General features: G+C 55.0%; 58 protein-coding genes (1 of these 58 running past the window's edge). 15 read left to right on the forward strand and 43 right to left on the reverse strand.

Going from position 1 to position 56,696, the window contains the following annotated elements; genetic code table 11:
* The 3 genes in view from lolE to lolC are tightly spaced (each overlapping or abutting the next) and all read right to left on the reverse strand, a layout consistent with a single transcriptional unit that may run on beyond the window.
* On the reverse strand, positions 1–553 hold the 5' end (the start) of the coding sequence (lolE, locus tag NXS97_RS05080; RefSeq protein WP_014593444.1) for a lipoprotein-releasing ABC transporter permease subunit LolE. The gene continues 692 nt to the left of window position 1, outside the view; the window shows 553 of its 1,245 coding nt (coding positions 1–553); its start codon is at positions 551–553; its stop codon lies off the left edge, out of view.
* Positions 553–1,257, reverse strand: coding sequence for a lipoprotein-releasing ABC transporter ATP-binding protein LolD (gene lolD, locus NXS97_RS05085; protein ID WP_014606120.1), 705 nt, complete (start codon positions 1,255–1,257; stop codon positions 553–555). The genes lolE and lolD overlap by 1 nt, the downstream gene beginning before the upstream one ends.
* A complete protein-coding gene (gene lolC, locus NXS97_RS05090; RefSeq protein WP_014593442.1) occupies positions 1,250–2,449 on the reverse strand; it encodes a lipoprotein-releasing ABC transporter permease subunit LolC in 1,200 nt (399 codons plus the stop codon). The genes lolD and lolC overlap by 8 nt, the downstream gene beginning before the upstream one ends.
* Positions 2,450–2,666: 217 nt before the next feature.
* Here lolC and NXS97_RS05095 point away from each other — a divergent pair, with 217 nt between their 5' ends.
* Entirely contained in the window at positions 2,667–2,834 is a 168-nt protein-coding gene (locus NXS97_RS05095; RefSeq protein ID WP_162471031.1) for a hypothetical protein, read from the forward strand.
* A 23-nt stretch (positions 2,835–2,857) separates the two neighbouring features.
* The gene (mfd, locus tag NXS97_RS05100) at positions 2,858–6,307 is read left to right on the forward strand and encodes a transcription-repair coupling factor (protein ID WP_116219646.1); all 3,450 of its coding nucleotides are present in this window, start codon (positions 2,858–2,860) and stop codon (positions 6,305–6,307) included.
* 114 nt (positions 6,308–6,421) lie between these two features.
* Here mfd and NXS97_RS05105 read toward each other — a convergent pair whose 3' ends face one another.
* Positions 6,422–6,889 carry a carboxymuconolactone decarboxylase family protein gene (locus tag NXS97_RS05105; protein WP_041457567.1) on the reverse strand — a complete coding sequence of 156 codons (468 nt, stop codon included), beginning with the start codon at positions 6,887–6,889 and terminating at the stop codon, positions 6,422–6,424.
* Positions 6,890–6,997: 108 nt separating this feature from the next.
* On the opposite strand from NXS97_RS05105, the gene NXS97_RS05110 reads away from it, so the two are divergent.
* Positions 6,998–7,429: a MarR family winged helix-turn-helix transcriptional regulator gene (locus tag NXS97_RS05110; RefSeq protein WP_227008725.1), complete on the forward strand. Its 432-nt coding sequence runs from the start codon at positions 6,998–7,000 to the stop codon at positions 7,427–7,429.
* A gap of 203 nt (positions 7,430–7,632) precedes the next feature.
* Here NXS97_RS05110 and NXS97_RS05115 read toward each other — a convergent pair whose 3' ends face one another.
* The 8 genes from NXS97_RS05115 to hinT form a co-directional block, all read right to left on the reverse strand.
* Positions 7,633–8,175, reverse strand: a complete 543-nt coding sequence (locus tag NXS97_RS05115) for a glycine zipper 2TM domain-containing protein (RefSeq protein WP_013025383.1) — start codon at positions 8,173–8,175, stop codon at positions 7,633–7,635.
* A gap of 288 nt (positions 8,176–8,463) precedes the next feature.
* Entirely contained in the window at positions 8,464–9,768 is a 1,305-nt protein-coding gene (locus NXS97_RS05120) for an NAD(P)/FAD-dependent oxidoreductase (protein WP_085980258.1), read from the reverse strand.
* A gap of 212 nt (positions 9,769–9,980) precedes the next feature.
* Positions 9,981–10,523: an alpha/beta hydrolase YcfP gene (gene ycfP, locus NXS97_RS05125; protein ID WP_014606124.1), complete on the reverse strand. Its 543-nt coding sequence runs from the start codon at positions 10,521–10,523 to the stop codon at positions 9,981–9,983.
* Positions 10,524–10,561: 38 nt separating this feature from the next.
* Complete coding sequence (gene nagZ / locus NXS97_RS05130; protein ID WP_014593437.1) at positions 10,562–11,602, reverse strand: beta-N-acetylhexosaminidase; 1,041 nt, start codon at positions 11,600–11,602, stop codon at positions 10,562–10,564.
* A 31-nt stretch (positions 11,603–11,633) separates the two neighbouring features.
* Entirely contained in the window at positions 11,634–12,470 is an 837-nt protein-coding gene (thiK, locus tag NXS97_RS05135; protein WP_028715012.1) for a thiamine kinase, read from the reverse strand.
* Positions 12,430–13,026, reverse strand: a complete 597-nt coding sequence (gene lpoB / locus NXS97_RS05140) for a penicillin-binding protein activator LpoB (protein ID WP_013025378.1) — start codon at positions 13,024–13,026, stop codon at positions 12,430–12,432. Before lpoB ends, thiK begins: the two co-directional genes overlap by 41 nt.
* Before the next feature lie 10 nt (positions 13,027–13,036).
* Positions 13,037–13,408 carry a YcfL family protein gene (locus tag NXS97_RS05145; RefSeq protein ID WP_013025377.1) on the reverse strand — a complete coding sequence of 124 codons (372 nt, stop codon included), beginning with the start codon at positions 13,406–13,408 and terminating at the stop codon, positions 13,037–13,039.
* Between the two features lie 20 nt (positions 13,409–13,428).
* A complete protein-coding gene (hinT, locus tag NXS97_RS05150; RefSeq protein ID WP_013025376.1) occupies positions 13,429–13,779 on the reverse strand; it encodes a purine nucleoside phosphoramidase in 351 nt (116 codons plus the stop codon).
* 410 nt (positions 13,780–14,189) lie between these two features.
* On the opposite strand from hinT, the gene NXS97_RS05155 reads away from it, so the two are divergent.
* The gene (locus NXS97_RS05155; RefSeq protein ID WP_181901413.1) at positions 14,190–15,764 is read left to right on the forward strand and encodes a methyl-accepting chemotaxis protein; all 1,575 of its coding nucleotides are present in this window, start codon (positions 14,190–14,192) and stop codon (positions 15,762–15,764) included.
* Between the two features lie 103 nt (positions 15,765–15,867).
* On the opposite strand, the gene ptsG is transcribed toward NXS97_RS05155, so the two are convergent.
* From ptsG to yceD, 14 genes are all read right to left on the reverse strand, one after another.
* On the reverse strand, positions 15,868–17,307 hold the full coding sequence (gene ptsG / locus NXS97_RS05160) for a PTS glucose transporter subunit IIBC (protein ID WP_013025374.1): 1,440 nt from the start codon (positions 17,305–17,307) through the stop codon (positions 15,868–15,870).
* A 289-nt stretch (positions 17,308–17,596) separates the two neighbouring features.
* Complete coding sequence (locus NXS97_RS05165) at positions 17,597–18,388, reverse strand: metal-dependent hydrolase (RefSeq protein WP_026020996.1); 792 nt, start codon at positions 18,386–18,388, stop codon at positions 17,597–17,599.
* A gap of 15 nt (positions 18,389–18,403) precedes the next feature.
* Positions 18,404–19,393 carry a DNA polymerase III subunit delta' gene (gene holB / locus NXS97_RS05170; RefSeq protein WP_013025372.1) on the reverse strand — a complete coding sequence of 330 codons (990 nt, stop codon included), beginning with the start codon at positions 19,391–19,393 and terminating at the stop codon, positions 18,404–18,406.
* Positions 19,390–20,025: a dTMP kinase gene (gene tmk / locus NXS97_RS05175; protein WP_014593431.1), complete on the reverse strand. Its 636-nt coding sequence runs from the start codon at positions 20,023–20,025 to the stop codon at positions 19,390–19,392. The genes holB and tmk overlap by 4 nt, the downstream gene beginning before the upstream one ends.
* Positions 20,015–21,034: a cell division protein YceG gene (gene yceG / locus NXS97_RS05180; RefSeq protein WP_116219644.1), complete on the reverse strand. Its 1,020-nt coding sequence runs from the start codon at positions 21,032–21,034 to the stop codon at positions 20,015–20,017. The genes tmk and yceG overlap by 11 nt, the downstream gene beginning before the upstream one ends.
* Positions 21,031–21,846 carry an aminodeoxychorismate lyase gene (gene pabC / locus NXS97_RS05185; RefSeq protein WP_181134526.1) on the reverse strand — a complete coding sequence of 272 codons (816 nt, stop codon included), beginning with the start codon at positions 21,844–21,846 and terminating at the stop codon, positions 21,031–21,033. The genes yceG and pabC overlap by 4 nt, the downstream gene beginning before the upstream one ends.
* A 122-nt stretch (positions 21,847–21,968) precedes the next feature.
* Entirely contained in the window at positions 21,969–23,210 is a 1,242-nt protein-coding gene (gene fabF, locus NXS97_RS05190; RefSeq protein WP_013025368.1) for a beta-ketoacyl-ACP synthase II, read from the reverse strand.
* An 85-nt stretch (positions 23,211–23,295) separates the two neighbouring features.
* The gene (gene acpP, locus NXS97_RS05195; RefSeq protein WP_003849865.1) at positions 23,296–23,532 is read right to left on the reverse strand and encodes an acyl carrier protein; all 237 of its coding nucleotides are present in this window, start codon (positions 23,530–23,532) and stop codon (positions 23,296–23,298) included.
* Between the two features lie 153 nt (positions 23,533–23,685).
* On the reverse strand, positions 23,686–24,420 hold the full coding sequence (gene fabG, locus NXS97_RS05200) for a 3-oxoacyl-ACP reductase FabG (RefSeq protein ID WP_014593428.1): 735 nt from the start codon (positions 24,418–24,420) through the stop codon (positions 23,686–23,688).
* 10 nt (positions 24,421–24,430) lie between these two features.
* Positions 24,431–25,363, reverse strand: coding sequence for an ACP S-malonyltransferase (fabD, locus tag NXS97_RS05205; RefSeq protein WP_029568636.1), 933 nt, complete (start codon positions 25,361–25,363; stop codon positions 24,431–24,433).
* 16 nt (positions 25,364–25,379) lie between these two features.
* Positions 25,380–26,333, reverse strand: coding sequence for a beta-ketoacyl-ACP synthase III (locus tag NXS97_RS05210; RefSeq protein WP_013025364.1), 954 nt, complete (start codon positions 26,331–26,333; stop codon positions 25,380–25,382).
* Positions 26,334–27,374 (reverse strand): phosphate acyltransferase PlsX, encoded by a 1,041-nt coding sequence (gene plsX, locus NXS97_RS05215; RefSeq protein WP_013025363.1) that lies wholly within the window; start codon positions 27,372–27,374, stop codon positions 26,334–26,336. It abuts the gene before it with no gap.
* 25 nt (positions 27,375–27,399) lie between these two features.
* Positions 27,400–27,570, reverse strand: a complete 171-nt coding sequence (gene rpmF, locus NXS97_RS05220; protein WP_013025362.1) for a 50S ribosomal protein L32 — start codon at positions 27,568–27,570, stop codon at positions 27,400–27,402.
* A gap of 14 nt (positions 27,571–27,584) precedes the next feature.
* Positions 27,585–28,106, reverse strand: a complete 522-nt coding sequence (yceD, locus tag NXS97_RS05225; protein WP_014593425.1) for a 23S rRNA accumulation protein YceD — start codon at positions 28,104–28,106, stop codon at positions 27,585–27,587.
* Between the two features lie 140 nt (positions 28,107–28,246).
* Here yceD and NXS97_RS05230 point away from each other — a divergent pair, with 140 nt between their 5' ends.
* Positions 28,247–28,834, forward strand: coding sequence for a nucleoside triphosphate pyrophosphatase (locus NXS97_RS05230; protein WP_013025360.1), 588 nt, complete (start codon positions 28,247–28,249; stop codon positions 28,832–28,834).
* A gap of 11 nt (positions 28,835–28,845) precedes the next feature.
* Here the strand turns inward: NXS97_RS05230 and rluC are convergent, their stop codons facing one another.
* Positions 28,846–29,802 (reverse strand): 23S rRNA pseudouridine(955/2504/2580) synthase RluC, encoded by a 957-nt coding sequence (gene rluC, locus NXS97_RS05235; RefSeq protein WP_019105708.1) that lies wholly within the window; start codon positions 29,800–29,802, stop codon positions 28,846–28,848.
* 571 nt (positions 29,803–30,373) lie between these two features.
* Here rluC and rne point away from each other — a divergent pair.
* Positions 30,374–33,676 (forward strand): ribonuclease E, encoded by a 3,303-nt coding sequence (gene rne / locus NXS97_RS05240; RefSeq protein ID WP_259231764.1) that lies wholly within the window; start codon positions 30,374–30,376, stop codon positions 33,674–33,676.
* Between the two features lie 282 nt (positions 33,677–33,958).
* On the opposite strand, the gene flgL is transcribed toward rne, so the two are convergent.
* The 11 genes from flgL to flgB form a co-directional block, all read right to left on the reverse strand.
* Entirely contained in the window at positions 33,959–34,921 is a 963-nt protein-coding gene (gene flgL / locus NXS97_RS05245; protein WP_013025357.1) for a flagellar hook-associated protein FlgL, read from the reverse strand.
* A 14-nt stretch (positions 34,922–34,935) separates the two neighbouring features.
* Positions 34,936–36,576 carry a flagellar hook-associated protein FlgK gene (gene flgK, locus NXS97_RS05250; protein ID WP_014593422.1) on the reverse strand — a complete coding sequence of 547 codons (1,641 nt, stop codon included), beginning with the start codon at positions 36,574–36,576 and terminating at the stop codon, positions 34,936–34,938.
* A gap of 124 nt (positions 36,577–36,700) precedes the next feature.
* On the reverse strand, positions 36,701–37,645 hold the full coding sequence (gene flgJ, locus NXS97_RS05255) for a flagellar assembly peptidoglycan hydrolase FlgJ (RefSeq protein ID WP_013025355.1): 945 nt from the start codon (positions 37,643–37,645) through the stop codon (positions 36,701–36,703).
* Positions 37,645–38,754 (reverse strand): flagellar basal body P-ring protein FlgI, encoded by a 1,110-nt coding sequence (locus NXS97_RS05260; RefSeq protein ID WP_014593421.1) that lies wholly within the window; start codon positions 38,752–38,754, stop codon positions 37,645–37,647. Before NXS97_RS05260 ends, flgJ begins: the two co-directional genes overlap by 1 nt.
* 9 nt (positions 38,755–38,763) lie before the next feature.
* Positions 38,764–39,468, reverse strand: coding sequence for a flagellar basal body L-ring protein FlgH (locus NXS97_RS05265; protein WP_014593420.1), 705 nt, complete (start codon positions 39,466–39,468; stop codon positions 38,764–38,766).
* 65 nt (positions 39,469–39,533) lie between these two features.
* On the reverse strand, positions 39,534–40,316 hold the full coding sequence (gene flgG / locus NXS97_RS05270; RefSeq protein ID WP_013025352.1) for a flagellar basal-body rod protein FlgG: 783 nt from the start codon (positions 40,314–40,316) through the stop codon (positions 39,534–39,536).
* 17 nt (positions 40,317–40,333) lie between these two features.
* Positions 40,334–41,092: a flagellar basal body rod protein FlgF gene (locus tag NXS97_RS05275; protein ID WP_013025351.1), complete on the reverse strand. Its 759-nt coding sequence runs from the start codon at positions 41,090–41,092 to the stop codon at positions 40,334–40,336.
* Between the two features lie 20 nt (positions 41,093–41,112).
* Positions 41,113–42,360 carry a flagellar hook protein FlgE gene (gene flgE, locus NXS97_RS05280; RefSeq protein WP_013025350.1) on the reverse strand — a complete coding sequence of 416 codons (1,248 nt, stop codon included), beginning with the start codon at positions 42,358–42,360 and terminating at the stop codon, positions 41,113–41,115.
* A gap of 26 nt (positions 42,361–42,386) precedes the next feature.
* Complete coding sequence (gene flgD, locus NXS97_RS05285) at positions 42,387–43,058, reverse strand: flagellar hook assembly protein FlgD (protein ID WP_013025349.1); 672 nt, start codon at positions 43,056–43,058, stop codon at positions 42,387–42,389.
* Positions 43,059–43,070: 12 nt separating this feature from the next.
* Positions 43,071–43,475 (reverse strand): flagellar basal body rod protein FlgC, encoded by a 405-nt coding sequence (gene flgC / locus NXS97_RS05290; RefSeq protein ID WP_013025348.1) that lies wholly within the window; start codon positions 43,473–43,475, stop codon positions 43,071–43,073.
* 2 nt (positions 43,476–43,477) lie between these two features.
* On the reverse strand, positions 43,478–43,891 hold the full coding sequence (gene flgB, locus NXS97_RS05295; RefSeq protein ID WP_015700561.1) for a flagellar basal body rod protein FlgB: 414 nt from the start codon (positions 43,889–43,891) through the stop codon (positions 43,478–43,480).
* A 153-nt stretch (positions 43,892–44,044) separates the two neighbouring features.
* Here flgB and flgA point away from each other — a divergent pair, with 153 nt between their 5' ends.
* The 3 genes from flgA to NXS97_RS05310 all read left to right on the forward strand — a co-directional run bounded on the left by flgA (position 44,045) and on the right by NXS97_RS05310 (position 45,547).
* Positions 44,045–44,704: a flagellar basal body P-ring formation chaperone FlgA gene (gene flgA / locus NXS97_RS05300; protein WP_013025346.1), complete on the forward strand. Its 660-nt coding sequence runs from the start codon at positions 44,045–44,047 to the stop codon at positions 44,702–44,704.
* 103 nt (positions 44,705–44,807) lie between these two features.
* Complete coding sequence (gene flgM / locus NXS97_RS05305) at positions 44,808–45,110, forward strand: flagellar biosynthesis anti-sigma factor FlgM (protein WP_013025345.1); 303 nt, start codon at positions 44,808–44,810, stop codon at positions 45,108–45,110.
* A gap of 5 nt (positions 45,111–45,115) precedes the next feature.
* Positions 45,116–45,547, forward strand: a complete 432-nt coding sequence (locus NXS97_RS05310) for a flagella synthesis protein FlgN (RefSeq protein WP_013025344.1) — start codon at positions 45,116–45,118, stop codon at positions 45,545–45,547.
* A 371-nt stretch (positions 45,548–45,918) separates the two neighbouring features.
* Here NXS97_RS05310 and NXS97_RS05315 read toward each other — a convergent pair whose 3' ends face one another.
* From NXS97_RS05315 to rimJ, 5 genes are all read right to left on the reverse strand, one after another.
* Positions 45,919–47,610 (reverse strand): methyl-accepting chemotaxis protein, encoded by a 1,692-nt coding sequence (locus NXS97_RS05315; RefSeq protein WP_181901412.1) that lies wholly within the window; start codon positions 47,608–47,610, stop codon positions 45,919–45,921.
* Between the two features lie 356 nt (positions 47,611–47,966).
* Positions 47,967–49,505, reverse strand: a complete 1,539-nt coding sequence (gene murJ, locus NXS97_RS05320; protein ID WP_014593415.1) for a murein biosynthesis integral membrane protein MurJ — start codon at positions 49,503–49,505, stop codon at positions 47,967–47,969.
* Positions 49,506–49,626: 121 nt separating this feature from the next.
* Entirely contained in the window at positions 49,627–50,547 is a 921-nt protein-coding gene (locus tag NXS97_RS05325) for a Gfo/Idh/MocA family protein (protein WP_259231767.1), read from the reverse strand.
* Complete coding sequence (locus NXS97_RS05330; RefSeq protein ID WP_014593412.1) at positions 50,548–51,189, reverse strand: DUF480 domain-containing protein; 642 nt, start codon at positions 51,187–51,189, stop codon at positions 50,548–50,550.
* A 15-nt stretch (positions 51,190–51,204) separates the two neighbouring features.
* Entirely contained in the window at positions 51,205–51,795 is a 591-nt protein-coding gene (gene rimJ, locus NXS97_RS05335; RefSeq protein WP_014606141.1) for a ribosomal protein S5-alanine N-acetyltransferase, read from the reverse strand.
* 433 nt (positions 51,796–52,228) lie between these two features.
* Between rimJ and NXS97_RS05340 the strand changes: the two genes are divergently transcribed.
* The 6 genes from NXS97_RS05340 (at position 52,229) to solA (ending at position 56,432) form a co-directional block, all read left to right on the forward strand.
* Positions 52,229–52,792, forward strand: a complete 564-nt coding sequence (locus NXS97_RS05340; RefSeq protein WP_116219640.1) for a lipoprotein — start codon at positions 52,229–52,231, stop codon at positions 52,790–52,792.
* A gap of 156 nt (positions 52,793–52,948) precedes the next feature.
* Entirely contained in the window at positions 52,949–53,992 is a 1,044-nt protein-coding gene (gene pyrC, locus NXS97_RS05345) for a dihydroorotase (RefSeq protein WP_013025337.1), read from the forward strand.
* A gap of 62 nt (positions 53,993–54,054) precedes the next feature.
* Positions 54,055–54,300: a DNA damage-inducible protein I gene (dinI, locus tag NXS97_RS05350; RefSeq protein ID WP_013025336.1), complete on the forward strand. Its 246-nt coding sequence runs from the start codon at positions 54,055–54,057 to the stop codon at positions 54,298–54,300.
* 145 nt (positions 54,301–54,445) lie between these two features.
* A complete protein-coding gene (locus tag NXS97_RS05355) occupies positions 54,446–54,718 on the forward strand; it encodes a hypothetical protein (RefSeq protein WP_014606143.1) in 273 nt (90 codons plus the stop codon).
* Positions 54,719–54,965: 247 nt separating this feature from the next.
* On the forward strand, positions 54,966–55,220 hold the full coding sequence (gene bssS / locus NXS97_RS05360) for a biofilm formation regulator BssS (RefSeq protein ID WP_013025334.1): 255 nt from the start codon (positions 54,966–54,968) through the stop codon (positions 55,218–55,220).
* 96 nt (positions 55,221–55,316) lie between these two features.
* Positions 55,317–56,432, forward strand: coding sequence for an N-methyl-L-tryptophan oxidase (gene solA / locus NXS97_RS05365; protein WP_013025333.1), 1,116 nt, complete (start codon positions 55,317–55,319; stop codon positions 56,430–56,432).
* Positions 56,433–56,696: the final 264 nt, after the last annotated feature.

The raw sequence follows: 56,696 nt of genomic DNA on the forward strand, positions 1-56,696 counted from the left end.
TGCGTTTAGGTTGCAGTAGCTTATTTTCGCCATCATTGTTAGGGATCATGATGGTGATCCAGTCGCCCTGCTTCACGTTCAGCGCCTGAGCAATGCCGCCGCCGAGGATGATCTGACTTTTACCCGGCGCAAAGCTTGCCCAGGCATTGTTTGTGACAAACTGCGGCAGCGCGCTTAGACGCGGTTCCTGCGCCGGATCCACGCCTTTAACCTGCAGCGCTTCCATCTTTGTGCCGCTTTCAATCAGTCCGGTAAAATTGATATAGGGAGCCGCAGCGGCGATACCCGGTACCTGCTCAATCGGTGCAATCATGGACTGCCAGTGCTGAAACGGCGGATTAACCGCTTCAATCTCCCCGTGCGGCACCACGGCAAGAATGCGCTTGTTCAGCTCACGTTCAAATCCGTTCATTGCGCTGAGGCCAATGATTAATACCGCCACGCCCAGGGCGATACCGATCGTGGAAATAACGGAGATCAGCGAAACCATTCCCCCCCGACGGCGACCGCGGCTAAAACGCAGCCCCAACAGCAGCGATAACGACGATCCCATCAGACCGCTCCCGCAAGAACGATGCGATCGCTTAACTGGCCGTCACGCATCTCCATCTGCCGCGACATGCGCTTCGCCAGATGCAGGTCGTGTGTCACCACCAGAAACGCGGTGCCCTGACGCACATTCAGTTCACCCAACAGTTCGAAAATCGCGTCGGCGTTGCGCGCATCCAGGTTACCCGTTGGCTCATCGGCCATGACCAAGCGCGGGCGGTTAACCAGCGCACGGGCGATAGCCACACGTTGACGTTCACCGCCAGAGAGTTCCGAGGGACGATGCGCCGCACGGTGTTCCAGCCCGACCGCCGCCAGCATTTCGCGCGCGCGGGTCTGCGCTTCGCCTTTAGCCACTTTGCCGATCAGTAACGGCATGGCGACATTTTCCAGCGCGGTGAAATCAGGCAGCAGATGGTGAAACTGGTAGATAAAGCCGAGCTCACGATTACGTAACTCCGCTTTAGCAGAGGATGACATCCCGTTTAGCGAACGTCCGTCAAACACCACTTCTCCCGAGGTGGGCGCATCCAGCCCGCCCAGCAGGTGCAACAGGGTACTTTTACCTGAACCCGAACTGCCAACAATCGCCATCAGTTCACCAGGTTGCACATCAAAGGTCACATTGCGCAGTACGTCGGTCTGGACGCTGCCTTCCTGATAGCGTTTGCACAGGTCACGGCACTGCAACAAAGGAGAGTTACTCATAGCGTAAAGCCTCAGCGGGTTGTACGGCGGCAGCGCGCCATGAAGGGTAAAGCGTGGAAAGCAGAGCAATAATCATTGCGCTGAAGGCGATAGTCACCACCTGCCACATATTAATATCGACGGGCAGCGCCGCGCCATCCAGGAACAGGCCGATAACCGGCATCAGGTTGTTAAGCTGGCTGGCTAACAGCACGCCCAGCAGTGCACCGAGCAGCGTGCCGATGATGCCGGCACTGGCGCCCTGTACCATAAAGACGGCGACAATCTGACGGCGGGTTAATCCCTGGGTTTGCAGAATAGCCACTTCGCCCTGCTTCTCCATGATCAACAGGCCCAGCGAGGTGATGATATTAAAGGCAGCGACGGCAATAATCAGGCTCAGCAGCAGCCCCATCATGTTCTTCTCCATGCGCACGGCCTGGAACAGGTCCCCTTTACGCTCGCGCCAGTCCTTCCATACCATCCCCGCCGGTAAGCGTTGCTGAGTGACGGTATCTACCTGCAGCGGTTTATCCAGCCACAGACGCCAGCCGGTGATATTCCCTGCCGGATAGCGCATTATCCGTGAGGCATCCTGTTGATTGACGAGGATCTGGTAGCCGTCCACCTCGCTGTTAGCCGCATAGGTTCCGGCGACGGTAAATAAGCGCTGGCTCGGTACGCGGCCCATCGGGGTGAACTGGCTCACCGACGGCACCATTAATCGCAGCGTATCTCCGCGTTTGACGCCGAGTTGCGAGGCCAGTTGTTCACCCAGGATAACGTTGTACTGTCCCGGCTGCAGCACAGTCTGCTGGGTGTTAACGAGGTAGGGCGTAAGCGGGTCTTTTTCATCCGGCTGAATGCCTAACATCACCCCAACCGAAACGCTGTGTGGGCTTTGCAGCACGACGTTCGCGGTGGTTAACGGCGCAATGCGGTTAACGCCGTTCAGCTTAAGAGCGGATGCCGGGAATTGTTGAGGATTGATGCTGCCTTTGTCGCTGGTGACCAGCGCCTGCGGCATCAGGCCCAGGATGTTGCCCTCAAGCTCTCGCTCGAAACCATTCATCACAGACAGCACAGTAATCATTGCCAGCACGCCAAGCGTGATACCAATGGTGGAGAGCCAGGAGACAAAGCGACCGAAACGGTCTGCGGCTCTTCCGCGCATGTAGCGCAGACCGATAAATAGCGCGACAGGTTGATACATGGAATCCAATGTGCAGTTGCTGGAAAATAAGTAGAGAGGATGATAAAGGAGCGGCCCACTTTATGAAACCACTAACCCTCTGAGTCTGCTGCAAAGTTGTATCAGAATAGGTTAGGAAAGTGTTCGATGCACAGGATTAGGCTACAAAGAGGGGGTTAATCGTACGATTATTCAGCGCGGAAGCCGATATACTCCGTATCCTAAAGTGATGACGGCAATGAACGTCGCGCTGATGTACCCGTTTGACTTTCCTGCGGACCTTGTTCGCAAAAAAGATTTACACACAGCAACCCTTCAGTCACGCCTGCCCAAAGGCGAAGCGGTAGAAAAATTTACCGCAGAGGTGATCCCCATGGCGTATTATGGAATGATTACGCCCTGGTAAAAATGGAGCAACCTCGAGATCACATGTCCGAACCGACTCGCTATACCCTGCCCGTGAAATCTGGCGATCAACGCCAGCTCGGCCAGCTGACTGGCGCTGCGCACGCGGTTGAGTGTGCCAGCATTACCGAGCGTCATGCTGGTCCGGTGTTAATGATTACACCCGATACGCAAACCGCCCTGCGACTGCTGGACGAGATTCGTCAGTTTACCGATTTGCCTGTCACGCATCTCGCAGACTGGGAGACGCTGCCTTATGACAGTTTCTCACCGCATCAGGACATTATTTCGGCCCGTCTTTCCACCCTGTATCAACTGCCTACCTTGCAGCGCGGCATGCTGATTATGCCGGTCAACACGCTGATGCAGCGCGTTTGCCCGCACAGCTTCCTGCACGGCCATGCGCTGGTGATGCAGCAGGGTCAGAAACTGTCACGCGATCGCCTGCGCGATCAGCTTGAACAGGCGGGCTACCGCCATGTGGACCAGGTGATGGAGCACGGGGAATACGCGACCCGCGGCGCTCTGCTCGACCTGTTCCCGATGGGCAGCGAGCAACCTTACCGTATTGATTTTTTTGATGACGAGATCGACAGCCTGCGCCTGTTTGACGTCGACAGCCAGCGCACGCTGGAAGCCGTTCCCGCCATCAATCTGCTGCCGGCCCACGAGTTTCCCAGCGATAAAGCCGCTATAGAGCTCTTCCGCAGCCGCTGGCGTGAAATTTTTGATGTTCGCCGTGAAGCCGAGCATGTTTATCAGCAGGTGAGCAAAGGCACCCTGCCCGCCGGTATTGAATACTGGCAACCCTTGTTCTTTGAACAGCCGTTACCCTCGCTGTTCAGCTATTTGCCTGATAATACGCTGATTGTTAACTGCGGCGATCTGGAAGGCGGCGCAGACCGATTCTGGAATGATGCCAACGCGCGCTACGAAAATCGCCGTGTTGACCCGATGCGTCCGCTGCTTGAGCCCGCCACGCTGTGGCTGAGGCCGGATGCGTTGATGAGCGAGCTGAAAGCCTGGCCGCGCATCCGTATGACCCATGACGTTTTGCCTGCCAAAGCGGCCAACACCAACCTGGGTTATGAATCTCTGCCGGACTTATCGGTTCAGGCCCAGGCGAAAGCCCCGCTGGATAACCTGCGTCAGTTTCTGGAGCAGTTCAGCGGCGGCGTCGTGTTCTCCGTGGAGAGCGAAGGCCGCCGTGAAAGCCTGCAAGAGCTGCTGGGGCGCATTAAAATTCGCCCTAAGGCCATTCATCATCTGCGCGAGGTCAGCGCCGGAGAGCATGCGCTGATGATCGGCGCCAGCGAGCGTGGCTTTGTGGATACGCAAGGCCATCGTGCGCTGATCTGTGAAAGCGATCTGCTGGGCGAGCGCATCAGCCGTCGCCGCCAGGATACGCGCCGTACCATTAATCCGGACATTCTCATCCGCAACCTGGCGGAATTGCATCCGGGGCAGCCGGTCGTGCATCTTGAACATGGTGTGGGCCGCTATATCGGCCTGACCACGCTTGAAGCCGGCGGCATCCAGGCCGAGTATCTGATGCTCTCTTATGCCAACGATGCCAAGCTGTACGTGCCGGTTTCCTCGCTTCATCTGATCAGCCGCTATGCGGGTGGCGCCGATGAAAACGCGCCGCTGCACAAGCTGGGCAGCGATGCCTGGTCACGCGCCCGTCAGAAAGCGGCCGAGAAAGTGCGCGACGTCGCCGCTGAGCTGCTGGATATCTATGCGCAGCGCGCGGCAAAAAGCGGCTATGCCTTTAAACACGACCGCGAGCAGTATCAGCTCTTCTGCGAAAGTTTCCCGTTTGAAACCACGCCCGATCAGGCTCAGGCTATCAATGCCGTGTTAAGCGATATGTGTCAGCCGCTGGCGATGGATCGTCTGGTCTGTGGCGATGTGGGCTTCGGTAAAACAGAAGTGGCGATGCGTGCCGCCTTCCTGGCGGTGGAAAACAATAAGCAGGTGGCGGTGCTGGTGCCGACCACGCTGCTGGCACAGCAGCACTATGATAACTTCCGCGATCGTTTCGCTAACTGGCCCGTGCGCATCGAAATGCTGTCCCGCTTCCGCAGCGCCAGGGAGCAAAACCAGATACTACAGGAAGCCAGCGAAGGCAAAATCGACATTCTGATTGGTACGCATAAGCTGTTGATGAGCGATATCAAATGGCACGATCTGGGCTTGCTGATTGTGGATGAAGAGCACCGGTTTGGCGTGCGTCATAAAGAGCGCATCAAAGCGATGCGTGCCGATGTCGATATTCTGACGCTGACCGCTACGCCGATCCCCCGCACCCTGAATATGGCCATGAGCGGAATGCGCGATCTGTCCATCATCGCCACGCCACCAGCGCGTCGACTCGCGGTAAAAACCTTTGTTCGGGAATTTGACGATCTGGTGATCCGCGAAGCGATTCTGCGCGAAATCCTGCGTGGGGGTCAGGTTTATTACCTGTACAACGATGTTGAGAACATTGAGAAAGCCGCTCAGCGCCTGACGGAACTGGTGCCAGAGGCGCGCGTCGCCATCGGCCACGGGCAAATGCGCGAGCGCGACCTTGAGCGGGTGATGAATGACTTCCATCATCAGCGTTTCAACGTTCTGGTCTGCACCACCATTATTGAAACCGGCATTGATATCCCAACGGCCAATACCATTATTATTGAGCGCGCCGACCACTTCGGGCTGGCGCAGCTGCACCAGCTGCGCGGACGCGTAGGCCGATCGCACCACCAGGCTTATGCCTGGCTGCTGACGCCACACCCGAAAGCCATGACGACCGACGCGCAAAAACGCCTGGAAGCGATCGCCTCGCTGGAAGATCTGGGCGCAGGCTTTGCCCTGGCGACGCACGATCTGGAGATTCGTGGCGCGGGCGAACTGCTGGGTGAAGAACAAAGTGGTCAGATGGAAACGCTGGGCTTTTCACTCTACATGGAACTGCTGGAAAATGCGGTCGATGCCCTGAAAGCCGGTCGGGAACCTTCCCTCGAAGATCTCACCAGCAATCAAACTGAAGTCGAGTTACGTATGCCCGCCCTGCTGCCTGAGGCGTTTATTCCGGACGTGAATACGCGCCTGTCGCTGTATAAACGCATCGCCAGTGCCGAAGCAGAAGACGAGTTGCAGGAGCTGAAGGTGGAAATGATCGACCGCTTCGGTCTGCTACCCGATCCGGCCCGTAACCTGCTGGACATTGCCCTGTTGAGGATGAAGGCCAGAGCACTTGGCGTGCGTAAAATCGAAGCCAGCGATAAAGGTGGCTATTTTGATTTCGCGCCGCAAAACAGTGTGGATCCTGCCTGGCTAATCGGCCTGCTGCAAAAAGATGCGAAGCAGTGGAAGCTTGAAGGCCCGACGCGCCTGCGCTTTACCCGTGAACTGGCGGAAAGGAAGGTGCGTATGGAATGGGTGCAGTCGTTTATGGCACAGCTCATGGAAAACCGGGTCGCCTCTTAACCCGCTCACCACCAGCATCAAGCGAAGCCGCCCCGCTCAGGGCGGCTTTTTTTATGCCTGCCTTCCGACGGCCTCGTGAGCAAACAGGCTTATCCGGAACGGCGTGCCCTGTACTTATCTGGGCAGCGGCGGAGCAAACTGCAACGCACCTGCAATTCGGTTCCAGGCGTTGATCGCCCCAATTGCCGAGGTCAGGAAAATCATCTCCTGCGACGTAAACAGGGTACTGACCTCATCATATAGCCCATCCGGAATCGGCTGCTGTGCCATCAGCGTAAGCGCCTCCGTCCATGCCAGAGCGGCCGCTTCACGCCCGGAATAAATGCCCGCGTCGCGCCAGGTCGCGACTAAATCGATTTTCGCTGAAGCCAGCCCGGCTTTACGCGCCACATTAAGATGAAACTGAAGGCAAAATGCACAGCCATTCAACTGCGATGCCCGGAGTTTGATCAGTTCGGTCAATGTTTTATCCAGGCCTGCGTGGTCAACCGCCTTGCCCAGCATGCCCAGCGCTGCAACGACCTCGGGCGCTGCCTGTTCAAATGTGGACCAGTCGCTTCGGTGGTGAGAATACGATGCCATAATCAATCCTGCCTGTTAATATAAGAACACGAACAACAATATAAGAGTTCTTACATTATGCGCAAGTCAGGATCGCACAATCTGTCGCTGCCCGGCCCTGGAGAAGGCATGCGCGGCACAAAAGGCCACATTGGCTATCTGCTTCGTCAGGCGCATGCCGTTCATAAGATGCGGATGGAACATGCCCTGAAAGCCACGGGCCTGACTCTGCCCCAGTTTTCCGTGCTGACGATGCTGGCAGCCTACCCTGGTGCATCGGGTGCCGAACTGGCCCGGCTCTCCTTGCTGACGCCACAAACCATGAGCGTGATTGTCAGCAACCTTGAGCGGGCAAGCCTGATCCACCGTCGCCCTCACGAGGAGCATGGTCGAATTCAGATTATTGGCCTGACGGATGAAGGACAGCAGGTTCTGACCCGGAGCAAAGCGGCCGTTAAGGCGGCCGAAGCGGGTCTGCTTGCCGATCTGTCTTCTGAGGATGAAGGCGCTGTGCGGCGATGGCTGGTGAAGGTGGCGACCTTACCGACTGACCCGGTCTGAGGGCGATGTTGTCTGGCGCGCACCGCTTTACCGCTCAGCAGAATAAGGTTTATCGCTGTGTTCGGCTCGCCCGGCGGCTTCATCGGGTCACGCAGGTTGGTAAAGCCTTCATGGTGACCCATAAAAAAAGCGCATCCGGAGATGCGCTTTCGTGTTTCATGGTGTGCTGTGTGACCGCAATGCGGCAAGCTTTGCCCTGGATCTTATGCTTTATCGCCGTTCAGGATTAACTGTCCGTTACGGTCAACCGGGATACGGGTACCGGGATCGTTTTCCATGCGGATTTTACCCTGCTGGTCGCCGATCTTATAGGTGACGTCATAACCCAGCATTTTTTCCTGCTTGTCGTACACGGTTTTACAACGCTGTTCAGAGGTGGTGTAGGTATCGCGATCCTGCATACCGCCCTGAACCTGGTTGCCCGCATAACCGCCCGCCAGCGCACCGGCTACCGTTGCGACGTCGCGTCCACGACCGCCGCCAAACTGGTGGCCGAGAACACCACCGGCTACCGCACCCAGTACTGAACCGGCGATACGGTTTTCATCCTGAACCGGACGACGGTGCGTCAGCGTCACGTTACGACACTCCTGACGCGGTTGTTTAATCGATTCTTTAATTGGGGTTGCTGACAGCACCTGTGCATATTGTGGACCGCGATCAAACACGTTAATGCTTGCTACGGCGGCTACACCCAGTGCCGCTGCCACGCCAATACCGATACCCGCTAACATTGATTTATTCACAGGAAGTTCCTCCTGAAAGTGTTACCGCGCATTCCTGCCGCTGGGAAATCCCTTACAGCTCTGGCAGAACCGACGTGCGCGACTCGCCGTTTGGTTGAGATAAGTTTTACAGATGTAAAGCTTTTGCAATATCAGACAATGGGAAGAAAAGCGTGCCTGAAGCGTTAGTGCCACGTTTTCGGAGAGTTCTGAGCGACGATGAGGGGGCCGGATACCGCGCTGACTTCACGGCATAACAGACAAGTTAGCAATGAAATCAGCGGGTTAAAACAAAATCAGATGATGCGATTAGTGAAGCTTCAGACGGGGGCGGATGACCCGGTTGAGACTGCCCACGATCATCATTAGCCCGGTCTTAACATAACCGTGCAACGCGACCTGATGCATACGATACAGTGATATATAGACAAATCGGGCAATGCGCCCTTCTATCATCATCGATCCGCGCATCAGATTGCCCATCAGGCTTCCTACGGTGCTGAAGCGTGACAGAGAAACCAGTGAACCGTGGTCTTTATAAACATAGGCTTTGAGCGGCTTGCCCTGGTATTGCAACAGGATGTTATCCAGCGCACAGGATGCCATCTGGTGTGCGGACTGCGCGCGCGGGGGCACAAATCCACCGCCGGGTAAGGCGCAGGACGCGCAATCACCGATGGCATAGATGTCGTCATCCAGCGTGGTCTGGAGTGTCTCTTTCACCACCAGTTGGTTGATGCGATTGGTTTCCAGCCCGCCGATCGCTTTCATAAAGTCAGGCGCTTTAATCCCTGCCGCCCAGACCATTAAGTCGGCTTCAATAAACTCGCCACTTTTGGTATGCAGGCCCAGCTTGTCTGCGCTGGTCACCATCGTTTGTGTCAGAACACGTACGCCAAGCTTGCTAAGCTCCTGATGGGCCGCAGAGGAGATACGTGGTGGTAGCGCAGGCAGAATACGTTCGCCCGCCTCCACCAGCGTGACGTTGAGTGCCTCGCTGCCCAGTGCTTTATACCCGTAGCTGTGTAGCTGCTTAACTGCATTGTGCAGTTCTGCCGACAGCTCAACACCCGTTGCACCGCCGCCGACGATAGCAATGTTCACCTTCTCCACCGCCCCTTCGCTGGCAGAGAATTTCAGGAACAGATTCAGCATTTCATTATGGAAACGACGCGCCTGCTGCGGATTGTCGAGGAAAATACAGTGATCTTTAACGCCTGGCGTGCCGAAATCGTTTGAGGTACTGCCCAGCGCCATGACCAGCGTGTCATAAGCCAGCTCGCGCTCGGGAACCAATACCTCCCCCTGCGAATTCACGACTTCAGCCAGTTGGATGACTTTTTTCTCACGGTTGATGTTCGTCAACGAGCCCAGCTGGAACTGAAAACCGTGGTTGCGGGCATGCGCCAGATAGCTGAGAGCGTCAATGCCTTCATCCATGGAGCCGGTGGCCACTTCATGCAGCAACGGCTTCCACAGATGGCTGTGGTTGCGGTCAACCAGGATAATCTCGGCTTTCTTCTTGCGACCCAGCTTATGGCCTAACTGCGTTGCCATCTCCAGCCCACCGGCGCCACCGCCGACGATGACAATTTTCTTAACAGATGTAGTCAACAAAAACCCCCTCAAATTGTGAACCAAAAGTTAATCAATGGTTAAATTAAACCTTAATAAACATAGGGTTGGCGACATAATTTCGCTATCTGGGGGCAGAATAGCATGGCGGGAAGCGATGGGCCTCAGAAAATTGATGTACATCAAATTTAGCAGACAGTTCCTGGCAACGCCGACAACACAATCGGGCACCGCATGGGCGCCCGGTTGCGTCAATCTGCCGTTTTAAAGGCGTTCAGTCGGTGAAGATGGGGGGAAAGATTGCGGAACTTGTGGCTTTCGCTTTCGTCCCAGACGATCGGGTAGTAGGGATCCAGCAGTGCGGCGCTGCGCTGGCTGTCGAGAATCTCATCGTGGCGGGATAAAAGGGTCAGGCAGCGGCCGCGGTTACGTTCGCGAAAATCGCTGACGCACTTGGTGGCAATGTCCAGGTACTCTTCAGGTCGATCTATCTTGCCTTCCATATTTTCGTACGGAAACAGGTTGGGATTGAAAATCGCCTGGCGGATCGCGCACAAGAAACCAATACGTTCTGACCAGTACCCGCCCAGCCCTACGCCGCAGATCAGCGGATGCGGATCGTCGCTCAGACTGAGCATTTTATCGGTTTCTTTGAGCAGAAACTGCATGTCATGTTTGGGATGGCGCGTGCTGTAGCTGATGAGCCTGACGTCAGGATCGATAAACTGCAGTTGCAGCACTTTTTCGTGGTTGCCCGGACTGGATGAATCGAAACCGTGAAGATAAATAATCATGTTTATCCTTGAAGATCATCACACCGGGCAACCCGTGATTACCACGTCGCTTTATGCGCCAGCCAGCGTTCCTGCAGCGCGCTTAACTGCTGCGCATTCTGTTTCCAGCGGCGACTGGCCTTCAGGCTGTCCCGGCTAAAGGTTCCCCGATGGTACAACTGCACCACCGGCTCTGCCTCGATCACGGTCAAATTATCGATCACGCTTACCGCGCCCTGACGGTCGTTACAGACCAGAATCATGTCGCATCCGGCAGACAGAGACTGTTGCGCACGCTCGGCATAGCTGCCCATCACCGCCGCGCCTTCCATTGAAAGATCGTCCGAGAAAATCACGCCCTTGAAACCCAGCTCCTGGCGTAACACCGTTTTCAGCCAGTAAGGCGAACCGCTGGCGGGGAGCGGATCGGCTTCCGTATAGATCACGTGTGCGGGCATAATAGCGTCGAGCGCCTGCTCGCCGATCAGCGTGCGGAATATCGCCATATCATGCTCGCGCAGTTCGGCTTCGCTGCGGCCATCACGCGGTGTCTCTTTGTGGGAATCTGCACTGACCGCGCCGTGACCGGGGAAATGCTTACCGGTGGTTTTCATTCCGGCCTCATGCATGCCGGCAATAAAACGCCGCGCCATCGCCAGGGCAATCGCAGGGTCCTCATGGAACGCGCGATCGCCAATGGCCGCACTGATATGGCCGATATCCAGCACCGGCGCAAAGCTGATATCGATATCCAGCGCGATCATTTCGGCCGCCATCTGCCAGCCAGCCTGCTGTGCCAGCTCGCCTGCCGTTGTCATATCGTTGAGCGCGGCAAAAGACTGCATAGCGGGCAAATTCGTAAAGCCATCACGAAAACGCTGTACTCGCCCGCCCTCCTGATCCACCGCCACCACCAGGCGCGTAGGCGAGGCGGCACGAATCTGACGCACCAGCTCGGCCAGTTGAGCGGGGTCATGATAGTTGCGGGCGAAAAGGATTAATCCACCCACCAGCGGATGGCGCAGTATCTCACGCTCTTCCGCATCCAGTTCGAAACCTTCGACGTCCAGCATCAAGGGGCCGGGGAAACCTGTTGTCATAGCCTGAATCCTGTTTCACGGCACAAAGCCGTTAAATCTGCTGCCAGCTCTGTTGAGCCAGCTGTTGTAAATGCGCATCGCCGCTCTGTTCGGCGCGCAGTTGATACCAACTGGCGACTAACAGATGCAGCCAGGGCTGCCAGCGCGAAACCTGGTGTTGCAATGATGTCAGCGGGATCTGCATGAGCGCGGCATAGTCACCTAGCCACTGCTCTTGCTGAGTGGGATCGGATAAACAGACGGCCGCCAGCTCAAGCGCCACGTCGCCGTCTGCGGCATATTCCCAGTCAATAAGGTGCAGCCCCTGTTCAGACTGAATCAGATTAGCGGGATGCACGTCCATATGCAGCGGCGCAAGGCGTAACGGCCGCGGCTCGCCCTGTCTGGTTAGTCGTTGCAGCTGCTGCAACCAGCGGTGCTGTCGCTGCTGGCAACGCTGCCAGTACTGCCACAGCAGGGGCAAAAGGGATAAACGGTAACCGGTGAGCGGCTGCTGGTGTAGCCGTTGCAATAGCGCAAGTACCTGAGGCCGTGCAGCACGGAATCCGGCATCGCTCATCACCTCACCGTCCTGCCAGGGCAGGATAATGCCGTGCCGGTTACCCGCCAGCGGGCGCTGCACCAGGCCGCTCAGCCGCAATTTACGCAGCACGCGCCCTTCGCGCTGGCGATTGACGAAAGGTATCGCTGACTGTGGCGCCGGGCGGAGGAGAAGCCGTTCGTTTTGTGTGACGATCTGACAGCTCTGCCCGGTTAATCCTGCCAACGGTGTTACCGTTACCCGATGCCCGCCCGTTGTTGCCTTGATCAGTTGCAGAAGCGCCGCATTAATTTTGGGCGACACCGTTTCCAGACCAGATAATTTCACCCGTCTGCACCAGCATCAGCTGCATTTGTAAGGTCGGTGATTTTACATCGCCTTTGGCCGTGCTGTAGAGCACGTACTGCGCGTTGAGATTACGCGCCAGGCCAATCGCCTTGCTGCGCGAGTTCAGGCTGTCGTCTGGCGAAAGACCAAGTGTTTGTTTCGCCTGCGCCAGCTGTTCTGACGACACCAGAGTGAACTTACCGTTGTTATTCAACGCGTTCTGAATAGCACTGGTCGCCTTTTCACCCTGCAGTGCGCCGTTAGTGCTGTTTTTAATGCGATCGACCAGCAACACGCTTCCCGGCGTCACCGTGGCGGCGCGCACCATTTGTGCGACCAAAGGTTCCACGCTGGCATCCCAGTTAATCGTCACCAGCTTAGGCGGTTGCGGAACAGGTTGAGGCTGGGGGATCGGTTGCTCTGGCTGAGGAACAGGCTGAACCGGCTCCACAGGCTGAGTCGGTTCGACCGGTGCTGGCTGCTGCTGTTTCATCACGCAGCCAGAAAGAATAAGCGCCATCATTAGCGCGCCAGTACGGTTAACACTGCGAATCACGTAACAGTCCTCAGAGATAGATATAGAGACGAACCTTGCTGGCCGTCAGATTACCCAGTTGCGACACCGCAGCGACGCTTCCGTTGGGGGGAACCGTGACAACCTGAGCCGGTTCACGCGGCGTTATTTCAAGCCCTTTGTCGTCGTACCAGTAGTAACGATAGTGCACAACCACCGGCGTTTCACGCTGATTGTAAAGTATGCTGCTGGCACGTTTCTGGCCGTCATGGTCATCCAGCGTTGGCTCGTCGGTAATAATACCCGCCGAGAGGACAGACGACTCCATGACCAGTGACTGCGATGTATTAATCATCGGTTTGTCGCTGCTGCAACCAGTAAGGCTCAGCAACGCCACGGGCAGACATATCAACCATGAACGCATAGCAAGGTTCCCTTCAGGGATCAGTGTGACAGCATCGGGCCAAGCGGCTTGCCGCCCACCAGATGCATATGGATATGATAAACTTCCTGACCGCCATGTTTATTGCAGTTAACAATCAGGCGATAGCCGTCTTCGTCAATGCCTTCTTCCCGCGCAATCTTTGCGGCGGCGGTGAACATCCGACCCAGCGCCTGCTCGTGCGCCGCCTCGACGTCATTGGCGGTTGGGATCAGGATATTGGGGATAATCAAAATATGCGTTGGCGCCTGGGGTGAAATATCGCGAAAAGCCGTTACCAGTTCGTCCTGATACACCACGTCGGCGGGGATCTCCCGACGGAGAATTTTACTGAAAATAGTTTCTTCAGCCATAAAGCAATTCCTTGAGCCTGAGGTAATACCTCAGTATGCGGGAGAAATTCGTTTTCTTTCAACCTCAGGCGACTTTTTCTTGTTATGACCGGCGGCGTTTAACGCATTTAACAGCGCCCGTATGCGAAAAACCGCCTTTCCTGTCTCTGCCCCCTTTGCACTCGTCGCCCCCTTTATGTTGCCTGCGGCCAGACCTGACACGCGCGCTCGCAGGGCTGTCCGACGGGAACTCCCGCTCCATTTGTTTCTACAGGAGACACCTGGACAAAAGTTGCAACAATTGATCAATAAACCACCAATGCTACCTGCCGAAACTATCAACAGCGTATCGGGTTAACCTGCTTTCTGTGATGCGCGACGCCTGACAGTCAAGAAAACGATTACATCAACGATTAAACAGGATGTTGAATATGAGCATTTTACAACGTGTCAAATTGTCACATCGCCTGATTTTTCTCATCGCTTTTTTCCTTCTCGCCATGGTTGTTATCGCTGTGATCTCTCTTCACTCACTTCGGTCGCTGGCTGCGTCAGAACAGCAGCTCTTCGCTTCCCGGCTGGAGCCAGTGCAGATAATGAACGTTGCCGCCCGGGAGATGGCCACGCATTTTCGCCGTTCCTATGCTTACGTCTTTCCGGTTAGCTCCGCCACGCCCGTTGAATCACGCCAAACCACCTCTAAATTTAACCAGAAGTCTCAGCAAGCTGTGCAAAATGCGATTGATTTTCTTAAGCAATCTCAGGATCCGGCGCTGGTTGCTATCACGCAGAAAGTGTTGCAGGCCTGGCCTGACTACCTGGCGTCCATGCAACGCGTCTACGCCCTTGCCAACGAAAACAATGTGGCAGGAGCGCTAAAGGAAATCGCAACGACGACAGATCGTTTACATGTCGCGGTCCGGGATCCCCTGTTAGAAGCCGTAAAGATCTACAATGCGTCCGTCAGCCAGATCATTGACGACAACGTTTCCCATATTGACCGAACCTCCTTGATGTTGATTCTGTTAATTAGCCTGACCTTTATCGCCGGCTGCGCACTGGGCACGCTGATATTTTTTTCCGTTATGAAGCAGCTGGGTGCCGAGCCTGACGTTGCCGTCAGAGTGGCGGGCCTGATCGCCGACGGTCATCTTTATGAGCACAACGCTATTAAAGCCGGGGATACCTCCAGCCTGATTTACCAGTTATCCGTGATGCGCCAGCACATCCGCGACCTGATCAGTGAGGTCCAGGAAGCGGCGGAACAGGTAGCCAAATCCTCGACGGAAATCGCCCAGGGTACCCGCGATCTGTCACAACGAACGGAATCACAGGCTTCAGCGCTGGAAGAAACCAGTGCTTCGATGGAGCAGCTGTCCTCAGCCGTACAAAGCAATGCAGACAACGCCAGGATCGCGAACGACGTGGTCAGCAACGCCTTTCAGAAGGTAGCCAGCGGCGGTCAGTCAGTGTCTGACGTTGAGCAGACGATGCGCGCCATTCAGGACAGCAGTAGCAAAATCGGCGAAATCATCAGCGTCATTGACAGCATTGCTTTTCAAACCAATATTCTGGCGCTTAACGCGGCGGTGGAAGCGGCACGTGCCGGGGATGAAGGTCGGGGGTTTGCTGTGGTCGCGGGCGAAGTCAGAAACCTGGCGCAGCGCAGCGCCGTGGCAGCCCAGGAAATTAAAACGCTGATTACAGAAAGTCATTCACGTGTCGAAACCGGCGTGACCAATGTCAGCGTGGCAGGCGAAACCATGAAGGCGGTCATTAAAGAGATTCATCGCGTCAACGACCTGGTGGCTGAAATCAGCACGGGAAGTCATGAGCAAAGCACCGGTGTGAAACAGATCGGTATTGCCGTGGCGCAAATGGATACCGACACGCAGCAGAATGCAGCGCTGGTAGAAGAAACGGCGACCGCAACGGCACAGTTGCAACGGTTATCCGATCGACTGTTGCAGACCACCTCAAAATTTTTGACTCGCGAAGCAAACTGACAGGCTAAAGCGCGATGCCCTGTCAGCCTTAACTTCGGGCAAAAAAAACAGCGTTGAGCCGAGACTCAACGCTGTTTTCGCCGTGCCAGAACGGCATCAGATCTTATGACTTGTTACGGATGTAGTCATCCATATCTGTTTTCAGGTTATCGGATTTGGTGCCGAAAATCGCCTGAACGCCTGAACCGGCCACCACGACGCCACGTGCGCCCAAGTTTTTCAGTTCAGTTTGATCCACTTTGCTTACATCGGCCACGCTGACGCGCAGACGCGTGATACAGGCATCCAGGTTAGTGATGTTTTCTTTGCCACCAAATGCAGACACCAGTTTGCCCGCCATTTCACCGCCGGTCGCGGAAGAGGACTGTTCGCTTGCGCTGTCTTCACGGCCAGGGGTTTTCAGATCCAGCTTCACGATCAGGACGCGGAAAACGGTGTAGTAAACCGCGGCGTAGATCATACCGATAATCGGGAACAACCAGATTTTGCTGCTGTTACCACTCAGGACGATAAAGTCGATCAGGCCATGGGAGAAACTGGTACCGTCACGCATGCCCAGCAGGATACAGATTGGGAAAGCCAGACCGGCCAGAATGGCATGGATGACATACAGGATTGGCGCAACAAACATGAACGAGAACTCGATCGGCTCGGTAATACCGGTCAGGAACGAGGTCAACGCCGCAGAGATCATGATACCGCCCACTTTGGCACGGTTTTCAGGTTTTGCCGAATGCCAGATGGCAATCGCCGCGGCAGGCAGGCCATACATTTTGAACAGGAAGCCGCCAGAAAGTTTACCTGCGGTTGGGTCACCCGCCATGTAGCGAGGGATATCGCCGTGGAATACCTGACCTGCGGCATTGGTGTACTCACCAATCTGCATCTGGAAAGGAACGTTCCAGATGTGGTGCAGACCAAATGGCACCAGCGCACGTTCAACGACGCCGTAGATACCAAATGCCACCACCGGGTTTTGGTAGGCCGCCCACTGAGAGAAGTCCTGAATCGCTGAACCGACCGGTGGCCAGATAAATGACAGCACCAGCCCCATCGCGATAGCCGCCAGACCCGAGATAATCGGCACAAAGCGTTTACCGGCAAAGAAGCCCAGATATTCGGGCAGCTTAATGCGATAGAAGCGGTTAAACATATACGCGGCGATGGAGCCGGCAATAATACCGCCCAGCACCCCGGTATCGGCAAGGTGTTTTGCCTCAATTTCCGCTGCCGGCAGATGCAGGACTAAGGGAGCGACCACCGCCATGGTTTTCACCATGATGCCGTAAGCCACGACCGCTGCCAGTGCGGAAACACCGTCGTTATTGGTAAAGCCGAGTGCCACGCCAATGGCAAAAATCAGCGGCATATTGGCAAAGACCGATCCACCCGCTTCCGCCATTACATGCGATACCACCGCAGGTAACCAGCTAAAGTTCGCTGAACCAACACCTAATAAAATACCGGCAATCGGAAGAACCGATACCGGCAGCATGAGCGATTTACCAACCTTTTGTAAGTTGGCAAAAGCATTTTTGAACATAGCGTGAAACTCCTGAGTATGAGTGCGTTTTTCGCGCAGTGCGCGTGGTAAAGAGGGAGGTTCTTTACCGGTTGGCGTTATCCGCCTTTTTGATTTATTACGAAGGGTAAAATAAATTACCCTTCGTTACTTTGACGGCTATCACGTTTCGTCAATCACACGCCAGCAGCCGGCCACAACGGCGGTTTTTTTGCTGATTTTTCAGCCAATAAAAGTTGACCCTGTCGAATCACAACAGGGTCAACGAACATAATCTCGTATTTATTACAACGTCTGAAATAACTCTGAATCAGGCACCAAGACGGCTCATCGGCACATGAAACAGCGTAGAAAAGTTTTTTGTGGTGGCGGCGGCCAGCGTCTCAATATCTACGCCTTTCAGCACCGCAAGATAATCGGCAACGTCACGCGTGTAAGCAGGCTGGTTCTCTTTGCCCCGGTAAGGAACAGGCGCCAGATAAGGGGAGTCGGTTTCGACCAGAATGCGATCCAGCGGGACGTAGCGCGCCGCGTCACGAATCTGTTCTGCATTGCGGAAGGTGACGATGCCCGAGAATGAGATATAGAACCCCATATCCAGCAGTTTTGCTGCCGTCGCCTGATCTTCTGTAAAGCAGTGCAGTACCCCGCCACAGCGTTCAACCTGCTCTTCCTTGAGAATGGCCAGCGTGTCTTCACGTGCATCACGCGTATGCACGATAATCGGCTTATTCAGCGCAATTCCGCTACGGATATGTTCACGAAAAGAGTCCTGCTGCTGAGCTTTGGTTTCCTGCTGATAGTAGTAATCCAGCCCGGTCTCGCCCAGCGCGATCACCTGAGGATCGGCGGCCAGGCGGCGGAATAACTCAACATCATACGGCGCCTCCTGATTCAGCGGATGCACGCCACAGGAGAGCGCAATATTTTCACGATCGCCCACCAGCGCTTTCAGCGTACTAAAGCCGGGTAAGGTCGTGGCGATAGCCAGCATGAACCGGACGTCGCGCGCCGCCGCTTTGGCAATCACATCATCAAGGTCGTGATGATTTTTCTCATAATCCAGACCATCAAGATGGCAATGGGAATCAACAATAAACATATTTTTCTCAGTCATTTAGCCGGGTAACCTGGGCTTCAGGTTATCTGCCCAACTCAGTAATCGGTCAGTCAGGAGGAGTTCACGATTCACTGCCGCAACCTGTAATAACGATTCACGGCAGCGCATCCAGTCTTGAGCGCTGTTATTGAGCGCCGTTTGCGAGAAGTGCTGCGCCAGCATGGCGACCACGTCCTGACGATCGACGTTAGTCAGCCACTGGGTTGCGCCCTGCTGCCATTTCATCGCATCCAGTATGAATGATAACAGCCAGCCAATCCGTGCCGCGCTGTTATCTGCGTTCAGCACGGGCAGGAGTTGCAGGATGTCCTGTTGCAACGCACCCGGCAGGGAATCGCACAGTTTTTGCCGGGCCTGCCACAGGCCATCATCCAACAGCGTCAGCGCCGCACCGGGCGCACCGGCACTGAGCCGCAGCGCGGCCAGTAGCGGGGCCTCATCATGTTGCCCCTGCTTTCTGAGCCAGGCCAGACTGTGATTTTCATCTGGTGGAGGTAACGTCAGCACCATGCAGCGACTACGCAGAGTTGCCAGCAGGCGGGAGGGCTCGCGACAGCTTAAAAAGAACCAACTGTTGGCTGGCGGCTCTTCCAGCGTTTTCAGTAAGGCGTTAGCCGCCGCCTCGCTGAGCTGAGCCGCATCTGGCAGCCAGACCACCTTGGCACCGCCCTGCTGCGCATAGTGATACATTTTTTCCGTAACCTGACGCACGGCATCAATGCCCAGCGTCGTTTTGCCTTTTTCGGCTTCAAGCCGGTACCAGTCAGGGTGCGTATTTGCCTGCATCAGCTGGCAGCCATGGCAGTGACCACAGCTTTTTAATCCGTCGCGTTGCAGGCACATCAGCCAGCGGCTGATCCCCCACACCAGCGCATCATCGCCCATGCCGTCAAGAGAGGTGATCAACAACGCATGATGGGCACGGCCATCCTGATGCTGACCAATCACCTGGCGGTAAGGTTGATTGAGCCAGGGATACCAGTTCATGCGCGCTGTTCCGCCAGCCAGGCCGTCAGGGTGGCGTGCAGCGCGCTTGTAACCTGCTCAAGCGGCTGAGTGGCATCTATCGTCAGGATACTGTCATCGGCGGCAGCCAGCGCCAGATAGCGCTCACGCGTGCGTTCAAAAAAGCGCAGCGACTCCTGCTCAATGCGGTCTAATTCTCCGCGGGCGCGGGCACGCTGTAACCCGGTTTCAGGCGTAACATCGAGGTACAGCGTCAGGTCAGGACGAAAGTCGCCCAGTACCGTATCCCGTAAGGTGCGCATCAGTTCGGCGTCCAGCCCGCGACCGCCGCCCTGATATGCCTGGGAGGAGAGATCGTGACGATCGCCTATCACCCAGGCCCCCCGCGCCAGCGCAGGCTTGATCACCGTTTCCACCAGTTGGACGCGCGCGGCATACAGCATTAACAGTTCCGCTTTATCGGTTACCTGCTCGCCCTCAATGCCCTGCTTGACCAGCACGCGGAGCTGCTCAGCCAGCGGTGTGCCGCCGGGTTCGCGGGTAAAGACAATATCGTCGATTCCACTGGCCCGCAGTGTTGCAACGACCGCATCGCGCGCCGTGGTTTTCCCTGCGCCTTCCAGGCCTTCAATAACAATAAACTTACTGTCCATTTTTTTCCTTTAACACCAGCCGGTAAGCCTGCACGGCCTTGTTGTGGCTCGCTAGATTGGTGGTGAAGGTATGTCCACCTTTGCCATCCGCCACGAAGTAGAGATAGTTGGTTTTTTCCGGATGCGCGGCCGCAATCAGTGAGGCTTTGCTCGGCATCGCAATTGGCCCCGGCGGCAGGCCGCTGATGATATAGGTATTATACGGTGACGGCGTTTCCAGATCTTTACGCGTCAGCGTGCCAGTATAGGCGTTACCCATGCCGTAGATCACGGTAGGATCGGTTTGCAGACGCATCCCCACGCGCAGGCGATTAATAAACACGGAAGCCACTTTAGCCCGCTCTTCACTCACACCGGTTTCTTTTTCGATGATCGACGCCATCGTGACCATTTCCTGCGCATCTTTATAGGGCAGGTTATCCATCCTGCCCTGCCAGACTTCATCGATGGTCTTTTTCATCCGCTGATGCGCGCGTTCCAGCAACGCGACATCGGTGGTGTTTGCGGTATACAGATAAGTATCCGGAAAGAAACTGCCTTCCAGCGCCTTTTCGTCCAGCTTCAGCGTGCTGGCGACGGTCGCATAGCTGTCATCCGGCAGCGTATGTTTCACGTAGGGCGCTTTACGTAATTCGCTAAGCCACTCTTGCAGGCGTTGTCCTTCCACAAACCGCAGCGGGAATTGTGCCTCTTTGCCGCTGGCGAGCAATTCCAGCAAACTGCGGACCGTCATTGTCGGTTCAAGGCGATAGGACCCGGCTTTGAATTTGGCCAGCTCAGGCTCCAGTTTAAGCAATGCGCCAAACCAGATGCTGTGAGGGATAATCTTTTGACTTTCCAACTGCGCTTCCAGTGCAACGCGACCGGTTCCTGCCGGCAGCGTGTAGATCGTTTCCTGGGAAAGGGTCAACCGGGTTGCTGCAAGTTGTTTAACCTGCCAGTAACTCACGGCTGCCGCGATGAGCAGGATGACCACAACGCTCACCCCTATTTTTTTGATTCGGCTCATGATGCTTCCATTATCTTTCTACAGCTCGCCTGTAGCTGGTTAAACAGGGTGCGCTGTTCAAACGCCAGCGCATCAAGTTGTCGAACGGGTAATACGGGCATCAGCGCGTTGCATACCACAATCTCATCGGCTGCCTGGAGTTGCGCCAGTCCCGCCTGAACCACCTGACAAATCTGACCTGCGGCGCGCATTTCCGCTATCAGACTGCGCCGCATAATGCCGTCAACGCCCGCCTGATCCAGCGCCGGGGTAAAAACCGTGCCGCCGCTTCGCCAGAATAAATTGGCCGCACAGCATTCCACCACCCAACCGTCAGTGTCAAGCACCAGCGCCTCATCGGCGTCGGTCTGCTCAAGGTGGGCACGAATCATCACCTGTTCCAGCCGGTTCAGGTGCTTAAGGCCGGCAAACTGAGGCTGGCGCGCCAGGCGGACCGGGCTCACGGCCAGCCTGACGCCGGTTTGCTGTAGCGCCGCATAATGCGCAGGCCAGGGGGATACCGAAACGATTCGTGTGGGGCCGCTACAACCGCTGCGGCTGTAGCCCCGCCCGCCGCTGCCCGCGCTGATAATGACTTTAAGCACTGCCCTGTCATGTCCGCTGGCCGCGTGTTGCATCTCCTGCGCCAGCGCGGGCCAGTCAACGCCATTCAGCCACAGCCGTTCACAGCTTTGCTGCAATCGCTGCATGTGCCTGTCTAACAGCAGGATTTTGCCGTTGCCGATCGCGGCGGTCGTAAAGCAGCCATCGCCAAACTGTACGGCACGATCGGTGGCCGCCAGCTGGGATTGCTCAGTGCCGTTTATCCACATTGCCGTTTCTCCGGTATCAGAACGTTGCTCGACGATGGCCATGATTTTATCGGTTTCTTCGCGCCGCTGGATAGAAAAAAGGCCCGCATTGCGGGCCTTTACAGCAATCATAAACGGAATGTTTAGATTTTACGGAAAATCAGCGAGCCGTTGGTACCGCCGAAGCCGAAGGAGTTACACAGCGTGTATTCCAGCCCCGAAACCTGACGAGCGGTGTGCGGAACGAAATCAAGATCGCAACCTTCATCAGGATTATCCAGGTTCAGCGTCGGTGGAATCGCCTGGTCGCGCAGGGCCAGAATCGAATAGATCGATTCAACCGCGCCCGCCGCACCCAACAGATGGCCGGTCATGGATTTGGTGGAGCTGACCATTACCGTACTGGCTGCTGCACCAAAAACGGATTTCACCGCCTGGGCTTCCGCTTTATCGCCGGCTGGGGTTGAGGTACCGTGTGCATTGACGTAACCAATCTTATCTGGCGTCATCTGCGCATCACGCAGCGCGTTGATCATCGCAGCGGCTGCACCTGAACCGTCTTCCGGCGGTGAGGTCATGTGATAAGCATCGCTGCTCATCCCAAAGCCCACAATTTCCGCATAGATTTTTGCGCCACGTTTCTTAGCATGCTCATACTCTTCCAGTACGATAATGCCAGCGCCGTCGCCCAGTACAAATCCATCTCGGTCTTTATCCCATGGACGGCTTGCCGCCTGGGGGTTTTCGTTACGCGTCGACAGCGCACGTGCCGCGCCGAATCCGCCAACGCCAAGTGGCGTACTGGCTTTTTCCGCACCGCCCGCCAGCATCACGTCGGCATCGTTATAGGCGATGATACGTGCAGCATGACCGATATTGTGCACGCCAGATGTACAGGCGGTCGCAATGGAGATGCTGGGGCCTTTCAGGCCATACATGATGGTGAGATGCCCCGCCACCATATTGACGATTGTGGAAGGCACAAAGAATGGGCTAATTTTACGCGGGCCACCGTTCACCAGAGAGGTATGGTTGTCTTCAATAAGACCCAAGCCCCCGATGCCCGAACCAATTGCTGCGCCAACCCGGCCTGCATTTTCGTCGGTCACAACCAGACCGCTGTCCTGCATGGCCTGAATGCCTGCCACGATGCCGTACTGAATGAAGTCATCCATCTTGCGTTGATCTTTACGAGAGATAAAGTCATCGCAATTAAAATCTCTTACCAGACCTGCAAAACGTGTTGCATAGGCGCTGGTATCAAAATGGTCGATCAGGTTAATGCCGCTCTGACCGGCAAGGAGAGCACTCCAGGTAGACTCTACGGTATTGCCGACAGGAGACAACATGCCAAGACCAGTCACAACTACACGACGCTTAGACACGTTCGTCCTCCAGGGAGGGATAAAAATGACTATTGTGGGGCAAACATAAAACTCAGGCGGTCATATGACCGCCTGAAGATATTCATTAGCCTTTATGGCTATTGATATAGTCGATCGCTGCCTGAACGGTAGTGATTTTCTCAGCTTCTTCGTCTGGAATTTCAGTATCAAACTCTTCTTCCAGAGCCATTACCAGCTCAACGGTATCAAGAGAATCGGCACCCAGGTCTTCTACGAAAGATGCAGAGTTGGTCACTTCTTCCTCTTTCACACCCAGCTGCTCACTGATGATTTTCTTAACGCGTTGTTCGATATCGCTCATACTATTTAATTTCCTATCAAAACTCGCTTTCGCGATGGTTTTCGTAGTGTATAAAATGTTGAAAAAGATGCAACAAAATCCCGGCTGGTCGAACCACGATTTTACGCTATTGTGCGGTTTTATCCGCAAATAATGCAAATGATTTCGTGATTATCAGACCATATACATGCCGCCATTGACGTGCAGCGTCTCACCCGTGATGTAGGCTGCTTCGTCAGAGGCTAAGAATGCAACGGCATTAGCAATTTCCTGCGCTTCGCCTAAACGACCCGCTGGGACCTCCGCCAGAATACCGGAACGTTGATCTTCGTTCAGTGCCCGCGTCATGTCAGTCTCTATGAAGCCCGGAGCCACGACGTTGACGGTAATGCCACGTGACGCGATTTCGCGCGCCAGTGATTTGCTAAAGCCAATCAAACCTGCTTTTGCTGCAGCGTAGTTTGCCTGACCCGCATTGCCCATGGTTCCAACAACAGAACCGATGGTGATGATACGACCCATGCGCTTTTTCATCATGGCACGCATCACCGCCTTCGAAAGACGGAAAACCGATGTGAGGTTGGTATCCAGGATATCCTGCCACTCATCGTCCTTCATACGCATCAGTAGATTATCACGCGTAATGCCTGCATTATTGACTAAAATGTCCACTTCGCCAAATTCAGCGCGAATTTTCTCTAAAACGCTGTTTACAGAAGCGGCATCCGTCACGTTTAACAGCAGACCTTGTCCTTTATCGCCAAGGTAATCACTGATAGCATCGGCGCCACTTTGGCTGGTTGCAGTACCTACCACTTTCGCACCGCGTGCGGCCAGGGTTTCTGCAATCGCACGGCCGATGCCGCGGCTTGCGCCAGTTACCAGCGCTACTTTACCTTCAAAGCTCATGATTTTCCTCTTATTCCTGTGCAAGCGCCGCAGTCAATGACGCAGTATCGTTCACCGCTGCTGCGGACAGGCCGTCTACAATGCGTTTTGTCAGACCGGTAAGGACTTTACCCGGTCCCATTTCAATAAGTTGCGTGACGCCCTGCGCGGCCATAGCCTCAACGCTCTCGGTCCAGCGGACCGGGCTGTAAAGCTGACGAATCAGCGCATGTCGAATCGCGTCGGCGTCCGTTTCGGCTTTGACATCCACGTTGTTAATGACCGGCACAGCTGGCGCACTAAACGTGATGTTTTCCAGTGTTAATGCCAGCTTATCGGCAGCCGGTTTCATCAGCGCGCAGTGTGAAGGGACGCTTACCGGCAGCGGTAGCGCACGTTTTGCGCCTGCCGCTTTGCAGGCTGCACCTGCACGTTCAACCGCCTCTTTATTGCCAGCGATAACCACCTGGCCTGGCGAGTTGAAGTTAACCGGTGAAACCACTTGGCCCTGCGCACTTTCTTCACAGGCTTTAGCAATCGCAGCGTCATCAAGGCCGATAATTGCCTGCATCGCACCCGTGCCCTCAGGCACGGCTTCCTGCATCAGCTTACCGCGCAGTTCAACCAGCTTGATCGCGTCCGCAAAATTCAGCACACCTGCGCAGACCAGCGCGGAGTATTCTCCCAGGCTGTGACCTGCCATCAGGGCGGGTAGTTGACCGCCCTGCTGCTGCCAGACACGATAGATGGCTACCGAGGCAGCCAGCAAAGCAGGCTGCGTCTGCCAGGTTTTATTCAGCTCTTCAGCCGGCCCCTGGCTGACTAACTGCCACAGATCGTAACCGAGAACATCAGAAGCTTCACGAAACGTCGCTTCAACCGCCGGATAAGCAGCGGCCAGATCCGCTAACATGCCCACAGTCTGTGAACCCTGACCTGGGAAAACAAAAGCAAATTGCGTCATTTTCAATTCCTGTCAATCAAAAGCGAACCAGCGCAGAACCCCAAGTGAATCCACCACCAAAGGCTTCCAGCAAAATAAGTTGTCCGGGTTTGATGCGGCCATCGCGCACCGCCTCATCCAGCGCACTTGGCACGGATGCGGCAGAGGTATTTCCATGGCGATCCAGCGTCACGACCACTTTCTCCATGGTCATACCCAGTTTTTTCGCCGTGGCGCTGATAATACGCAGGTTAGCCTGATGCGGCACCAGCCAGTCCAGCTCTTCACGCGCAATGTTATTTGCCTGCAAGGTTTCGTCCACAATGTGGGCTAACTCGGTAACCGCCACTTTGAAGACTTCATTGCCTGCCATTGTCAAATAAGCGGGCTGATCCTGATTTTCGCGATCCTGATACGGCAGCGTCAACAGTTTCGCATAGCGACCGTCAGCGTGCAGGTGGGTTGAAATGATCCCCTGCTCTTCGCTCTGGCCCAGCACAACAGCGCCGGCACCATCACCAAACAGGATGATCGTCCCACGATCGTCTGGATTGAGCGTACGCGCGAGGACATCGGCACCGATGACTAACGCATGTTTAACGGCACCGTTTTTAATATATTGATCGGCCACGCTTAACGCATAGGTAAAGCCGGCACAGGCTGCTGCGAGGTCAAACGCCGCACAGTCTTTGATGTCAAGCATCTGCTGAATCAGGCAGGCAGAGCTTGGAAAGGCGTGACTGGACGAGGTGGTCGCAACGATGATCAGACCGATATCATTGGCGTCAACGCCTGCCATTTCCAGTGCACGTTGTGCAGCCTGATGTCCCATACTTGCGACAGTCTCATCCGGCGCAGCAATACGGCGCTCACGAATGCCGGTACGGGTAACAATCCACTCGTCCGAAGTCTCCACCATTTTTTCCAGATCGGCATTGGTGCGGATCTGGCTGGGCAAATAACTGCCCGTACCGATAATTTTGGTAAACATCTAGGCTTTGTCACTCCTGGCTAATACAGCGTCCAGACGGGCGGCAATGCGTTCAGGCACCTGCCGCCTCACCGTCTGCTCGGCCTGATTGATCGCCACGGCAAAAGCATGTTGATTTGCTGCACCATGGCTCTTTATCACTGTCCCGCGTAATCCTAACAGACAAGCGCCATTATACTGGTCGGGGTTGAGATGCCCGAAGCGCCTGACCAAACGCTTTTTCATCCAGCGCCCCAGCAACGTCAGCCACCACGACCGCTTCTTACCTTCCTCTGATGACTTGAACAGAGAAAGAAACATTCTTACTACGCCTTCCATTGTCTTCAGAGTGATGTTTCCTGCGAAACCATCACAGACCAGCACATCCGTTTTGCCAGTCAGTAAATCATTACCTTCAAGGTAACCAATGTAGTTAATCTGCGGCAATGCCTTGAGACTTAACGCCGCATCGCGGATGCTTTCAAGCCCTTTATGCTCTTCATGACCAATATTGAGAAGTGCCACACGGGGATTCGCAATCCCCAACACTTCTTCCGCCATCACTGAGCCCATTACCGCAAACTGCACCAGCATCGCACTGTCTGAGTCGACATTGGCACCTAAATCTAAAATGACCGTTTTTCCCTTCTGCTGATGGGGTAAAACGGTCATAAGCGCCGGACGTTTAATCCCGTCCAGCGGCTTCAGTAATAATGTCGCCAGCCCCATCAGCGCGCCCGTGTTGCCGCTGCTGACGCAGGCCTGAGCCCGCCCTTCTTTAACCAACTCTAACGCCACTCGCATAGAACTGCCGCGGCTGTTACGGATGGCTTGTGCGGGTCGCGCATCACTTGCAATAACTGATTCGGCAGGCACAACCTGCAGTCGCTCCAGCAAGGAGGAATCCGCTTTGGCAAGCAATGGCGTGAGAATGTCGGGATCTCCGACAAGAAGAAGGATAATTTCCGAATGAGAGGCCAGTGCCTGCAATGCTGCAGGCACCGTCACGCAGGGACCGAAGTCCCCGCCCATGGCATCGATAGCCAGGGTCAAACGTGCCAAGGTATCGCCTTGCTAAGCAAAGAACTTACTTAACGATAACCTTGCGACCGCGGTAGTAACCGTCCGCAGTGATGTGGTGACGCAGATGAGTTTCACCAGAAACTTTATCTACTGACAGAGTGGCAGTGGTCAGCGCATCGTGCGAACGACGCATACCACGCTTAGAACGGGTGGGTTTATTCTGTTGTACGGCCATGGACCTTACTCCTATTACTTACGCTTTAAACTGGCTAATACGGCAAATGGGTTTGGTTTTTCTGCCTCTGCAGGCAACTGACCAAAGACCATGTCCGCCTCGGACACTTCACAGTGTTCAGAATCGTGCACCGGAACCACAGGCAGCGCGAGAATAACTTCATCCTCGATAACTGCCAGCAGGTCGATCTCACCAAACTCGTTGACATCAACCGGCTCGTACGCTTCCGGCAACGCTTCGGCCTGCTCGTCAGACGACACAGGACTGAAGCAATAGCTTACGTGTACATGATGTGGAAAAACCTGGTTGCAGCGCTGACAACGTAGCGTAACCTGTACATCAGCAGTACCCGTCAGTACTGCCAGACGCTGGTTGTCAACCGCAAACGACATGACACAATCTACATCACTGTCCACACTGACGACCGACTCAGCAACACGCTCAACCTGTTGAGAGGTATAAACACCTTGATAATCCAGGCGTTTTTGAGCGGTGCGGACTGGGTCCAGCGTCAGGGGTAATTTTACCTTTTGCATAGGGCGCGCATATTAACTTTGTAATCACATAGAGTCAAAGAAAAAGGCCGTTTACCAGCATCTTTCAACCACTATTCGCATCCAGTGCGGCGCACAGTTTAAAATGACTGCCACCAATTCGCTATCAATATTGAAAAAAAATGACAGCATCGATTCTTTTAGCATCAACGTCGCCCTTTCGTCAGGCACTGTTAGCGCGGCTGGGCCTGCCTTTCACGGTCGATTCGCCGCAGACAGATGAAACGCCGTTAGCGCATGAAAGCGCGGAAGCGCTGGTCACCCGATTAGCCATCGCCAAGGCGCAGGCGCTGGCCCAACGTTATCCTGACCACTGGATTATTGGTTCTGACCAGGTCTGCGTGCTGAATGGCGTGATAACCGGGAAACCCCATACGGTTGAAAACGCGGAAGCACAGTTGCGGGCCGCCAGCGGCCAGCGCGTAACGTTTTATACCGGGCTGGCGCTATACCACCCTGCCAGCCAGCGCTTAATGCAATGCTGTGAGCCGTTTAGCGTCCATTTCCGCACGCTAACCGACGCCGAGATCCGTGCCTATATAAAGAAAGAGCAACCGCTGCAGTGCGCAGGGAGCTTTAAAAGCGAAGGGTTGGGGATTTGTTTATTCGATCGTCTTGAGGGACGCGATCCGAATACGCTGGTCGGTTTACCGCTTATCGCGCTCAGCAATATGCTGCGAGAAGCAGGCATCAACCCCCTGTCGGATTGATGCCCGGCGCGTCAGCTTTTCTGCTGGCGCAGCATCGTCAGGCAATGCTGCAACTTGTCATCCAGTGGCGCTTCCATGCGGAGCGTCTCACCCGTGTTGGGATGCGTAAAGGTCAGCGCGGCCGCATGCAGGAACAAGCGGTTAAGCCCCGTAGAGGACAGCTGGCTGTCAAACGCGCGATCGCCGTAGCGGTCGTCGAATGCAATAGGATGACCGGCATGCAGCGTATGCACACGAATCTGGTGGGTACGTCCGGTAACCGGGCTGGCTTTTACAAGGGTGGCGAAGTCGAAGCGCTCTTCCACTTTAAACCGGGTTTCTGAAGGCTTGCCGTCGCTGCTCACGCGTACCATGCGCTCACCGCTTTGCAGAATGTTTTTCAGCAACGGCGCCTGAACCACTTTCAGATGCGATGGCCAGTTACCCTGAACCAGCGCCAGATAGTCTTTCTGCATGCCTTTCTCACGCAGTTGTTCATGCAGTGAGCGCAAGGCTGAACGCTTTTTGGCCACCAGCAGCACGCCAGAGGTGTCACGATCCAGACGGTGCACCAGCTCCAGGAAACGAGCCTCAGGACGCAGGGCGCGCAAGCCTTCTATCACGCCAAAGCTCAGGCCGCTGCCACCGTGTACCGCTGTACCGGACGGCTTGTTCAGTACCAGCAGGTGATCGTCTTCAAAGAGAATGGCATTGGCTAAAGAAGCCACTTTGGCCAGCTTGGGCGAAACGCCCTCTTCGTCCCGTTCGGCTACCCGGACGGGCGGGATACGCACCTCATCGCCCTCTTCCAGCTTATATTCTGGCTTGATGCGTTTCTTGTTAACCCGCACCTCGCCTTTACGCACGATGCGATAAATCATGCTTTTCGGCACGCCCTTTAACTGGGTGCGCAAAAAGTTGTCAATGCGTTGTCCGGCATTTTCAGCCGTGATGGCGACAAAGTGTACGCCTGGATTCTCTGTTTTCATGGCGGCGATTCTAAATAGTGTCCCCTGATAGCGCCACCCCTTTTTCTGTGCTTAACTCTTTGCGTCTCGTCAGGAAGCGTAATGTGATTGCTGTGATTTTCAGCAGCGCGGGTGCACTTCTTGTCGTAGGGTTCTTAAAATGTAAAGAAAATTGATCAGTGAGTTAAAGTCACCTTGCTATATGAAGGTTAGCAGTGGAATAATGCTTGGGTTTCTTAGCTGAAGATTCAGATAAGAAAAAAAACGAAATTAGTTATTTTGTCGGATTGAGCAGACACGCAGCAATGGCGTAAGACGTAATGCGAAATCAGACACTTAGCGGGCTGCGGGTTGCGGCCTGGACATGAGATGGAGTGCACGGGTTTACTGAATTATCTCTCGCATTTCCACTATCTGGTGCTGTTGTTCCTTATGAAAAACAGGCCACCGACGTTATTTGCGCCCCTCGCGCGGTCGATAACCGTGAGGTTGACGACATTGCACTAAGTCACGGGGCCATCGGTTGATACTCGTCCAGGGTAACTATGCCCGCAGCTTTAATCACTCATGAAAGAATAACGAGTACGTTACGATGAAAAGAATGTTAATCAACGCAACTCAGCAGGAGGAGTTGCGCGTTGCCCTGGTTGATGGTCAACGTCTGTACGATCTGGATATCGAAAGCCCAGGACACGAACAGAAAAAAGCCAATATCTACAAAGGTAAAATCACCCGTATCGAACCCAGCCTTGAAGCGGCTTTTGTCGATTACGGTGCAGAACGTCACGGTTTCCTCCCTCTGAAAGAAATTTCCCGCGAATACTTCCCTGCTAATTACAACTCACACGGTCGTCCGAACATTAAAGACGTGCTGCGTGAAGGTCAGGAAGTCATTGTTCAGATTGATAAAGAAGAACGCGGCAACAAAGGCGCTGCGCTCACTACCTTTATCTCTCTGGCAGGCAGCTATCTGGTATTGATGCCAAATAACCCGCGCGCGGGTGGGATTTCACGTCGGATTGAAGGCGATGACCGTACCGAACTGAAAGAGGCGCTATCGGCGCTTGAACTCCCTGATGGCATGGGGCTGATTGTTCGCACGGCGGGCGTCGGTAAATCAGCCGAATCGCTGCAGTGGGACCTTAGCTTCCGTCTGAAGCATTGGGAAGCCATCAAAAAAGCGGCTGACAGCCGCGCGGCCCCGTTCCTGATCCATCAGGAAAGCAACGTGATCGTGCGCGCCTTCCGCGACTATCTGCGTCAGGATATCGGTGAGATTCTTATCGATAACCCGAAAGTGCTGGAACTGGCACGTCAGCATATCGCCGCGCTGGGCCGTCCGGACTTTAGCAGCAAAATTAAGCTCTACACCGGTGAGATTCCGCTGTTCAGCCATTACCAAATCGAATCGCAAATCGAATCCGCTTTCCAGCGTGAAGTTCGCTTGCCGTCAGGCGGCTCAATCGTTATCGACAGTACCGAAGCGCTTACCGCCATCGATATCAACTCCGCCCGTGCCACGCGCGGTGGCGATATTGAAGAAACCGCCTTTAATACCAACCTGGAAGCGGCCGACGAAATTGCTCGCCAGCTGCGTCTGCGCGACCTGGGCGGCCTGATCGTTATCGACTTCATCGATATGACACCGGTTCGTCACCAGCGCGCGGTTGAAAACCGTCTGCGTGAAGCCGTCCGTCAGGATCGCGCCCGAATTCAAATCAGCCATATTTCACGTTTTGGCCTGCTGGAGATGTCCCGCCAGCGCCTCAGCCCGTCCCTGGGCGAGTCCAGCCACCACGTCTGTCCACGTTGTAGCGGCACCGGCACTATTCGTGATAACGAATCTCTCTCGCTGTCCATTCTGCGCCTGATTGAAGAAGAAGCGCTGAAAGACAACACCAAAGAAGTGCATGCTATCGTGCCGGTCCCGGTTGCCTCTTACCTGCTGAATGAAAAACGTGAAGCGGTAAATGCTATCGAGAAACGTCAGGGCGGCGTACGTGCGGTCATCGTGCCGGACGACCGGATGGAAACCCCGCACTACTCCGTTCTGCGCGTGCGCAAAGGCGAAGAAACGCAAACGCTGAGCTATCACCTGCCGAAACTGCATGAAGCCGAGATGGCGATGCCATCTGAAGAGGAGCATGCTGAGCGACGTCGTCCAGAGCAGCCTGCTCTCGCAGCCTTTGTGATGCCCGATGCGCCGCCAGCACCGGCCGAAGCCTCACCGGAAGTGGCCACACCTTCAGCGACTGTGACGCAACCCGCATCAGCGGCCGCGCCGGCCAGTGAAGGTTTTGTCAGCCGTCTGCTGAGTGGATTGAAAAAACTGTTTGCTGGCGAACCAGCTCCGGCGGCTGTCGAGCCGGTTGCCGAGGTGACGGCCCCGCAGAAAACCAGCGAGGACGAGAACGGCAACCCGCGTGGCGATCGTCGTAATAATCGTCGCAACAATAACCGTCGCGAACGTACCCCGCGCAACGGTGATAACGCACAACAGCGCGAATCTCGCGATAACCGTGACGCTCGTGATAACCGTGATAACCGTGATAACCGTGGTGAGTCTCGAGATAATCGCGAGCCGCGTGAAGACAATCGTCGTAACAAGCGTCAGGCCCAGCCTAATGAGGCGCGTGACGATCGTCCGGTACTGAGCGATGAGGCGCGTCAGCAGCGTGATGAGCAGCAGCAACAGCGCCGCGAACAACGTGCTGAACGTCAGCGTCGTCGTCAGGAAGAGAAACGTGCTCATCAGGACGCTAACAGCGCGGTGGAACAAACCGCCGAAGCGGTCGCGCCTGCTGCTGTGGATGCGCAGGAAGACGAGCGCGTTCAGGTGATGCCACGTCGCAAACCGCGCCAGCTGACGCAGAAAGTCCGCGTTGGTGATAACAATGACCAGCCGCAGGCCGCCGCCGTTGAATCAGCCGAATCGGCTGACGTTCAGAAGGTGCAGCCTGTTGTCGAAACGTCGCAGGTTGAAGAGACGGAGGAGAACGAAGGTCGCGATAATGCCAATATGCCACGTCGTTCACGCCGTTCACCTCGCCATCTGCGCGTAAGTGGTCAGCGTCGCCGTCGTTACCGTGATGAACGTTATCCGACTCAGTCCGCGATGCCTTTAGACGCTGCTGCGGCTTCGCCTGAAATGGCGTCCGGCAAAGTCTGGATTCGCTACCCGGTCGCGCAAGCGAATGAAGAGCAAATCGTTCAGGATGCGCCTCAATCGACACCGGACTACAGCCGTGAAGAGACTGCACCTGCTGTTGCCCTGCCTGTCGCCACTGAGGAAGCGCCGGCTTCACAGGCTGCGCCAGTACAAATCGCAGAGCCGCAGGCTGACGCCCCGGTTACCGTGGTGAATACTGACGATACTCAGGCCATTGAAGCCCCGGTTCATCATGAACCTTCGGTGATTCCAGCCGCCGCTGAAGCCGGTGCTGAAGCGATCGCGCAACAGGCTCAGCCTGCTGACGCTGTCGAAGCGCCGGAAGTGAGCGTGCCGGAGGTGAACGTGCCGGTTGTCGCAGAATCCGCGCCTGAAGAAACGGCGGATGAGCATGCGGGCACTGAAGTCAGCGCTGCGACCGAAGCGCAGGTGGAAGAGGTTTTACACGCGCCGGTTGCCGCTGAGGAAGCCATTACGCCGGTTAGTGAACCTCATGCACCTGTTGCCGCACGCGACATCCCTGTTGAGGCATTAAAAGCCAACGCCGAAACGCGCTGGAAGCACTTTGCTTCTGCACCGATGACCAAGGCACCTGCGCCAGTGTGGCAACCCGAGCCTGCCCGTCAAAGTGACTGGCAACGTCCGGCCTTTAAATTTGAGGGCAGAGGTTCTGCTGGCGGCCACAGCGCTACCCATCAGGCTACTGCACCTGCCACCAAGCCGTAAGGCGCGCTAGCAGCACACATGAACCCGGCTCCGGCCGGGTTTTTTATTGCTTGCACGGCGTAACAGGTGATGGTTCGGGGACACGCAGCCCTTAACTGAATGCGGCTCTCAGGCAGGGCAGCGTTACAGGGATAAAACCGCGCGCGGAAGTCACGCGTTAACGCATGCTTTTCAGAGTGGCCTTGTGGCAACGCACAGGCTGCAGGCAAAAAAAATCCCACCGTCCCTTATCAGGACGGTGGGAAAAACTAAGCGCACCCGGTTAAAGTACGCCCAAATTTTTTATGAATTTAACTGAAACAGCGACATCTGAGACATATCGGTAAAGGTCTTGTATGAAGCCTGCAGCGCCTGCTGTTGCATGGTGTAGCTGGAGATCGCCTGGGTGTAATCAACGTCCACCAGGCTGCTCATCTGGGAATCATAAATGACCTTGCGATCGTCCCCCTGCGCATTCAACGTATCTAACTCTTTCAACTGAGTACCGATCTCGGAACGGACGCTGAGCACGTTGTTCAACGAGTTGCTCAAACCACGGCTGGTTTTATCCATTGCCGCAGAAAACGTGGCTTTCGTCGCATCGTCCGCGCCGTTTTGCGGCACTTTCAGCGCACTGATCGCGCTGTCCAGCATGTTAAACAAGTTCGTTTCACTGGTACCGCCGTTAGGCTCTTTCACCGCATTGCTGGTGATAGACATCACGATGCTGTTACCGGTATGACCAATGGTCATGGTACGGTCAGTGTCCACTTTTTGCGTAATGGCGTCGGTTCCGCCCTGATAGGTCACACCGCCCGCACCGTCCACAAACGGCGGGCTATCGGTTTTGTAACCCGCGAAAATATAGCGGCCGTTGGCGTCTTTGCTGTTGACCTGGTTCAGTAACTGCGCACGCACGCCTTCCAGCTGAGTCGCATAGGAGGCGCGGTCATCATCGCTTAAGGAACCGTTTGCCGCGGCCACGATCATCGACTGCGCGCTCATGATGCTGTTCGTGACGCCGTTAAGGGTATTTTCTTCCAGCGATAATCCCTGGTCGGCAAAGGTACGCGCAACAGAATACTGGCTTGCCTGCGCCTGCGTTTGCGACAGCACGACCGCACGCGATGCGGCAATCGGGTCGTCTGAAGGATTAGACACTCTGAGTCCGGTGGAAAGCTGTTTTCCCGCGTTTAACCAGGAGGATTGCGCATCGCTAACGCCGCGAACCTGCTGGTCAAAAATCATATTTGTACTGAGTCGCATGATGTCCTCTGCTTTTAGTTGATGCTAAGCAGGGCGTCAAAAACGGTGCTGGCCGTTTTTAAAACCTGCGCATTCGCCATGTAATATTGTTGGTATTTCGTCAGGTTCGCGTACTCTTCATCCAGGTTCACGCCAGAAACAGACTGCTGGCGGTTGGTTAGCTGCGTCACCACGTTCTGCTGTGTCGTGCTGGCGGTTTTGAGTGCCTGAGTTTTGTTGCCAACGGTACTCACCATCGCGCCGTAAGCCTGGGAAATCGTCGCGTTGCCGTTAACAATTTTGGCATCCTGCAACGCCAGCAGCTTTTGCGCATTGCGGTTATCACTTTCACCGCCGGTCGCGGCCGCAGCGGCGATTTGCGATCCGCTGGTAATAGCAACCGACATGCCGTTAACCACGTTCTGAACCGGCTTCACCAGGAAACTGTCTTTGGCGTTTGGCGTGCCGTTGACCGTCAGGCTCATTCCATCCAGATTAAGCGTCGTAACGCCGCCCGAGGTCGTGGGTGTAAGCGTGGTTTTGCTGTTATCTGACAAACGTGTCGCTGACCAGTTTGTCCCGTCATAGCTGACGGTATAGTTTGATGCCTGCAGGGCACTGGTGTTAGTCCACGCGGCCGTCAGGGTGGCAGAAGAGGTATTTTTGCTGTCCCCCTGCGCCGTAGGAGTGCCGATATTAAAGAAGTCGACGCCCTGATTACCGTTGCTGTCGAAGCCTTGCTTATGCACGGCGTTAAAACTGGTTGTAAAGGCCGCCGCTAACTGGCCCAGTTGGTTTTGTGCCAGGTCCAGATCCTGCGAACGAAAGCTCAGCATACCGCCCAGCGAACCCGTAGTTATGGATGATTCGGGAAGCTGCACGTTGCCAGCTTGTGGATCAACATAACCCACTGTGGTGCGAGTCAGGTCACTGCTGGAGGGCATAGCCACCAGTTTGGTGGACTGAAAACCATTCACCAGCGAAAGACCGTTAGCCATGGAAACGGTATAGCTTCCATCTTGTTGTGACACTGTCACACCAACGATATTATTCAGACCGTTGACTAACTGATCGCGCTGATCCAGCAAATCATTCGGTGTTGCACCGTTAGCCGTGCTGAGTTTGGCAATTTGCTGGTTAAGATTCGAGATCTGTGTGGTGAAGGTATTAATCTGATCAACATCAGAGGCAATGTTGGTGTTCACGCTGTTTTGCATGTTGGTCAGGTACTGCGCCTGGGTCTGGAACTGGTTAACCAACCCCTGCGAGTTGCTGAGCATCGACTGACGCGCCGCCGGATCGTTGGCGTTACTGACCACGTTCTGCATGTTGCTGAAGAAGCCCTGAATCGCCGTCGACAGGTTAGTGGTCGAGGTCGACATCAGATCGTCAATGTTCGATACTTGCGAATACTGTGTATTCGCTGCGTTATAGGTGGCTGACGAACCGCGCAGCTGAGCCGCGATAAAACTATCATATTCACGCTGAACGCCAGTGACGTTAACGCCATTGCCGTAATAGCTTTTCCCCTGCAGGGTACTGTTTGCTTCGGCCAGAATGGTGGTCTGACGTGAGTAACCCGCGACAGTGTAGTTACTGATATTGTTACTGGTCGTGCTTAAGGCGGCCTGTGCGGCACTGAGCCCGCTCATTGCGGAGTTAATTATGCTGGACATCTCGGTTCCTTACATTCCCCCGTTAACCGGGTTGCTGTCATCAGTGTGGTCGCCAACATGCGCTGGCGCGCCTGGCTCTTGCTGTTATTATCGGCATGCTTAAGTGAAACTTGAGGCGGAATAATCAGAACAGCGTACTTAAATCCTGGCTATAGGCTTTAACGACTTTTTCGCCCATGCTCTTGAATTGCTGGATCATTCCTACCAGTTTTTGTGCGTATTTCGGATCGGTCGCATAACCCGCGGCCTGTAATGCCTGCGCGCCCTGCTCGGCACTTTGCGCATTGGCCACGGCCGCATAACGCGGATTATTCGAAATCAGTTTGACGTAGTCGTTTAACGCTTCGAAATAGGAGCCATAGACCCGGAATGTCGCGCGCACTTTTTTCGCTTCGCCATGCTCGTATTCGGTGGTCATGATATCGGTTGTTTCGCCCTTCCAGTTGCCGCTGGCTTTAATGCCGAAGACGTTGTAGCTCGGCTTGCCGTCACGGGTCAGGATTTGACGCTGCCCCCAGCCGGACTCCAGCGCGGCCTGCGCCAGAATCAGGTGGTGAGGAATACCGCTTTGCTGGCTGGCAGCCTGAGCAGGCTGCGTCAGTTGCGCAATAAAATCGCGGCTGTCGCTGGGCAGACCGGTCGGAGATGGCGCGGGCAGGCGCGGCATCGCTTTACGCACCATCTGCTCCAGCGGCGTTGCCCCTATGCTGCTCATGATAAAGCTGTTATCCAGCTTCATCGGAACGGTTCCGGCGGTTTCGTCCGGTGCTTTGGCGGGTTCCATCTGTTTAACGATAATATCCGCCAGGCCCAGGCCACGTTTACCAATATCCTGCGCAATCTGCTGATCGTACATTGACGTGAAAAGTTTGGTCTGTTCATTGCTGAGTATGCCGTCCTGCGGTAGCGCCTCGCGCATACTCTTCAGCATCATCTGAACAAACATCCCTTCGACCTGCTGTGCCACCTGTAGCGCTTTTCCTTTCGGATCAACAGTCACCTGGCGTTTAAGGTCATTCAGTGAGCGGCTGTCGAAAGCCGCATTCATCAGCGATTGCGCATCGTTCATCAGATAATTTCCAGTTTAGCGCGCAGGCAACCCGCGCTTTGCATTGACTGCAAAATAGACATCAGTTCGATAGGCGATGCACCCAGGGCATTGAGCGCGCGCACGACACTGTTCAGGTTGGCGCTGGAGTTAACCCGTTGGAGAGCGCCGCCGCTCTGACGCAGATCGATCTGCGTATTGGTGGTGGCCACGGTTTGTCCACCCGCCAGTGGCGTATTAGGCTGGCTCACGTTTTGCTGCTGATTGACCGTGACTGACAGGTTGCCCTGCGCGACGGCACAGGTATTCAGTTTCACTTCACGGTTCATGACGACAGAGCCGGTACGTGAGTTGATGATCACTTTGGCATCTTCTACAGGGACAGACACATCGATATTCTGTATCTCAGCCAGTAAGCGAACCTGTGCACCGTTATTCGGCGATACGCGGACCTGCACAGTGCGCGCATCCAGCGGCTGAGCAGAACCGTATCCGCCACGGGCGTTGATGGCATCCGCAATACGCTGCGCCATAGAGAAATCTTCGGTGTTGAGCTGCAGGTTGATGGTGTTCTGCGAGCCAAAGTTGCTCTGCAGCTCACGTTCAACCGTGGCACCATCGGTAATACGTCCCCCGTTAAGCTGGTTGACCTGCACGCTGCTGCCGCCTGCTGCGGCACCCGCGCCACCGACCAGGATGTTGCCCTGAGCCAGCGCATAGACCTGGTTATCGACACCTTTCATCGGCGTCATTAACAGCGTACCGCCGCGCAGACTTTTCGCATTACCCATGGACGAGACAACCACGTCCAGCGTCTGTCCCTGGCGGGCAAACGAAGGCAGTTTTGCCGTCACCATAACCGCCGCCACGTTTTTGAGCTGCATGTTGGTGCCAGGCGGGACGGTAATGCCCAGCTGAGACAGCATGTTACTCACGGTCTGCGTGGTAAAAGGCGTCTGGGTGGTCTGGTCACCGGTACCGTCAAGGCCAACCACCAGTCCGTAGCCCAGCAGTTGGTTATCACGCACGCCCTGGACGGTGGTTAAATCGCGAATCAGATCGGCACGGGCCATCAGGCTTACGCCTAACAGTAACCCCAGACCGACACGCCATAATGCTAACTTTTTCATTGCAACCTCTTAGAACGGCGAGATATTCAGGAAGAAGCGCTGCAACCAGCCCATATTCTGCGCTTCATTGATATAACCATTTCCGACGTACTCAATACGTGCATCGGCGACGGCCGTTGATAACACCGCGTTGCTGGCGCTGATGGTGCGTGGGTTAACCACGCCCGAGAAGCGAATAAACTCGGTGCCCTGGTTGATCTCAATCTGTTTTTCCCCGACCACGTGCAGGTTGCCATTCGACAGAACCTGATCCACCGTGACGGTGATGGTGCCGGTAAAGGTGTTATTGGCAGAAGCCCCGCCTTTACCTGCGAAATCATTTTTGCCACCCGCCGCAAAGTTGGCTTTCTCGCCCGATGCGCCGGCTAAACCGGCTAAACCGGTAGGAACGGCCGTGATGCCCAGACTGCCGCTGCCGTTACGGCTGGCATTCGAGGTTGAACTTTTGCTGGCGCTGACGTTTTCCTGCAAGGTGATGGTCAGCGTATCGCCGATATTACGTGGACGACGATCCTCAAACAGCGGCTGATAACCGTAGTTAAGCGGCGCGACGCCCTGAAAAATTGAACCGTTCACCACCGGTGGTGCAGATGGCAACGGCTGAGCCGTGGTCGCCCCTTGCACCAACGGCGTGCGCGGTACCAGTGCACAACCGTTAAGAGTGAGTAGCAAGCTTGCTACTAACCAATGTCCAGGCTTGAGAATATGTTGCATCGCCACGGAGTCACGACCTTATAAATGACTGTTCTTCAGGCCAGCCTGCGCCGGCCCTGTTCGTATTACAGCTGAGTTAACTTCGCCAGCATTTGATCGGAGGTGCTGATCGCTTTGCTGTTAATTTCATACGCGCGCTGCGTCTGGATCATGGTGACCAGCTCTTCCGCAACGTTAACGTTGGAGGTTTCGGCATAGCCCTGATACAGCAAACCTGCACCGTTCTGGCCCGGCGTACTGTCAGTCGGGGCACCGGATGCCTGGGTTTCTTTGTAGAGGTTTTCACCCACGCTATCGAGACCGGCATTGTTCATAAAGGTGCTCAGCGTTAACTGACCAACCTGGGCGGCCTGTGTCTGCCCCTGCTGGGTAACGCTCACCACACCATCGCGCGACACGGTAATGCTGGTGGCGTTAGCGGGAATCGTGATGCCAGGCTGAACCGGGAAACCGGAGTTGGTCACTAACTGACCATTCTGATCGACCTGAAACGAACCATCACGGGTGTAAGCAGACGTACCATCTGGCATCTGGATTTGGAAAAAACCCTGTCCGTTAATGGCGATATCTTTTGAGTTATTGGTCTGCGACAGGTTGCCCTGGGTATGCAGACGTTCGGTCGTCACCGGACGTACACCGGTACCAATTTGCAAACCTGACGGCAGCGTGGTTTGCTCAGATGACTGGGTACCCGGCTGACGCATCGTCTGGTACATCAGGTCTTCAAATACCGCACGTGAACGTTTAAAGCCATTGGTACTGACGTTTGCCAGGTTGTTGGCGATAACGTCCATGTTCATCTGCTGGGCATCAAGACCGGTTTTCGCGATCCATAAAGAACGAATCATGTATTTATCCTCGTGCCTTAGCTGCCGATGCTCAGCAACTGATTGGCTTTTTGTTCGTTTTCGTTGACGTTTGAAATGACTTTCATCTGCATCTCAAAACGTCGGGCATTGGCGATCATATCGACCATGGTCTCAACCGGTTTGACGTTACTGCCTTCCAGAACGCCGGGCATTACCTGCATGGTCGGATCGGCCTGCAGTGCGGCACCGCGAGTCGCCTGCGTCGCGGCGGTCGGACGGAACATGCCATCGTCACCGCGCTGTAACTCTTTACCTGTTGCCTGAACCAGCTTCAGACGACCCAGTTGCACGGTGGCATTGGGTGAGTCGCCAGCGTTCAGTCCGGTAATCGAACCGTCAGCCGCAATCGTGATCTCTGAACCTTGTGGGATCACAATCGGGCCGCCCTCGCCCATGACGGGATTGCCCTGCACCGTCAGCGTGCCGTCCGAACGGATTTGCATGTTGCCGTTGCGGGTATAGGCTTCGCTGCCGTCTGCAGTACGCACTGCAAGCCAGCCATCCTGCTGCATCGCCACGTCCAGCGGACGTTCGGTGTAATCCATTGCACCCTGACTCATATCGGCACCCGGCGTGGATGCCGTTACCAGCGTGCGCGTGGGCAGTGACCAGCCGTTAACCGGTACAGCACGCAACGCGTTCAACTGCGCCCGGAAACCGGGCGTTGAGGCGTTGGCGAGGTTGCTGGCGGTAACCGCCTGCTGATCCAGTGTCTGACTGGCCGCGCCCATCGCGGTATATATCGCGTGATCCATAGAGCAATCCCGTTAGCGAATTAACGTAAGTTGACCAGGGTGTTAAGGATCTGGTCCTGCGTTTTGATGGTCTGCGCGTTCGCCTGATAGTTGCGTTGCGCGACGATCATGTTGACCAGCTCTTTACTCATATCGACGTTCGAAGACTCCAGCGCACCTGCGGTCAGTGAACCAAATGTTCCGGTGTTCGCCAGGCCAACAGCGGCCTGTCCAGACGCATTCGTTTCTGCCCAGACGTTGTCGCCCTGAGATTTCAGACCTTCCGGGTTAGAGAAGCTGGCCAGTACGATCTGTCCCAGCAGCTGAGTGCGTTGGTTGGAGTAACTGCCGGTGATGGTACCGTCATTGTTGATGGCGTAGCTGGTCAGGTCGCCAGGCGCGTAGCCGTTTTGTGTGGCGTTACCAAACGTGGTGGCACCAGTGTTTTGCTGCAGGCTGCCCACAAAGTTCAAGGCGACGGTGGTACCGTTTGCGCCATTCACACCAGGAATGGTCACGGTAGCGGTGCTGGCCGTGGTTGAGCCCGCGACGACGTTGCCGGTCGCATCCAGTGAAGAAACGCCCGTCAGCTGACCGTTGGCATTGTAGCTCATCTGGTAATTACCCACGTTTGAGCCCGCAGTGGAGTCAATGCCGTGAATTTTCCAGGTGTTGTCTGCGGTTTTAACGAAGTACAGGTCAAGCGAGTGCGAGTTACCCTGAGTGTCGTACATGGTAATGGTGTTTTTGGCACTGTAGGTCGTTGGGTCAGTCGCCGAGAACTTGGTGTCATCCAGTGCTGCAGACGTGGAGTTCAGCTTCGCAACCTGATTCGCCGTGGTGGTGGCATTCGCCGGCATTTGCGTGGTAGGGATTTTAATCGCAACCGGGTTCGCACCGCTCTGGATTGTGGGTGGCACGCCTGACGCCGGATAGCCGGTTACATTCAGACCCTGGGTATTCACCAGGTTACGGTTCTGATCCAGCGTAAACTGGCCGTTACGGGAATAGGAAACCGCACCCGCCGAGTTGGTCAGACGGAAAAAACCGTTGCCGCTCAGCGCAACATCCAGCCCACGGCTGGTGGTGGTGGTAGAGCCATCGTTGAAGTTCTGGATAACGGCCGCAACTTTTGTACCCAAACCCACGTTAGAGCCGGCAAACATATCGGCAAACGCGATGGTACTGGATTTGAAGCCCGCTGTGGCGGAGTTAGCGATGTTGTTACCGATAACGTCCAGGTTACTTGAGGCAGCGCCGAGACCGCTGACCGCTTGTGAAAATGACATTTAAACCTCTCCTGTCTACAGGTGAATCAGAGAATCTGACGTACGTCGTCAAGGGTGGCGGAGCCCATGGTGCCGAGATCCAGTTTTGCGGTATTACCCGCCGTGCTTACGCCATTGACGTAGGCATAATTAAGTGGCTGAGCCACCTGTTGACCGCTGCTGTTACTGGCAGCAATCGCAACCTTGTATTTCCCGTCTGGCGCCACGCTGCCATCCGGTAATTTGCCGTCCCACGAGAACGTATGGACGCCGGCGCTCAGTGCGCCCAGATCCTGAGTGCTCACCACGTTGCCTTGCGCGTCGCTAATCGTCGCCGTGGCGGTAGTGGCCGCGTTGGTCAGCTCAACGCCGAATGGCGTCGTGGTGCCTTTGCCGACCAGAATCTGAGAGCCATTCACCATCACGCCATGCCCAATCAGCGTGGAGCTCTGCAGAGACTGGCTGGTACTGATCTGGCCGGAAATGGATCCCAGCGTGGTATTGAGTTTTTCAATGCCGCTCAGGGTGTTGATCTGTGCCAGCTGCGTTGTCAGCTGGCTGTTATCCATCGGATTGGTCGGATCCTGGTTTTGCAGCTGCGTGACCAGCATGGTCAGGAACTGGTTTTGCAGGTCCTGAGAGCTGTTCCCCGTGCCGGTGCTGGATGAACTCAGTACCGTGGGGTCCAGCTTCTCGTTAACGCCTACCGAAATAGCCATTATTTTTCTCCGTTACTGACCCATCGTCAGCGTTTTCATCATCATCGACTTCACGGTATTCAGCACCTCGACGTTAGCCTGGTAGCTGCGTGACGCCGACATGGTGTTAACCGTTTCGGCTACCACGTCCACGTTAGGCATCTTCACGTACCCTTTGGCATCGGCCATGGGATTACCTGGGTCATACACCAGTTTTGCCGGGGTCGGATCGTCCACCACCTGCGCCACTTTCACGCCACCCGTTGCGGCGCCAGCGGCGGCATCGGTCTGAAAAACGACCTGTTTTGCCACGTAAGGCTGTCCGTCCGGACCGGTTACGCTGTCGGCGTTTGCCAGGTTACTGGCGCTGACGTTTAATCGCTGTGATTGCGCGGTCATCGCTGAACCGGCAATGTCAAAAATATTAAGCAAGGCCATAATTATTGCCCTTGTAACACGCTCATCATGCCCTTGATCTGGCTACTGATAAGCGTGAGGTCGGTTTGATATTTCAGGCTGTTATCCGCAAACTGCGTACGTTCACGGTCCATATCCACGGTGTTACCGTCGGCTGATGGCTGATCCGGAATGCGATACAGCAAGTCCATTGACGGTGCCGAATTCGTCTGCGCTTCAATGTGGCGCGCCGACGTGACTTTTAGCGCCAGGCTACTGCCTTCAGCACGTCCATTCGCCATTGCCCGATTCAGCTCGCTGGCAAAGTCGATATCCCTGGCCTGATAGCCCGGGGTGTCGGCGTTGGCAATGTTTGATGCCAGAATCTCCTGACGTTGAGCTCGCAGGTTAAGGGCTTCGGTACCGAAATGTAGCGCCGCATCGAGTTTGTCGAGCATGCTTCCTCCGCAAATGAGAATTTCGAGCTGGCAGCTTAATCGGGAAAAAGCAAGAGTCATCGTCTGAATAACGCCTCAAATCGTCGCTATTTTTGCTCTTGAGTTTTTTTTTATGCGCGTACACTCGTTGGCATCATCAGTGAGGAAAAGCACATGCGTGGATATTCAGCCCTGTTAGCAAGCCTGCTGGCCCTGATTGCCCTACCCGTAATGGCAGGCGATTTCAGCGCCCAACTGAGCCAGTTTTTTAAGGCACGCGATCCCCAGCACGCGGCCGGAATGAATGTGGTGATTCGTACGCCGCAGGCCCAGTGGCCAGAATGTGAGGCCCCGCAGTTTACCCTGCCGGGCAACAGCCGGGCCTGGGGCAACATGAGCGTGGCGGCTAACTGTGGTGAGAACCGTCGTTATATTCAGGTCCAGGTTCAGGTAACCGGTGACTATCTGGTCGCAACAAAATTAATTGCCCGTGGCAGCACCGTCAGTAAAGAGGATTTCCGTATTGAAAACGGACGTCTTGATAATCTGCCCCCGCGCACACTGTTCACCGATGAGTCCGTAGCGGATTCGGTGGTCCTGCGTGACATCCAGCCGGGACAACCCGTGAGTCAGTCCATGCTGCGCCAACCGTGGCGCGTCAAAGCGGGTCAGGACGTGATGGTGGTGGCCAGCGGAGACGGATTTGACGCCAGCGGCGAAGGCAAAGCGTTAAACAACGGTACGATTTCACAGTGGGTTCGGGTGCGTATGGGAAATGGCCAGGTTGTAAGTGGCCGGGTGAGCGATGATGGGAAAATTCTTATAACACTATAAAACATTAAAGAAGCCTGTTTATCTGCCGATAGAAGAATCAGCTAAGCGATTACGCTATTATGATTCAGGTGGCAGACTCCCCTGACTTTACAGGAGCCCGAATATGAGCATCGACAGAACACAACCGACAAAGCCCGCCAGCACTGTGCAAACACGTGACAGCAGCGAGCAACAAACTACCCGCGTGCGTCAGAGCAGCACCACGACTGCTACAACGCCTGCGGCCGCTCAGGTCAGCCTGAGCAGCGCACAAGCACAGCTGATGCAGCCCGGCAGCCAGGACATTAACGTCCAGCGCGTAGAACAATTAAAAACCGCCATTCGCAATGGCGAGTTGAAGATGGATACCGGCAAAATCGCTGATGCGCTGATTGCCGACACTAAGGCGTATTTAGAGGGTAAATAATCCCCATGAGTAATTTGCTGACCACGTTAGATAAGATGCAGGAAGTGCTGGTGTCTCTGGCCATCGTTCTGGATGAAGAGCAACAGCAGCTGTCGTCTGGAATGATCAACAGCAACAACCTGCAGCGTATTACGGAAGACAAGAGCGCGCTGCTGAGTACGTTGAATTATTTAGACGAGATGCGTCGCAGCAACGAGAAAAGTCTGGGTACATCTGCACCTTATCGTGGTCAAAGTGACATGGCGCGCCGCTGGGAAGGTATTCAGCAGCATACGCGTCGGTTACATAACGCAAATACGCACAATGGTATTCTGTTGCAGCATCAAATTACCTTTACCCATGACGCGTTAGACATTTTGAAGCCGCATCAGACGCAGGCGTTTTATGGTCCGGATGGTAAAGGACAGGGCCAGGCAACATTAAGTCGTAAAGTCTGACCTGTTTTCCTCCCTCCCGGTATCGCGGGCTGCCTCAGCGAATCTGATGCAGGCGTGACCCGGGCAGGCGTAAAAAAGCCGTCATCTCGCTGAGAAGATGGCTTTTTTTGTATCCGCTCGCCGAAATTTCCCCTCCTCTGCGCCCTGCGTAACCCTTCTTCTCTCTGCTTCGCGCCTGACGGAATGACGCAATGCACTCACGGGTACGCCAGGCGCATCCCGCGATATTCTCCACAAGGCAGGCGATTCAGCCTGTTCGCCCAAAGGCCTACGGTTGAACGTCTCAGTTAGTGCTGTACGACGCTGTGCAGAGTGCCGCCGGACGCGCGTTCACCAGACAGGTAAAACGCGCGCCTTAATCCTTTCCCGGCTTAAAATGCCTCCCAGTTTTCATGTCCACGTTCAGACGGAATGACGGGCGCCACAGCCGCTTTCAGGGTCGCAGGGAGAGTGGCGTTCGCATGTTTCAAAGGCGGGCTTTCAAGTTTGAAAACCGAAACGGCCTGGGTCAGTTTGTCAGCCTGCTCTTCAAGCGAGGCGGCTGCAGCCGAGGCCTGCTCAACCAACGACGCGTTCTGCTGTGTCACATCATCCATCTCGGTAACGGCCAGGCTGACCTGCTGAATGCCCCGGCTCTGCTCATCGGAAGCCGCCGCGATCTCCGAAATGATGTCATTTACCCGACGGAAAGCTTCTACCGTTTCCATCATGGTGCTACCCGCATTGCTGACAAGCGTGGTGCCGCCGTTGATGAGCCCGACCGAAGCAGAAATGAGCCCTTCGATCTCTTTGGCCGCCTGCGCGCTTCGCTGCGCCAGACTGCGCACTTCGCTGGCAACCACGGCGAATCCGCGGCCCTGTTCTCCTGCCCGCGCGGCTTCCACCGCCGCATTTAGCGCAAGAATGTTGGTCTGGAAGGCAATGCTGTTGATGACGCTGGTGATCTCGGCAATCTTTTTCGAACTACCGGAGATATCGTCCATGGTTTTCACCACGCGATTAACGATGTTCCCGCCCGTATGGGCTTTGTCAGAAGCGTCAGAGGCCAGCTGACAGGCATGGTGAGCATTGTCAGCGTTCTGTTTCACCGTGGCAGTCAGTTGCTCCATGCTTGCCGCTGTCTGTTCCAGTGACGCCGCCTGTTGTTCTGTTCTTGACGAGAGATCGGTATTCCCGGAAGAAATTTCTCCCGCACTCTGAAGAATGGCAATGGCACCATCGCGCACGGTTCCAACCGTACTCGACAGCGAGGACTGCATCAGTTGAAGACGCGAGAGCAGCAGGCCTGGCTCGTTTCGGCCACAAACGTCAGGCGGTAGCGTCAAGTCACCATGTGCAATCAGGTCGATACGCGAGAGGGATTGCCGTAACGGGGTGATAATGACCTTTTTTAACAGAACAAAAGCCAGGAGTACGATCGTCACCGATGCCACAAAAGCCGCCAGCATCGTGACATAGCCCGTATTCACCTGATCCACCGCATCCTGTTTTATCGCCTGCGACCGCTGATTGCGCATATCAATCGCTTTCATCAACACATCTTTATAAGCTTTATCGAGTCTGTCGGCTTCCGTTTCATCGGCGATGATTTCTTCAAAGCTTCCCTGTTTCGCCGCGTCAATCATCGGCAGCAAACCTTTACGAAGATAATCGCTGAAACGTGCCTGAAGCTGTGTATCAATATCCGCGCCTTCGGGCGATTTGACGGCGCGATGCAGATAAATGTTAAGCCCTTTCTCTGCCTTCTTCAGGCTGACATCTGTTGCAAGTAAATGCGCTTTATAGTTATCCGTGTCCGCAATGCGCGCGGCGGCACCCGCCTGAATAATTTGCAGCCGCGCCGAACGCATATGTGTCGAACTGTCGAGCAGCCCCTGGCGAACCGCAATCTCGTCAGTCGAATCATCCAGCGAGTGTTTGCTCTGCGCAAGAAACCAGGCCGAAAGGCCTATGCCAGAGACGAATAACAGTAAGATGCAGCCAAATACCAGGCTGAATAAAGGAACAAGCTTAAGGTTATGCCAGAGACTCAGCTTGACGTTGTCATTGGCTGTGATATGCATTTTCGTCCTCTCCTTATGTGATGAACTGTTTATAGTCATCGGCAGGAAAAGGGCAGTTTTTACGATGAAATTGACCTCAGAATCAATTCCTTACAACATGTCATCATTCTCACGTGATGTTTTTAATAAAGCTAAATATCACGTCAACAGACCTGTTTTTTTAACGATTTTTTAGGAAAAAACATCTTACTGTCACAAAGACGTTCAACGTGAATATCAGGCTGAGCGCGATATTCACGCGGCAGCTTATGACGTTCACTGTCGCCTTGGGTTAAACAACAAAAAGGCCGCAACGTGCGCCGTTGCGGCCTTGCTTACAGGTGACGCGCCGAATGAGGTTCAGCGCAGGTTTATATTCAGACGGTTGTGCGCCGTGCGTAATCCCGCAGGCGAAAACCCATCAGCCCCAGGGCCAGGAAGTAGGCTCCCCCGCCTACCGCACAGACTAATGCGAGTCGCAGCAGGCGCCAGAGCATATTCCCTTGTTCCCAGACGGGCATCCAGTACAGCATGCCAAACAGCGCGGCTGCCATTATCGCGACGGCCAACAGTAAGCGCAGCAGGAAACCCAGCCAGCCCGGCTGCGGCTGGAAGATCGCCTTTTTGCGCAACTGCCAGTAAAGCAGTGCAGCATTGAGGCAGGCCCCCAGACCAATCGAGAGCGCGAGGCCAGCATGCTTAAGGGGGCCGATAAAGGCCAGGTTCATGAGCTGAGTCACGATCAGCGTGATAATGGCAATTTTGACCGGGGTTTTAATGTCCTGGCGCGAATAAAATCCCGGTGCCAGGACTTTCACGACAATCAGCCCCATCAGCCCGACCGAATAGGCAACAAGCGCGCGCTGGGTCATGGCGGCATCGAACGCGGTGAATTTGCCATACTGGAACAGCGCGACAGTCAGGGGACCGGATAACATTCCCAAGGCTACCGCGCTGGGTAACGCCAGCAAAAAGCACAAACGCAGGCCCCAGTCCATTAAGCGTGAATACTCATCGTGATTGCCGCTGGAGAAGCTTTTGGCCAGCGACGGCAACAAGATGGTGCCCAGCGCCACGCCCAACACGCCGGAAGGAAACTCCATCAGACGATCGGCATAGTACATCCAGGAGACAGAGCCCGATACCAGGAAAGAGGCAAAAATAGTGTTGATAATCAGCGAGATTTGACTGACGGAGACGCCCAGGATGGCGGGCCCCATCTGACGCATGACGCGCCACACACCTGCATCACGCAGGTTAAGACGCGGCAGTACCAGCATGCCGAGTTTCTTGAGATGCGGTAACTGATAGCCTAACTGCAGCAGTCCACCCACGACGACGGCCCACGCCAGCGCCATCACTGGCGGATGGAAATGCGGCGCCGCAAACAGGGCAAAACCAATCATGCTGACGTTCAGCAGCGTGGGCGCAAAAGCCGGTACGGAAAAACGGTTCCAGGTGTTAAGTATTGCCCCGGCCAGGGAGGCAAGGGAGATCAACAGAATATAGGGAAAGGTGACGCGCAGCAGCGCGCTGGTCAGGGCGAATTTATCCGCCGTATCCGCGAATCCCGGCGCAGTGACCAGAATGACCCAGGGCGCGGCAACCATTCCCGCAACCGTCACAACAGCCAATGCCAGCGTCAGCAGCCCCGATACGTAGGCAACAAATAACCGCGTCGCCTCTTCTCCCTGCTTGCTCTTGTACTCGGCTAAAATAGGCACAAAAGCCTGCGAGAATGCGCCTTCCGCAAAAATGCGTCGCAGCAGATTCGGCAGTTTAAAGGCAACAAAGAAGGCATCGGTAGCCATACCGGCCCCGAATACGCGCGCCACAATGGCATCACGGGCGAAGCCCAGCACGCGGGAAAACAGCGTCATGGAACTGACCGCTGCCAGCGATTTCAACAAATTCATAATTGACGGGGCATCCTGAAAAAAATCGGCAAAATGCGTGGCTTAGCACGGGTTATGTCACATCTCGGCCGATAGTCTACTGCCATCGCGCGAAATGACCAGTGCTGAGTGTTACAAGGCGTTATTCCCGTTCGGCATCGCGCCACATTGATTCGACCACGCGTTGCGCCAGCAGGGCCTGCTCGCCACTGGTCTCCGGCTTTGTCTGATTTTCGACACACTGGACAAAATGCTCTGCGGCCCCGACGAATCCGCGCTGGGCCAGATGGCTCTGCCAGGAGGGAGAAGGCGTGATCACCACCCCCGCCCCTCGCTCCACTTGCCCGTCGCGCATGTCATGAATATCAATGCATTGGCCATCGCCTATGGCGCTGACGCGTTCGCGCTGGCTTCCTGCCCGACGATGCATGCTGGTCGTGACCTGCAACTGTCCGGCATTGAAATGGTGCTCCGCATACAGCATCTGTCCCTGCTCATTGGTCGAGATGTGCCCCTGACGCGGAAGCGAACGTCCCCCGGCCAGCCACAAGGCGGTGTCGACAACATGGAGATAATCATCCAGTAACGTGAAGCGCAGATCCTGTGGACCCACGCTGTCGCTGCGGTGTTTCTCAACACGCAGCGAAGCAACCGATGCCATCTCGTCTTTGAGCTGCTGATAGGCGGGCGCAAAACGGCGATTAAAGGCCACCATCACTTGGCGCTGTTTCTTTTCGGCCAGCGTAACAAGCGCCTCGGCCTGACTCAGGGTTTCTGCCAGCGGCTTATCGACACAGACGTCTTTTCCCGCCTGCAGCAGTGCATGCACGACCTCGTAATGACTGGCCGTACTGGTATGAACAAACACGGCATCACAGACGGCCGCCAGGGCATTCAGCGTGCTGAAACAGGGGATCCGGTAACGTTCGCACACGACCTGCGCGTTCGCCTGGTTCGGCGAAAATGCACCCACTAACTGCCAGGCACGCGCCTGCGATAATACGGGCAGCCAGGCCTTTTGCGCGATGCCGCCTAAGCCGACCACACCAATACGAATCGTCATTTAGTGTTCTCTTTCCTGTAGCAGCGCCAGCTGCGCCTGTAAGTCTGCCACCTGCTGCTCCAGCGCGACGACGCGTTCCAGCAGGGCGACATCATGTGTGACTGCGTCAACCTGCGTCGGTGCGGGCGCTACCTCGCCGGCCAACAAGTGCATAAAGCGGCTTTCACGCTTGCCGGGCTCACGGGCCAGGCGTACAACCATCGGGCCGTCATCGCGTGACGCCAGCCCTTCCAGGGTCTGTTCGACTTCAGCCACGTCGGCAAACTCGTGCAGGCGTCCGCTTCGCGTGCGCAGTTCACCCGGCGTCTGCGCGCCGCGCAGGAACAGAAGCGTCAGAACGGCTACTTCTGCACTGCTGAGCTGCAGATGTCCAAATGCCGAATTGCAGAAGCGCTGCTCATATTTAACGACCCGCTGGCCGAAGCCACTGTTCGCCGTCACCAGGTGTTTTTTAACCAGCTGGTCGAGCTCATTCTGGACATCGCTTTCGCTCAGTTCCATCACCGGCTCGCGATTTGACTTCTGATTGCAGGCGTTAACCACCGCGTTCAACGAAAGCGGGTACTGTTCCGGCGTGGTCACCTGTTTTTCCAGCAGGCAACCTAACACGCGCAGAGCCTGTACCGACAAGGCTATCTTCATTTACTACTCCTCGGGTTATCCACGACGGTTGGGCGTCCATTCTTTGCAGGTCAACGCCGTCAGGACATGATCCTGCCACTCGCCATTAATCATTAAATAATTTTTAGCATATCCCTCTTTTTCAAACCCGAGGCGCGCCAGCAGATCGCCACTACGCTGGTTGTGCGGCATATAGTTAGCCATGATGCGATGAATATACTGTTGCCGCTGCATATAACGAATCGCCGACTGCAGCGCCTCAAACATCATGCCCTGCCCCTGCCATTTTTCGCCGAGGGAATACCCAAGGTAACAGGCATGAAAGGCCCCGCGCAGGACATTGCTGAAGTTAGCCACGCCGCGTACCTCGGTTTCGTTGCTGTCCATCAACACAAAGTAGAAAGCCGATCCCTGTTTATGCATATCCGCAATCAGGCCGAGCCGCGCCTGCCAGCCAGAGGGATAACAATGGCTGTCATCGCGAACCGGTTCCCACGGCCTGAGAAAATCGCGATTTTCCGCATAGTAATCCGCTAACCGCCACGCATCGCGTTCGTGAACCAGTCTTACCACCAGCCGCTCGGTCGTGAGTCTCACCCTCAGCGCGGCAGAACGATAGCCAAACATCATCTCTCCTGAAATCCATGGCGGGAAGGAAATGCCAGTCTTTGATAACGTTCACTATAACCGTCGCCAGGTCTGCGGTAAAACGTTACGCGCGCAATCACAGACGGGCTGACCGTTTATGCTCCTGTGCGCTGACAGTGAAACCGCTCTTAACTGTTTCACTGCAGTCTGCGCGACACAAAAGATGCGTCGCGTCCCCTGTCCTGCACGTGAACAGTTGCCCTTGCTGGCATGGGTGGGTTAGCCGTCACTGATCACGATGCCTGACCTGCCGGACGGGGCCTGGCTGACCCGGTGATCGCCGGCGAAGGGCGGCCAGCCCTGCAGCGAAAGGCACGTTCGGTTACTCTAACTCAGCCCATTCCTGATGACAGACTGCACGCATTAGGGCAGGCTATGCCCTGATCTACTTTTTCATTTAAACGAGGGAATTATGAAGAAGGCTTTTCACGGGCTGATTGCCCTGTTTTTCGCGGTATTGCTGAGCGGCTGTAATCAGTTAACCCAGTACACCATCAGCGAGCAGGAGGTCAATCAGGCGCTGCTAAAACACAATAATTTCGAAAAAGACGTTGGCGTCTCAGGGCTGGTGAATGCCCATATTGTCCTGAATAACCTGACCAGTCAGATTGGTCGCGAAGAGCCGGGTAAAGTAACGTTATCAGGTAATGCGAAAATCAACGTGTCTTCGCTGTTTGGTCCACAACAGGCCGATATGCAGTTGAAGATGCGTGCGCAACCGGTGTTCGACAAACAGCAGGGTGCGATTTATCTGCGCGATATGGAAATTGTGGATGCACAGGTTCAGCCAGACAAGATGGCGTCCATCATGAAAACGCTGACGCCCTACCTGAATCAATCGCTGAAAAGCTATTTTGACCAGCAGCCTGCCTATGTGCTGAGTGCCGATCGCAGTAAAGCTGAATCGCTGGCGAAGAAATTTGCTAAAGGGTTGGAAGTGAAGCCAGGCGAGCTGGTGATCCCGTTCACCGATTAGCGCGTTCCGACAAATTTATCGCCTGCCTGATCCGCGCCTTTCGGCGCGGATTGCTTATCAGATGCAAAAACAGGTGCAAACGGTTGCCTGAGTCCTTATGCTTATAACCCGGCCTAAACACGCCATTCGTTTATCCTTCATGCCGGAGCCGTATTAATGACCGCACAACCTCAGCAACTTACTATCCGCCGCCCAGATGACTGGCATATCCATCTTCGTGATGACGAGATGCTTAAAACGGTGCTGCCCTACACCAGCGCGGTGAACGGTCGGGCTATCGTGATGCCCAACCTGGTTCCGCCGGTGGTCAGCGTCGCGGCGGGCGAAGCCTATCGCGACCGCATTCTGGCCGCGTTGCCTGACGGTCATGACTTTACCCCGCTGATGACCTGCTACCTGACCGACTCGTTAGACGCCGAAGAACTGGCGCGCGGTTACCACTCCGGCTTGTTCACTGCGGCCAAGCTCTATCCTGCCCATGCGACAACCAACTCCAGCCACGGCGTGACCAACATTGCGTCAATCGCGTCGGTGCTGGAGCGGATGCAAACGCTGGGCATGCCGCTGTTAGTGCATGGCGAGGTGACTGATTCACATATTGATATCTTTGACCGTGAAGCCCGCTTTATTGAAACGGTGATGGAACCGCTGCGTAAGCAATTCCCTGCGCTGAAAGTCGTGATGGAGCATATTACGACCAAAGATGCCGCAGACTATGTGGAAAGCGCCAATGAAAACCTGGCCGCTACCCTTACCCCCCAGCACCTGATGTTTAACCGTAACCATATGCTGGTGGGCGGAATTCGTCCGCACCTTTACTGTCTGCCCATTCTGAAGCGCAATACGCATCAGCAGGCGTTGCGCAAGGTGGTGGCCAGCGGTCATCCACGTTTCTTCCTGGGTACCGACACCGCCCCTCACCTGAGCCATCTGAAAGAGAGCAGCTGCGGCTGTGCCGGCGTATTTAATGCTCCTACCTCCCTGCCCGCTTATGCCACGGTGTTTGAGGAGATCGGTGCGCTGGCGCATTTTGAAGCGTTCTGTTCCGAGAACGGTCCCCGCTTCTATGGTCTGCCGCTGAACGAAGGCACCATCACGCTGGTGCGTGAGCCCTGGACAGTCGCAGAAACAATTGAAATGGGCTCACATCAGCTGGTGCCTTTCCTGGCCGGTGAAACGCTGAACTGGCGTGTAAAATAATTTCACTTGCCTCCGGCATATTTATACTGTAGTTATATACAGTATCTTATACGGAGGCTTTTATGCGTGTTGAAATTACCGTTGCCAAGACCCAACCTCTACCCGCTGGTGCGATAGAAGCCCTGAGCCAGGAACTGTCGCGCCGTATCGATGAACAATTCCCGCAATTCACCAATCACGTCAAAGTGCGTTACGCCACGGCTAACCAGCTAAGCGTGATGGGCGGAGATAAAGAGACGCGTGAACAAATCAGCGAAATCCTGCAACAAACGTGGGAAAGCGCTGACGACTGGTTCATTACCGATTAACCGCCACTGTGCTGTTTTTTGCCGGGTTTCGCCACCCGGTTTTTTTATCTTCATTTAAAGTCTGCCTAACCCCTCTCCCCATCTGGACTCTGAATGATCAATGTCCTATGCTGGCGCTGATCATGCATAAAAGGAGTTGCATCCCATGACTACAGATAAACCCGAAGAAGCGATGACCTTTGGCGAGTTGTTAACGCTGATTGGTGAACAGCAGCGTCGTTTAACGGTGCTGGAAAATGCGTTCTCCAGCCTGATTTTCTGTCTTGATGACCGGGCCAGTCAGTTACTGGTGCATAATCTTTCTCTTGAAGCCCAGAATCAAAACCATGATGAGCAACTGCAGCAGCAGTTTGCGCGCCTGGCCGAAACGTTACAGAAGCGCAGTGGGACAACCGGCGCGGAGACCGCCCTAATCTGACGTGCGGTTAACGCCAGTGATGAACAACTTTTACTGTTTAAATAGGACGATTACCTACCTGTCATTCTGGTATTATATCTTCTCAGCTTTACCGTTTTAGAGACAAACATTCTGCTTTCAGGCGTTCCGTGATACGTTTTAATCAGTAAATCGCTATATTGCTGTTATAATTGTTTCGCAGTGGAAATAAAAAAGCCGCATTGAACCTCATCATGCACTTCGTTTAACGAGTAATAAGGAGGTTATAATGGACAGTCGCAAAGATGTAATTCAGACCCATCCACTGGTGGGCTGGGATATCAGTACTGTTGACAGCTATGATGCGATGATGATCCGCCTGCACTCCCTTTCGTCGCAAGATCAAACAGAAGAAGACGCAGACGTTGGCCCGACTTACTGGCTGACGACTGATGTAGCAAAGCAGTTCATCTCCATTCTTGAAGCCGGTATCGCCAAGATAGAATCTGCCGAGCAAGTAGAACGACTACTAAAGAAGCATTAATACTGCTGCATCAGCAAGGCACCCTTCAGGGTGCCTTTTTTATTGGGCTTTCTGGTATGCTGTTGATTATGTAACCCTTTCAGGAGTTCCATTTTCATGATTTACGATCTTATTGTGGTCGGGAGCGGCTCAGTCGGCGCAGCAGCAGGCTATTACGCCACGCAGGCCGGCCTCTCCGTACTGATGATTGACAGCGCCCATCCGCCTCATACTCAGGGCGCCCACCACGGCGAAAGCCGCCTGATTCGTCATGCTTACGGAGAAGGCGAGCGCTATGTGCCGCTGGTATTGCGTGCGCAGACGTTATGGGATGCGCTTGAGCAGCAGGCTGGCGAGCGCATTATGCACCGGTGCGGCGTCCTGAATATCGCCCCTGCTCACTCCGTGTTTATTCAAAACGTCATCAACAGCGCAAAAGCCTGGCAGCTTCCCGTCGAGATATTACAGGCCGCGGAGGTCAGAAAACGCTGGCCGCAGTTTAACGTCCCCGATGAGTACCTGGGCGTATTTGAGCCACAGTCCGGTTTTTTAAAAAGTGAACAGGCGGTACGGAGCTGGATTCAGCTGGCGGAAAAACAGGGCTGTGCGCAGCTGTTTAACTGCCCCGTCACGCAAATCAGTCGTGAAGGCGATTTACAGCAGGTCACCACGATTGACGGCATTTACCGTGGGCGAAAAATGCTGGTGAGCGCCGGGACATGGGTCAGCAAACTGGTGCCGGATTTGCCGGTGGCACCAACGCGTAAGGTCTTTGCCTGGTATCAGGCTGATGGTCGTTACAGTGAAAACAATGCCTTTCCCGGATTCACCTGCGAAATGGCCGATGGCAGCCAGTATTATGGTTTCCCTGCCGATAACAACGCCCTGAAGTTAGGCCGCCATGATGGGGGCCAGTTGATGACCCAACCCGAAGATCGTAAACCCTTCGGTAGCCTGGCCGCCGATGGCAGCGAAACATTCCGCTTTTTGCGCCAGTTTTTACCCGGCGTTGGCGTGTGTTTGCACGGGGAAGCCTGCAGTTATGATGTCAGCCCCGATGAAGACTTTATTATCGATACCGTGCCGGGCGATCCTGACCGTCTGGTGATAACGGGCTTAAGCGGACACGGTTTCAAATTTGCCAGCGTTTTAGGCGAGCTTGCCAGTCAGTTTGCTCAGAATCAGCCTTTCAGTTTTGATCTCACACCGTTCAGGCTGTCACGCTTTCAGTAAATAGGGTGCGGCGGCCCGGTTTTACGCGGCGCCGCACTGACATATATTTACACTCCGGTTTTATCTGACGCCCTTCCTGCTGTTATATCCACGCAAACAGGCCCGTTTATCCACTTTTCCACGTCTTAGCGCCCGCGTAAAACAGCCTTGTTCAATAATATTGTGCTTACGCGCACCGCTACGCGAGCCGATTTCATTAGTACAGGAGATATTTATAGAAAAGTAAGCATTATTGCTTTTGTGTTTCATTCTGTAGATTCTTAT

It is taken from the genome of Pantoea sp. B623, from assembly GCF_024814475.1.
GTDB classification, from domain to species: Bacteria; Pseudomonadota; Gammaproteobacteria; order Enterobacterales; family Enterobacteriaceae; genus Pantoea; species Pantoea ananatis.

Excerpts from the sequence above, each read along its gene's own strand:
- pyrC (WP_013025337.1), top strand. The coding sequence starts at position 52,949 with ATGACCGCACAACCTCAGCAACTTACTATCCGCCGCCCAGATGACTGG.
- NXS97_RS05260 (WP_014593421.1), bottom strand. The coding sequence starts at position 38,754 with ATGAAAAAGTTAGCATTATGGCGTGTCGGTCTGGGGTTACTGTTAGGC.
- pabC (WP_181134526.1), bottom strand. The coding sequence starts at position 21,846 with ATGTGGATAAACGGCACTGAGCAATCCCAGCTGGCGGCCACCGATCGT.
- flgC (WP_013025348.1), bottom strand. The coding sequence starts at position 43,475 with ATGGCCTTGCTTAATATTTTTGACATTGCCGGTTCAGCGATGACCGCG.
- NXS97_RS05145 (WP_013025377.1), bottom strand. The coding sequence starts at position 13,408 with ATGCGTTCATGGTTGATATGTCTGCCCGTGGCGTTGCTGAGCCTTACT.
- NXS97_RS05340 (WP_116219640.1), top strand. The coding sequence starts at position 52,229 with ATGAAGAAGGCTTTTCACGGGCTGATTGCCCTGTTTTTCGCGGTATTG.
- NXS97_RS05275 (WP_013025351.1), bottom strand. The coding sequence starts at position 41,092 with ATGGATCACGCGATATATACCGCGATGGGCGCGGCCAGTCAGACACTG.
- flgL (WP_013025357.1), bottom strand. The coding sequence starts at position 34,921 with ATGCGACTCAGTACAAATATGATTTTTGACCAGCAGGTTCGCGGCGTT.
- flgM (WP_013025345.1), top strand. The coding sequence starts at position 44,808 with ATGAGCATCGACAGAACACAACCGACAAAGCCCGCCAGCACTGTGCAA.
- rluC (WP_019105708.1), bottom strand. The coding sequence starts at position 29,802 with ATGAAAACAGAGAATCCAGGCGTACACTTTGTCGCCATCACGGCTGAA.
- acpP (WP_003849865.1), bottom strand. The coding sequence starts at position 23,532 with ATGAGCGATATCGAACAACGCGTTAAGAAAATCATCAGTGAGCAGCTG.
- flgD (WP_013025349.1), bottom strand. The coding sequence starts at position 43,058 with ATGGCTATTTCGGTAGGCGTTAACGAGAAGCTGGACCCCACGGTACTG.
- dinI (WP_013025336.1), top strand. The coding sequence starts at position 54,055 with ATGCGTGTTGAAATTACCGTTGCCAAGACCCAACCTCTACCCGCTGGT.
- tmk (WP_014593431.1), bottom strand. The coding sequence starts at position 20,025 with ATGGACAGTAAGTTTATTGTTATTGAAGGCCTGGAAGGCGCAGGGAAA.
- mfd (WP_116219646.1), top strand. The coding sequence starts at position 2,858 with ATGTCCGAACCGACTCGCTATACCCTGCCCGTGAAATCTGGCGATCAA.
- fabG (WP_014593428.1), bottom strand. The coding sequence starts at position 24,420 with ATGAGCTTTGAAGGTAAAGTAGCGCTGGTAACTGGCGCAAGCCGCGGC.
- holB (WP_013025372.1), bottom strand. The coding sequence starts at position 19,393 with ATGAACTGGTATCCCTGGCTCAATCAACCTTACCGCCAGGTGATTGGT.
- NXS97_RS05315 (WP_181901412.1), bottom strand. The coding sequence starts at position 47,610 with ATGCATATCACAGCCAATGACAACGTCAAGCTGAGTCTCTGGCATAAC.
- NXS97_RS05165 (WP_026020996.1), bottom strand. The coding sequence starts at position 18,388 with ATGTTTATTGTTGATTCCCATTGCCATCTTGATGGTCTGGATTATGAG.
- NXS97_RS05310 (WP_013025344.1), top strand. The coding sequence starts at position 45,116 with ATGAGTAATTTGCTGACCACGTTAGATAAGATGCAGGAAGTGCTGGTG.
- NXS97_RS05330 (WP_014593412.1), bottom strand. The coding sequence starts at position 51,189 with ATGAAGATAGCCTTGTCGGTACAGGCTCTGCGCGTGTTAGGTTGCCTG.
- lolD (WP_014606120.1), bottom strand. The coding sequence starts at position 1,257 with ATGAGTAACTCTCCTTTGTTGCAGTGCCGTGACCTGTGCAAACGCTAT.
- lolC (WP_014593442.1), bottom strand. The coding sequence starts at position 2,449 with ATGTATCAACCTGTCGCGCTATTTATCGGTCTGCGCTACATGCGCGGA.
- flgK (WP_014593422.1), bottom strand. The coding sequence starts at position 36,576 with ATGTCCAGCATAATTAACTCCGCAATGAGCGGGCTCAGTGCCGCACAG.
- flgB (WP_015700561.1), bottom strand. The coding sequence starts at position 43,891 with ATGCTCGACAAACTCGATGCGGCGCTACATTTCGGTACCGAAGCCCTT.
- solA (WP_013025333.1), top strand. The coding sequence starts at position 55,317 with ATGATTTACGATCTTATTGTGGTCGGGAGCGGCTCAGTCGGCGCAGCA.
- NXS97_RS05155 (WP_181901413.1), top strand. The coding sequence starts at position 14,190 with ATGAGCATTTTACAACGTGTCAAATTGTCACATCGCCTGATTTTTCTC.
- hinT (WP_013025376.1), bottom strand. The coding sequence starts at position 13,779 with ATGGCTGAAGAAACTATTTTCAGTAAAATTCTCCGTCGGGAGATCCCC.
- yceD (WP_014593425.1), bottom strand. The coding sequence starts at position 28,106 with ATGCAAAAGGTAAAATTACCCCTGACGCTGGACCCAGTCCGCACCGCT.
- NXS97_RS05110 (WP_227008725.1), top strand. The coding sequence starts at position 6,998 with ATGCGCGGCACAAAAGGCCACATTGGCTATCTGCTTCGTCAGGCGCAT.
- flgA (WP_013025346.1), top strand. The coding sequence starts at position 44,045 with ATGCGTGGATATTCAGCCCTGTTAGCAAGCCTGCTGGCCCTGATTGCC.
- NXS97_RS05325 (WP_259231767.1), bottom strand. The coding sequence starts at position 50,547 with ATGACGATTCGTATTGGTGTGGTCGGCTTAGGCGGCATCGCGCAAAAG.
- NXS97_RS05210 (WP_013025364.1), bottom strand. The coding sequence starts at position 26,333 with ATGTTTACCAAAATTATCGGTACGGGCAGTTATTTGCCCAGCCAGATC.
- flgE (WP_013025350.1), bottom strand. The coding sequence starts at position 42,360 with ATGTCATTTTCACAAGCGGTCAGCGGTCTCGGCGCTGCCTCAAGTAAC.
- flgJ (WP_013025355.1), bottom strand. The coding sequence starts at position 37,645 with ATGAACGATGCGCAATCGCTGATGAATGCGGCTTTCGACAGCCGCTCA.
- murJ (WP_014593415.1), bottom strand. The coding sequence starts at position 49,505 with ATGAATTTGTTGAAATCGCTGGCAGCGGTCAGTTCCATGACGCTGTTT.
- NXS97_RS05105 (WP_041457567.1), bottom strand. The coding sequence starts at position 6,889 with ATGGCATCGTATTCTCACCACCGAAGCGACTGGTCCACATTTGAACAG.
- NXS97_RS05265 (WP_014593420.1), bottom strand. The coding sequence starts at position 39,468 with ATGCAACATATTCTCAAGCCTGGACATTGGTTAGTAGCAAGCTTGCTA.
- rpmF (WP_013025362.1), bottom strand. The coding sequence starts at position 27,570 with ATGGCCGTACAACAGAATAAACCCACCCGTTCTAAGCGTGGTATGCGT.
- bssS (WP_013025334.1), top strand. The coding sequence starts at position 54,966 with ATGGACAGTCGCAAAGATGTAATTCAGACCCATCCACTGGTGGGCTGG.
- NXS97_RS05230 (WP_013025360.1), top strand. The coding sequence starts at position 28,247 with ATGACAGCATCGATTCTTTTAGCATCAACGTCGCCCTTTCGTCAGGCA.
- nagZ (WP_014593437.1), bottom strand. The coding sequence starts at position 11,602 with ATGACAACAGGTTTCCCCGGCCCCTTGATGCTGGACGTCGAAGGTTTC.
- rimJ (WP_014606141.1), bottom strand. The coding sequence starts at position 51,795 with ATGTTTGGCTATCGTTCTGCCGCGCTGAGGGTGAGACTCACGACCGAG.
- NXS97_RS05355 (WP_014606143.1), top strand. The coding sequence starts at position 54,446 with ATGACTACAGATAAACCCGAAGAAGCGATGACCTTTGGCGAGTTGTTA.
- flgG (WP_013025352.1), bottom strand. The coding sequence starts at position 40,316 with ATGATTCGTTCTTTATGGATCGCGAAAACCGGTCTTGATGCCCAGCAG.
- yceG (WP_116219644.1), bottom strand. The coding sequence starts at position 21,034 with ATGAGCCGAATCAAAAAAATAGGGGTGAGCGTTGTGGTCATCCTGCTC.
- ptsG (WP_013025374.1), bottom strand. The coding sequence starts at position 17,307 with ATGTTCAAAAATGCTTTTGCCAACTTACAAAAGGTTGGTAAATCGCTC.
- NXS97_RS05095 (WP_162471031.1), top strand. The coding sequence starts at position 2,667 with ATGAACGTCGCGCTGATGTACCCGTTTGACTTTCCTGCGGACCTTGTT.
- rne (WP_259231764.1), top strand. The coding sequence starts at position 30,374 with ATGAAAAGAATGTTAATCAACGCAACTCAGCAGGAGGAGTTGCGCGTT.
- fabD (WP_029568636.1), bottom strand. The coding sequence starts at position 25,363 with ATGACGCAATTTGCTTTTGTTTTCCCAGGTCAGGGTTCACAGACTGTG.
- ycfP (WP_014606124.1), bottom strand. The coding sequence starts at position 10,523 with ATGATTATTTATCTTCACGGTTTCGATTCATCCAGTCCGGGCAACCAC.